This window comes from Microcoleus sp. B3-A4, assembly GCF_036705385.1.
In the GTDB taxonomy this organism is placed as follows: domain Bacteria; phylum Cyanobacteriota; class Cyanobacteriia; order Cyanobacteriales; family Microcoleaceae; genus Microcoleus.
In genome coordinates this window covers 57,672-115,342 of record NZ_JAUBUI010000008.1, presented here as the reverse complement: position 1 = coordinate 115,342, position 57,671 = coordinate 57,672, and the positions used below count along the sequence as shown (strand labels likewise).

Genomic DNA, 57,671 nt, shown 5'->3' with positions numbered 1-57,671 from the left:
AACAGTTACCGTCCAATTTAATTATTTCTACTGTAATGGCTAACCTCGGCTTCGAGCGAGCTTGGGAAGAATTGGGGGGCAAACTAACTAGAACGAACGTAGGAGATCAGTACGTTCACGCTGAAATGCAGCGCACCGGTGCGATGTTGGGTGGCGAACAATCGGGACACATTCTTTGTCCGCATTACGGTATTAGCGGCGACGGTTTGCTGACAGCTTTGCATATAGCTTCGCTGGTGCGCCAGTCCGGGCAATCTTTGGCACAATTGGTAAGTGGCAGTTTCCAAACTTATCCCCAGTTGTTGCGAAATATTCGGGTGGACGATCGCGAAAAACGCCTGAAATGGCAGGAGTGCGAGGCAATGCAAAAGGCGATCGAACGTGCTACAACAGCAATGGGAGAACAGGGACGGGTTTTGGTTCGCGCTTCTGGCACTGAACCGCTCATGCGAGTTATGGTGGAAGCTGCTAGCGCCGAATTGGCTAATTTCTGGACTGAAAATTTAGTTTTAGCGGTTCAGCAACACATAGCCATCTGATGGAAACGGGGAATTGCTAAAACTTTTTAATTTTGAGTTTTGAGTTTTGAGTTGAAATCCTTTAATTCAAAATTCATAAATCAAAATTTCTAACTATTAATTTCGAGTTTTAATCAACTTCTCCAAAAATAACGAGGGGGGCAGGTATCCTGCCTACCCTTAACTTTATTTTCACTCAATTGTGTGATGATGATTTCTGTTGTGATACCCACCTACAACCGCGAGCAAGCTCTGCGAGAGACATTGGCTGATGCGATTCGGCAAAATTACCCGAATTTTGAAGTGCTGGTAATCGATCAAACTCGCACCCACGAATCGGAAACTCAAGTTTATTTAGAGGAATTGGCAAAGGCTGGCAAGATTCGGTGGTTTCAGGTAGATTGGGCGAGTTTGCCTGGTGCTCGAAATTATGCAGTGCGGCGGGCAGTTGGAGAGATTATTTTATTTATTGATGATGATGTACAATTGCCAGATGGTTTTTTGGCTGCTCACGCTGGCAATTATTTAGAAAAACCCGATGTGGGATGTGTGGCGGGCAGGGTTTTTGACAGAATGAAACTAGATAATTCTGGAGGGGATTTGGCGATCGAATATTTGCCCTCAGAAGCGATGGATGCGGGCATTGCCTGGTATTTTATCGATTTGGTGCATACAGTAAAACCGCAGCAGGTGCTCTCGGCTAGAGGCTGCAATATGTCATTTCGCAGGCAGGTATTTGCCGAATGGGGGCTGAGGTTTGACGAGCGGTTTGCAGGGAGTGCGGTGCGGGAGGAGTCGGATTTTTGTTTGAGATTGCGATCGACTGGCCTGAAAATTTGGTACGATCCCAATGCCTGTTTAGTTCACTTGGGGGAAGAGAGCGGCGGGTGTCACGATGTCAGCACGCGATCGATCGAATATCAAATCACATTTTATCACAATCACTTTCTAATGGGATTGAAAAATTTAACAGCTTTTCAATGCCTGCGATTTTTTGCCAAACTCTTTGACTGCCACGTTTTGGGAAATCCGCCTTGTTATAAAAGCCACTCGCCCATTAAAATTATAACTAGATTTGCTTTTTATATCTTGGGTTTTCTCAGTGCTATAAATACAGTAATTCAATCTCTGTGGAATGATGGACAAATTTACAGCCATCAAGACAACATTAACGCTCACTAATTCCCTATTCCTTCCCCCTTCCCCTAAATGAGAATTCTCGTTGCCAGTCACACCTATATTGTGGACATTAACCGGGAAAAATTTAAGATATTAGCAAGCCTAGAACCCGATATTGAAGTAACAGTTGTAGTGCCGCAGCGTTGGAAACCCGGAGGGGTTCAAAATAAAATTATAGAAACAGAATTTTATCAAAAGGGTTCCTTTAAAGTAATCCCTGTCTCCAACTTTAGTCAAAACAATCAAGGATTGCTAAGCTTTGGTTTTGATTTAATTAAAGTTTTGCAAAACTTTAAACCCCAGATAATCCAAGTTGAACAAGGTTCAAAATCCCTTGCTTGCGCTCAATTAATTTTATTAAATAAACTGCTCAAATTAAAAGCAAAAAATATACTATTTACTTGGTGGAATCTGCCTTATCAATTGAATTGGCCTGTTTCAGTCTTAGAAAATTACAATCTTCAGCACACCGACGGAATTATTGCAGGCAACTTAGATGGAGCTAAAATTTTGCGGCAGCGGGGCTATCAAGGTGCGGTAAAAGTAATGCCACAACTCGGAGTAGATGAAACTTTGTTTCGCCGCACTGGTAAAGACGCTGATTTCTCGCGCAGGTTCGGCATTGAGCCGACCGATTTTGTGGTAGGATTTGTAGGGCGATTTGTCGAAGAAAAAGGACTGTTGACTTTAGCTGAAGCTTTGGCACGGTTGGAAAAAAGCTCTTGGAAGTGGCTGTTAGTAGGACAAGGAAAATTGCGGACGCGCCTCGCAGAAAAATGTATTGAATGGGGAATCAGCGACCGAATAATCTGGGTAGAAAGCGTTTCCCACGAAGAGATTCCCCCCTACATTAACTTAATGAACTGTTTGGTATTGCCCTCGCAAACCAGCTATAAATTCAAAACTTTGACCACTGTGGGTTGGAAAGAACAATTCGGTCACGTTTTAATTGAAGCGATGGCCTGTAAAATTCCGGTTATCGGTTCCGACTGCGGAGAAATTCCCCACGTCATCGGGGATGCGGGGTTAGTATTCCCCGAGGGAAATGCAGGGGTTTTGCGCGAGTGTTTGCAGCAATTGATGGAGCGGCGGCAGTTGGCTGCTGATTTGGGCGATCGCGGTTATCATAGAGCGATGAGCAATTATACCAATCAAGCTTTAGCTGAGCAGTTGTTGGAATTTTACAAAGAATTGTTGTAACTTTTAGCAGTATAATGCAAGTGTTAAATAAAAGCTGTAGTAAATGTCTATTCCTTCCGACCTACGCTCTTTGGTTGACGAACTCTACCAGGTACTACACGAGACCGAACGCCAAGCAACGCAGGGACTTTTTGCACTTAGAAGAGCAATGTCTCTTTTTCCAGAAAATGAAATACTGATGCAATACTTTTCTTCGATCAGTAATTTTCAATTCTGCGTATCAGGTGTTCGCTTACAAGCAGAGCACATTGTGGGCAATGTATTGATGGCTGGTGTGCCCGATGAAGATGTTCAAAAAGCAGGAGATTATTTAGCAGCATTGCTACGTATGGCTCCTGAAGCGAGAATTATGATAGACAAAGTAATTGAGAGATTAGAAGCATTACCATGAAACAATTACCAGATGAAAACCAACTCCTGGAAATCCTTGAAATTGTGAAAGCTGCGGAAGCCAAAGCCAGTGAAATGTATGAATTTTCCAAGACAATGGCTCACAATACCCAAATTACAGCGACAAAGAGAGAGGAAGCTGAACAGCTAGACGGGCAGCCTTTTCCAGATAATTAAATTTGTCATGGGAGATGTTGATATTTTGATTGAAAGAACTATCCCCCATGCGAATTCTCCAAATTATCCCCTCCATTTCCCTCGTCTACGGCGGGCCGAGTCAAATGGTACTAGGACTTTCGGATGCCCTCGCTTCCCGAGGTATTGAACTCACAATTATCACCACAGATTCTAACGGAGATATCGGTCAACATCCCTTAGATGTCCCCTTAAATCAACCAATACAACAAAACGGCTATCAGATTATTTATTTCCGCTGTTCTCCGTGGCGCAGATATAAATTTTCATTCTCGTTATTGCAGTGGTTGAATCAAAATGCGCGACAATTTGACCTGGCCCACATTCACGCTCTTTTCTCACCGGTAACTACCTTTGCTGCCACAATTGCTAGATATCGCCACTTACCGTATATTATCCGTCCCTGCGGTATGCTTGACCCCGCCGATTTGCAGAAAAAAAAGCGTTTAAAACAGATTTATGCAGCAGTTTTAGAACGCCCTAATTTAGCAGGTGCAGCCGCAATTCACTTCACAAGTAAAGAAGAAGCTAAAATCTCAGAAAGATTTGGTTTGGACTGCACAGGCAAGATGCCGCTGCCACGGGATTTGGACTTCCCAGGCAAGATGCCGGGGCCACTGGATCTGGTGATTCCATTGGGGGTGACAGCAGGTTTTTTTCCTAAGAGATTGCGAGAATCTCAAGTGCCAATCATTTTATTTATGTCGCGAATTGAACCTAAAAAAGGGCTTGATTTGCTAATTACAGCATTAGAAAGTATTTTGGCATCGGGAATAAATTTTAAGTTTATTTTAGCCGGTTCAAATCCCCAAGATGCTGGTTATGAAACAAGAATTAAAGTACAAATTCAGAATTCAATCTTAGCACAATACACAACAATAACTGGCTTTGTGAGCGGCGATTTAAAAAGTGAACTGTTGACAAACGCCGACTTATTTGTCTTGCCTTCTTATTACGAAAACTTTGGCATTGCTGTAGCAGAAGCGATGGCCGCGGGTGTACCTGTCGCCATTTCCGATCGCATACATATTGCCGAAGACATACAGCAAGCAGAAGCTGGTTGGGTGGGGCCTTTGGAAGTAGGGGCGATCGCCAACTCAATTAAATCTGCACTTCTGAATCCACAGGAACGCCAACGACGGGGATTTAACGGCAAAGAGTATGCCAAAAAGCATTATAACTGGGAGGCGATCGCCCAGCAAACCATCGATGCTTACCAGCAGATTTTGTCGTCTACTAACTAATGCCACAGCGGTTTACCTTCTGCTTCTTCGCCTGCTGCGAGTTATTGTGCCACTGCTATCAGAATTTGCAGGTGAGATTTTTTCAACGCTGCTATTGCTTTTAATATTAGTAGAGTCAGAGTTTGAGGCATCAATGACCGATTTTCTTCTAATTATAATCGGAACATTCAGAGATCGACCGCAAGGTCGGCCGAAGGAGTCTATCTTCCTTCGATAATCGCAGATTGCAGCCTCTGCAATCGGTTCGTGACAATCTTTAATAAAGCTTTGTGCTAATTGGTAATTCTTGCCGTCTCCCTGCTTTGAAAAAAGTTCTCCAGCTTGATTAAAATCTGCTACTGCTTGCGATTTGGTTCCCAACATACAGCGAATAGCACCTCGTTCCAAATAAGCCAAACCATAATTAGGATTAACGCGAATAGCTTGTTCGTAATCCCCGATCGCCTTTTGCTTGTTTCCCAATTCATAGTATGCTTGACCGCGACCGAAATAAGCTTCTGCCAAGTTAGGATTAAATTGTAGCGCTCGATCGTAATTGTAAATTGCCTGCTGCTTGTTTCCCTGTTGGCCAGTAGCAATCCCCAATCCGAGGTAAGCTTGAGGTATGTTCGGATTCAGCGCTAAAGCCTGAGTAAAATTTGCGATCGCCCCCGGAACATCTCCCTTTTGAACTTTCAAAGAACCTTGGTTGCTGAAATTTGCAGCTTTTTGAGCGATCGCAACTCTTTGACTGATAACAGCGCGATTGGCCCGGTAATTAGATAACTTATTTTGAGCTAGATTATAAACAGGTGTACGTGAATCGATCGCTTCTAAAAGTGCGATCGCCTGTTGCCATTTGCTTTGCGACTGATGCCAAACTTCCATCGGATGAGGCGGTTTTTGCACAACCACAGCAGCTTCCATTGCCAATTGTTGAGCTTTTTCTAGACTTTCTGCAGCCTGTAAATTTTGCGCTACTGGAACCAAACTCGGGCGCAGTTTCAGCAAATCAGCTCTAGCTTGTTGATACCCAAAGCCAGGGAAGTTAGGAATTTTCTCTAAATTGGCGATCGTTTCTTTAAGTCGTTTATCGAAACTTCTGAGCCAATTGACATCCGTGACTTTCTCTGCATTCTGCGTTTCAACGACCAGTATTTGCGCTTGCTTCAGCGTTTCATTTCCCGATCGCATAAAGGCGCTCATCCCTGCACCTGTCCCTAACATCAAAACCCCTAAACTTGCTAATAAAGCTGCGGGTATTTTGCGGCTTCGCGAGTTATTAACTTGATTGTTAATTCGTGATGGCTGTACCCTTCGAGTCTGACGAGGTTGTTCCGCTTCGGCTTCGGGTTCTACCTCCAACTCCCAAGCCGGCAACTGCAAATCATCTGCTGCTTTTCCTGCTGCCAACTCCCTACTACTGGGAGCAATATTATTGCTATTTCCGCTTTTATACTTGTCAACCAGACTCTGCAATCCTGCTTGATATCCTTCTCCTACTGCCTGAAATCTCCAGTCTCCATTCTTTCTATACAAACGACCAAATTCTACAGCAGTCTCTCGGGAAAAGTTCTCTTTTAATTCATAGCGAACCAGTTCGCTTCCCGTATCCAAATTGGTAAGTTTGATAAAAGCATTTTTGATATTGCTAAAACTTGCTTTAATTTTATCTGCTTCGTGAATAGTGATCGCAAAAGTTATTTCCTCAATTTCAGCATTAATTTTCTCTAAAATAACGCCGTAAATACTCTTATTTTCTTGACCTCGGTTGTTTTTGTCAGGAATCGATTGCAGTAGCGAACCGTCACAGGATTGCAGATTATTGTAAAAAATAAAATATTTATCGTTAGGTAGTTTGCCGTCAGCACCTAGCATAAAGGCAGAGACATCAATCTCGTAGCTTTGTCCGGTCTCTGTCACTTGCCAACCCAAGGCGATCACGATTTTTTTCAAACCGGGCGCTTCTTTAGAAAATTTAAATCTCTCACCCTTACTTAATTGCATTGCCATCTGCTTATTGGTTAAACATCAAACTTTATAGTGTTCATGTTAATATTAAGTCCCCGGATACTTTTCGCTATTCAATAAAACTTAATATTTTGCTTTTAATAGCGGGCTTGATTAAAAATATGTGCTGCCTGTATCTGAAATTTACTGAGATTTACTTAAGTACAATTACGTAATTTAAAACCTGGCTTTCTCCCAAACCGGTTTCTACAATTGAACTTAATTTGACTTTACTTTTGAGCATTTTCAGAACTAGGTAACAAGGTAACAAATTTACCAAAAGCTCCAGACGAGACTGTTCCGCTTCCGGTTCTGACTCCACCTCCAACTCCCCAGCCCACAACTGCCAATCATCTGCTGTTCCCGTTGCCAACTCGTGAGTAATGCGAGCAATTTTATTATTATTTTAGCTGCAATACTTATCAACAAAACTCTGCAATCCTGCCTGATATCCTGCTCCTACCGCTTGAAATCTCCACTCTCCATTCTTTCTATACAAGCGACCAAATTCTACAGCAGTCTCTCGCGAAAAAATCTCTTTTAATTCATAACGAACAAGTTCCTTTTCTGTATCCAAATTGTAAATTTTGATAAAAGCATTTTTTATATTGGTAAAATTTGCATTAATTTTTTCTGCTTCGTGAATAGTGACAACAAAAGTTATTTCCTCAATTTCAGGATTAACTCTTTTCAAGATAACGCCGTAAATCGTTTTATTCTCTTGACTTCGGTTGTTTTTATCCCGAATCAATTGCAGTACCGAACTGTCACCGGATTGCAGATTATTGTAAAAGATAAAATATTTATCGTTAGGTATTTTGCCGTCAGCACCTAGCATAAAGGCAGAGACATCAATCTCGTAGCTTTGTCCTGCCTCTGTCACCTGCCAACCGAGGGCGATCGCGATTTTTTTCAAACCGGGCGCTTCTTTAGAGATATTAAATCTCTCACCCTTACTTAATTGCATTCCCATCTGCTTATTTGTTAAACATCAAACTTTATAGCGTTTATGTTAATATTAAGTGGGACAATAACTTTTCTTCTTTAAGAAAACTTAATATTTTGTCTCTGTTAGCGGGTCTCATTAAAAATAGGTGCTACCGCTCTCCGAATTTATTGAGATTTACTGAGAGAATTACGTAAGCAAAAACCGGGATTTCTACAAAACCCGGTTTCAACAATTGAACTTAATTTGACTCTAATTTTGAGCATTTTCAGAACTAGGTGGCAGCGTCACAAAATTACCAAAAGCTCCAACCGTTTGATAGCTTTTTTTACCTAATTCAGTTGTGTAAATACTGACCACACCTAAATTTTGACGCTGCGTTGTATTGTCGAGCAAGCTTTCGATCGTGCCCCGCTGCGAAGTCAGCAAATTCTTGCAACTGCCGATCAAAGTATCTGTAATGCCGCCCAAAGCTTTCGGAACGCGAGAATCTTTGCACACAGTGCTTTCCAACTCGGTTTGGAGTACGCCGGAAGCATAAGTTAGGTATTGGTCTCTCCCAGGATTTGTAAATGCCATGCCGGCGGCTAGAAGAGTCAGAGCCATCGCGATTTTTCCCACATTGCCGAAAAAATTAGAAGTTGGCTTGTTAGTATTCATTGCGTTATCAATATTCATTTTTTTTAGCCCCGTTGATTTATAAGCTTCTCTTGATTTAAACTACACCTCCTCAGAAACAGATTTCCGAAAGGAGGGGACAGTTTTTAGATTGGAGGCCAGTTGCGAGTAAGTCTCTCACTGGTTTACCTTCCTTTTACGTTTCCCCCTCCCTCAAATCCGGTAAATCTTCAACAAAACATTTAGCTGGTTCCCAGGCACAGCCTGGAAACGAGGAATTTAAACTTAGTTTCGCTTTGATTTTTGCCTCTCGATCTCCCGCTGCAACTCTTCAATTTGACGGCGCAATGCCTCCGTCTCGCTGTTAGGCGTTTGCGACTTCACATCAACCGCACCCTCAGCTACAGCCCGCTTGTAGTTCCCTAGCTTAATTTGGCGGTATTCCTCGGAACTAGCCCAGTCTCGCAAATACCTCAGCCTTTCCACCGGGAAAGGGTGACTCAGCATCACGCCTTGGCCGCCGTTGTAAAGTAAAAATTTATACACTTGGTTGAGATTGTCCCGATCGAGCTCTTGATAGTTGTCAGACTGGCGGATAAATTCTTGCAAACTGCATTGGTCAGCATATTTACTGCTAACTCCCGCAAGTTTCATCATCGTCTTCATCACACTGTTCAAGTCATCTGTTACCAACAAAGCTGCCCGGTCTGCCGATAATTCAGCCTTGCGACGCCACTCGTAAAAAGCGAAAATTAAACCGCTACCGACCATATTTCCCAGCCCGAAAGTCATCTCGCCAATTGTCGAGGCGACGCTCATCGCCCACATCGCCATTTGATTTAAAGTTGGATGGCCGCATTTAATGTGTCCCAACTCGTGAGCCAACACTACCCGCAGTTCCGCCTCGTCCAACAAGTCTAAAAGACCAGTGTTTAATACTACATAAGGTTGGTTTTTTCCCAGGGCATAGCTGTTAACTGAGGGATTCTGAGAAACAAACAAACCCGGTTCTGGAAAAACATCTAAAGCCTGCACGCACTCCCGAAATATATGATAAATCCTGGCATATTGGCGTGGCCCGACTTGAATGCTATTTCCCATTAAGTAAACGAATTGCGGTCGTTCGTAGACAAATTCTACAAATTTGCTGGCAATTAAGTCAAATCCAGGCACGCTCCGCAATGCTGCCTCGGCTTGGCGATCGAGGGGATGCTGAAAAGCTTCGCTAGAAATTCCCGTATAAGTAGGCATAGTTGTTGCAAAAATTACATTTAAGATATCAGTAGTGCCGATCGCTGCTGGTGCTAGCTGGCGCCTGACTTATCAATATTATCGCGACAAATATTCAACTGTTGTGGAACAGCGCGGAAAGCCTGTTCAAATTAGCGTTAAAATTGTGATTCTGGTACAGGTGCGATCGACAAACATCTTTCACAGTGCCTGTGTATCGCCTCACCCAAAAATTGGAACGTGCAAAAATGGCTATCCTGCAACTCGAAAACGGTACAACCTACACTCAACAGAGCGACATTACCCGAGAACTCGCTTCCTTAAACATTCAACTCAACCGCTGGCCCGTGGGTGACAGCGCTGAAATTCAAAATTTGTTAGCTAAAGATGCTCTTGACGACAATCAAAAAGAGCAAGTGCTGCAAGCCCTCGACGGCTACTTTCAACAGTTGTCGGAAAGTGCAGGCTATCAGGATCGCGACTTAATTGTACTGCACCCAGACATTCCCAACCTCGACACTATGCTGTCCAAATTCAGCAAGTGCCACATCCACGCCGATGATGAAGTCCGCTATATCGTAGCAGGCGAGGGCATTTTCGGCTTCGTGCGGCCCGACGGCAGCCAAGTCGAACTCACAGTGCAGCCCGAAGAATTTATCAACGTGCCGGCGAATACAGAACACTGGTTTTATTTGACAGCAGCCCGGAAAGTTAAAGCGGTGCGCTATTTTACCACCAAAGAAGGCTGGACGCCGGAGTATACCGATACCGAAATTCGATCGCGTTTAGCTGCTGTTTGAACAGTTGACAGTTGACGGTTGACGGCAATCTTCAAATCATCTAAAAATCCTCAAATCCAGCCTCAAATTTTGTGGTTTGAAGATTGCAATATGCTCAAAGCAACCGCCTCCGCCACCTTAATCCCATCAATACCCGCCGACAGGATTCCACCCGCGTATCCTGCACCTTCCCCAGCAGGATAAAGACCTTCTGTATTCAAACTTTGATAATCTTCCTTGCGTTTAATCCGAATTGGTGAAGAAGTGCGCGTTTCCACCCCAGTCAAAACCGCATCCTCCATCGCAAATCCTTTAATCTGTTTGTCAAAAGCCGGAAGTGCTTCGCGGATAGCTGCGATCGCATAATCTGGCAAACTTTCGCTCAAATCAGTCATCACAACTCCCGGCGTATAAGACGGCTGCACACTGCCTAGCGCCGTGGAAGGGCGATTTGCCAAAAAATCCCCCACAAGCTGGCCAGGGGCGTTGTAAGTGCCACCTCCTAACTCAAATGCCCGTTCTTCTAAGCGACGCTGAAACTCTATTCCGGCTAAGGGATGACCCGGATAATCTTCCGGCGTGATACCCACCACAATCCCGCTGTTAGCATTGCGTTCATTCCGAGAATATTGACTCATCCCATTAGTGACAAGTCGCCCCGGTTCTGACGCAGCCGCCACTACCAAACCACCGGGACACATACAGAAACTATATACAGAACGATTGTTTTGGCAATGGTGAACCAGTTTGTAATCGGCGGCGCCCAAAAGCTTATGGCCCGCCCGATCGCCAAAACGACAGCGATCGATAATAGTTTGGGGATGTTCCACCCGAAAACCAATAGAAAATGGTTTTGCTTCGATGTAAACCCCGCGCGAAAACAACATTTCAAAAGTATCGCGGGCGCTGTGTCCCACCGCCAGAACTATATAATTAGTAGCAATATATTCTCCGCTGGCGAGGGTAAGTCCCTGCACTTTTCCATTTTCGATGTGGATATCTTCCACACGAGTTTGAAACCTAATCTCTCCGCCTAATGATTCTATTTGGGCGCGAATACTTTGGACAATTCCCACCAGTTTGAACGTGCCAATATGCGGTTTATTAATATATAAAATTTCCGGTGAAGCTCCCGCATTCACAAGTTCCGTCAGCACCTTCCGCCCATAATGCTGAGGATCTTTAACTTGGCTGTAGAGCTTGCCATCGGAAAAAGTACCCGCACCACCTTCGCCAAACTGGGCGTTAGATTCTGGGTTGAATTCTGCTTTTTTCTTCCAAAATCCAAAGGTGTCAACCGTGCGATCGCGCACTGCTTTTCCGCGTTCTAAAAGGATGGGGCGAAACCCCATTTGTGCCAGCATCAGACCCGCAAACATACCGCACGGCCCTGTACCAATCACAATGGGGCGAATCGTCAAATTGCTGGGGGCTTTGGCTACATAGCGATAACTCGTGTCTGGTGTCACCATTACATGAGGATCTTTTTTGAAGCGTTGGAGAAGTTGCTTTTCCTGTGTCGTCTCTACATCCACAATATAGACAAGGAGGATTTCTGCTTTTTTACGAGCATCGTAGCTGCGCTTGAAGATGGAATAGCTGAGCAATTCTTCGGGGGGAATTTGCAGCTTTTTGAGAATGGCGCTGGCGATCGCATCTTCAGGATGATCGAGGGGGAGTTTTATTTCGGTTATTCGTAACATATAGTGGAAGGAAGAAGGAAGAAGGAAGAATAAAAATCCCGAACAGAAGTATTATAACTATTTAACCGGACATCCTATGGGCGATCGTCCTCGGTCGATCAATTTTTAATTTTTGAGTGGATAATTGAAGAAGCGTTATAATAAACAAAAAATTAAGTTTTGTAAAGACCCTTGACTGCAACATTCACACCTAAAAACAGCCGAACCTGGCACGCTCTCAACCCCCTGTGGGAAGGAGCAGAAGACGCAGTACAAAAGGGTTTGCCCCACACCAAGCTCGCACCGGCGTGGCAAATACTGCTCTTGGGCGACGGTTCCCCCACCCGTCACCTGCAACTGCTGACAGGGGAACCCACAGAAGTTGATGTCATCGATATGTCCTTAGTCGGTGAAGATGCAGACGGCGCACCAGAGCAAATTGTCGCGGTTCCGGGGCCGCGGCTGCGCCGCCAAGTGTGGCTGCGGACTGCTTCGGGACAGCGCTTAGCCTATGCAACTTCTTGGTGGGAAGCGAGCCACGTAGATGAATATTTACAAAATAAATCTTTGCCAATTTGGGCCAGTTTAGCGAGACTGCGGACAGAATTGTATCGCGATGTGCAGGGCATTTATTGCGGTGATTCGGCTGCTTTGGAATCAGCGTTTGAAGAGTCGGGCCCTTTTTGGGGGCGACACTATTTGTTTTGGCATCACGGGAAGCCATTGACTCTGATTTATGAGGTTTTTTCTCCTTATTTAACTAAGTATTTGGGGCCGATGCAATTGGATGTTGATTGAGGCTGAGATCTTGCACCATTATCAATAAGGGTTTCAGGGCGGGCTAGAAGCCCAATCCCTAGTCCCCACAATAAAATTCATCTCTTGTGGAACAGGCCGGAAAGCCTGTTCTCAAGAAGAAGAGAAAAATCAGGAGGGTGTAGAACTGAAGCTTGTACTTATTTCATTGTTGTTCGACGAAATTTTACTCGTAAACCGTCGCGCGGATGCGGAGTCGGTACTGTGATTAAATTCAAATCTTGATCCGGTAAAAGCTCCCATTCAAACTCCCGAACAATCTTTGCCGCAAACAACTTCATCTCTAACCGGGCAAATTCTTTGCCCAAACATTCTCGCAAACCTCCACCAAATGGCACGTAACTGAAAGGTTTTGCCGATCGCTCGGAGTTAAATCGATCGGGATCGAAGCGATCGGGTTCAGGATAAAGTTGACTATCCTGATGGGTTTGAGTAATCCCAGAAAGCACGCTCCAACCCTTGGGAATTTCATAGCCGCCGAACTCACAAGCATTAATTACTGTCCGAAAAACACTTCCCACCGGTGGAATTAAACGCAGCACTTCTCGCAGCACCTGTTCTAAATAGGTCATTTGTTTGAGTTGTTCCAATGTTAGGGGTTCAGTTGCGGGGAACTGCTGCTGTTCGGCCCGCACTTTTGCCCTCACATCGGGATTTTGAGCTAGGAGAAGGCAAAAAGAGGCGATCGCGGAAGTTAAAGTTTCGTGTCCCGCAAACAACAACAACAGCACTTGATCTTTCAACTCCTCCAAACTCAAACTATTTCCCTCCTCATCGCGACCCGAAATGAGCAAACTCAAAGCATCCTTGTCACTAGGGGTTCCTTGCTGGCGATCTCGAATAATCTTTTCCAGTTCTGCTAACAGTAACTTTCTGCTCTTTTTCGCTTTACCAAACTTGGTCCAAGGCAGATCTAAAGAAATCGAAAATAAACCACTGCACCAATTTTCAAAATAATATCCTAGCGCCGTTTCCGAACCATTATCAATCCCGACTAACAACTTACCCGCCACATCAAAAGTATAATTTCTCAGTTCAGGATACCAAGTCAGGGTTTCCATTTTTTCCCATTTTTCCAAATAGCGCTGAGTGATATTTTCCATGGCGCCGATGTAGCCAACCAAAGCTCGCGGCTGAAACGCTTGGTACATCAACTTGCGGCGATTTATATGGTTAGCACCCGTTTGCAGTGACAAGGAAAGCGGCCCTAAAAGCGCTTTCGTACTCGGAGGAAAACTCACCACAAAATATTGGTTGTCATTGCTTAAAACAAACAAACTAGCCTCTTGGCCACGCATAAACACGGTAGGCTGTCCGAAAATGCTGGTTTTGAAAATGGGCCCGTACTGCTGGTGGCGTTTTTTGGCAAATTGGGAATCTTGCAAAAAGTTGAGGGTATCGCCAATTAGGGGTAAACCTAAACTGCCCGGAGGTAATGCCATATGTGATTTTTGATTTTTGATATTTGATTTTTAATATCATATCAATTTTAGTTGTCTGCTGGGCAATACGCACCAGACAAATTTCTGGTAAAAGAACTTTTCTCTGTGTGTAGCCTGTAGGGTGCGTCAGTCTTAAGGTTACTACAAAAATTTGTGGTTTTTCCAACTGACGCAACTTAGTAAGTTTGCCGACTAACCAATTTAAGTTTCTGTCCTTTTAATCGGAATCTCGATTATAAATTCAGTGCCTTTTCCCACCACCGAGAAACACTTAATTTCACCTTTATGTTTTTCGACAATAATTGAATGGGAAATCGCTAAACCCATCCCCGTTCCCGAACCGACCCGTTTTGTAGTATAGAACGGGTCAAATATCCGCTGCTTGACTTGATCGGTCATACCTGCACCGTTATCAGAAATTCTAATCACAGCGAGAGTACCTTCTACCTCTGTACGAATGCGGATAATTCCCGGATTTTCGAGCGATTCTTGTAAAGCATCAATAGCGTTAGCGATAATATTCATAAACACTTGATTCAACAGTCCAGCGTAGCACTCCACCAGTGGCAATTTGCCGTATTCTTTCACGAGTTGAATTGCGGGGCGCTCAGGCTGAACTTTCAGACGGTGTTCTAAAATCATCAATGTGCTGTCGATGCCTTCGTGAATGTTAACCTTTTTCATGTCCGATTCATCAAGGCGAGAGAAATTCCGCAAACTCCGCACGATATCCCGGATGCGAGTAGCTCCCATCTGCATAGAAGACAGCATTTTCGGCAAGTCGTCTAGCAAGAAATCTAGCTCTAACTCCTCTATTTCTTCCTGAAGAACTGGAGAAGGTTCCGGGTATTCATCTCGATACATTTGCACCAGTTTCATCAGGTTTCTGGCGTATTCTTCTGTGTAGGTAAGATTGCCGAAGATAAAGCTGACCGGGTTATTGATTTCGTGGGCGATTCCTGCTACCATCTGACCGAGACTCGACATTTTTTCTGCCTGCACGAGCTGAGTTTGAGCTTGCTGGAGTTCGCACAGAGTTACTTCGAGTTTGGCAGCTTGTTCTTGCGCTATCCGAGCTGAATCCACGCTTTTAGTGTAAAGTTCAGATTGACTGATCGCGATGCCCAATTGATCGCCAATTGCCTCCATTAACTCCACTTCCTCTTTGGTCCACTTGCGTACCTCCCTGCAAGAAATGCAGCCAACAACACCAGTTAAACCCCCAGCACTTTTAATCGGTAAATCCAAGACAGACTTGCAACCAAGCTCCAAAAAGAATTTTTGTTCTCCGGGATCGCTGACAGTTGCAACATCATCTATTTGATAAACTTCCAACTTAGCAATTTTTTGCGGCAGCGTACCCGTTATGTCAGCAGGGAAATAACCCAAAAGCGAGAATAAATCATCATTTTTAGCTTCGTGGACGACATCCCAAGCAGGTGGCGAAGCGTCGGGCAAATACCAGAGAAATACACAGCGATCGACTTGCAGCAAGTCGCGAATCTGCTGCACAGTTGTTGCCAAAATAGTATCTAAATCTAGAGATTCGCGGATATTACTAGCTAGCTGGTTCAGCAGCGCTTCCTGTTCCGCTAACTTGCGGAATCGCGCTTCCGAAGCTTGCAATTTTCGTTGAGCTTCTTTTTGTTGTGTAACGTCCAAACCCAAACCGATTAAGCCGATCGCGCTGCCGTTGGCCTCTTTTACCTTAGCTTTAATTACCTCTAAATGGTGATTTTTACCGTCAGCAAACTGGATAATTTCATCAGCATAAAAAGGAGTATCTTGACTCCAGACTTGCACGTCAGACGCCATGCAGTTAGCAAATGCTTCCGCTCCCAAAATTTCTGAAGAGTGAGATGCTGCCAAAAATCTTTCTTCAGGAACGTTCACAGATTCGCAAAAAGTTTTGTTAACCAACAGCATCTTGCCTTTAGTATCAGTCAGCCATACCCAGATCGGAGCGTTGTCAATAATTGCCCTCAAAGTTTGCTTTTGTCTGGCGAGAGCTTCTTCTGTTTGTTTGCGCTTAATTCCCAGGGCGATCGCATCTGCTACAGAGGCCAAAGCAATCAGCGTTGATTCATTCAACTCCTGCCGAGCAAACATCGCTATTACTCCCAGCAACTGATTGTCAACAATTAGCGGATATCCAGCAAAAGCCACCATTCCTTCTCGTAAGGCCCATTCTTTGTCGTGGAGTCGGGGATCTTCTTGCACAGAATTAGTGATGTAAGGTTTTCGCTCCAGGGCGATTAAACCAATCTTGAACTCGCCGACAGGAATGCGGGTGTAAGCGCCGTCAATGCCAGTATATATCCCCGCGCTTGCTTCCAGTTCCAATACATTCTCCTCTTCATTCAGCGTCCAAATCCGAGCAAAGGGAGCATCTAAATGGCGCATAACTGCATCGGCGCAATATTGCAGAGTTGCAAGCAAAGTCTGGTTTTGAGTCAGAGCAATTCCCACATCTGCTGTAAATACAGAAAGTTTAAGTTGTTCTGCTAAAGCTTGTTCTGCTCTTTTGCGCTCTGTAATGTCCGTAGCAGCCCCGAGACGCTGCTGAATTTTTCCCTCTTTTGTTCTGCTAAATACAATATTCCGGCTGACTAACCAGTGCCAACAATTCTGTCGATCGCGCACCCGGTATTCATACTCAAGAACTTCGCCGTCGGGAGCATTTTCTAATTGCTGAAAATATCCGGGAAATTTAGCTAAGTCGTCAGGGTGGATGATGGTGGGCAGTAGATTGCTGCCCATGTTTTCAACTTCTGCGCTCGTATAGCCGAGGATGTCAGTGATTTCGCGGTTGGTGTAGACATTTCGCTGCTCGCTTTCGTCGTAAACAAAGAGAAGATTCGGACTGGTATTGGCAATTCGCTCAACAAAACGCTGACTCTCTTGCAGCGCTGCTTCTGCTTGTTTTTGAGCGGTAATGTCGCGACCGACACCATAGATCAATTGTTCCTGGCAGAAACGGGTAGCAGTCCAGGCTATCCACTTGTAAGAACCGTTGCGACAGCGCCAGCGGTTTTCAAACCCAACGGTATTATTCCCCGCAGCAATACTTTCAGCTTCTTTTAAAGTAGCTTCGCGATCGTCTGGATGCACGAATTCAATGAAGAGTTGACCAACCATTTCTCTTGGTGCATAGCCGAGGATTTTTTCTGCTGCTGGGTTGATGAGTGTTACATAACCGTCAAAACTAAGGACGCACAGCATATCTAGCGAGAGGCTAAAAAAGCGATCGCTTCCGTTGGGTTCGCTGGAGGGGCGATCGTTTGGGACTGCGACAGCCGAGGCTTTTGAGTACGCGGATACGACCAAAAAGACAATATTTGCTACTCCCAAAAATCCGAGGGCGAGTTGGCTATCGTAGAAATTATCAGCGCTGCCAGCTACGAGCAACCCGTTTAAGACAAGCAGTACAATTATCAAAATTGAGAAGACACTGCCAGGGGCGATCGTCGCTACTCTGGTTTTTTCATCCTGGTTTCTGCTTTCTACCTTTTGTATTCTAGTGAACGCTTCCCGGATTATTATTAAAAACCTGGGCAGTAAGTTAAACACTGTAGTGTTTTTTGAGGCTTCGAGTTGAAGTGAATGTTTCATTTTTTGACTCGAGATTAACTTGAACTTTTCCTGATTTAAAAATTACAATAAACAGGTTTAAATATTGTAAATATTTTCTTCTTGGCAAGCTCTAGCATTTAAGAAACTGCGTAAATTTACGCAAGACCACCCGATAACTAAGTGTATTTACGGCAGTAGCGAGCAATCTCTTTTTAGCTGGGGTGCACATTTTATAATTTTTCCGACTCAGAGAGAGAGTTTATCTATAATACTGCCTTAGATATTGCTGTTAGACATTGGACATTTGGCCTAATTTAGCTAGTCCTGAGCGCAGAAACTCGCACTCCTAGGTGCACAACCTAATTATGTAGGTTGCTCCTGAAGCTGCTTACCACATTAGACTAGCGTGTTATACCCCACTTTTTTCGTGTAGAAATAACTGGGTTTGATTTAGGAAAAGACTGCGCGGATTGCCCTGGCGGTGGGTTGAAAAACCCGGAATATGAGTCAAGTTCAAGCAGGTTGAATTTGACCATAAATTATGAATTTAAAATAAAAATAAACTGCTAATTTGTGAAGATAAAATGAAAAAAATCTTCGTAGCAGTTTTTCGTTGACCGAGAGGTTCGCGCGTAATGGCTAATTAGTAATTGGTAATTGGTAACGGGCAATGGGTAATTGATACCAGTTTAAAACAAACACTAGAGATCAAACGTTTTTTGATTCATCTACAGGCGATGGGGGCCAAGCAGCTTGGCGACCTAGTTGCTGTTGCCGAATTCGCTCCAAATTACCTGCTGGAATAGAAGCTATAAGTTGTCGGGTGTAAGCTTGCTGCGGTTGGCGGTAAATGCGCTCGGCAGTGCCAATTTCCTCGATTTTACCTTTGTTCATGACGATCGCGCGATCGCTCATAAACTTGACCACGCTTAAATCGTGAGAAATAAAAATATAAGTCAGTCCAAACTCTGTTTGCAACTCCTTCAGCAAATTTAAAACTTGCGCCTGCACCGACACATCTAATGCCGAAACGGACTCATCGCAAATAATAAACTTAGGATTCAAAGCCAAAGCTCTAGCAATACAAATTCGCTGCCGCTGTCCGCCCGAAAACTCGTGAGGGTAGCGCCGCATAAAATCGGGATTTAAACCCACTCTATCCAACAAATAAGCAGCGCGATCGCGCTGTTCTTTCTGGTTCTTACCAAAGCGGTGAATCACCATCGGTTCCATCACCGCATCCCCAACATTTAGGCGCGGATCGAGAGAACTAAAAGGGTCTTGAAAAATAATTTGCATATCGCGCCGCAGCCACCGCAATTTGCGATCGTACTCTTTTTGCATCCGATAATTAGCCATCCACTGCGCTGCCGAACTACCTTTCGCAGGAGGCGTAATTTCTTGGCCTTCAAAAAACACTTTACCGCTGGCCGCCGGAATTAATTGCAGCAAAGCTCTCGCCAAAGTTGATTTGCCGCAGCCAGACTCGCCCACCAAACCCAAAGTCTCGCCTGGGTACACCTCAAAAGAAATATCGTTTACCGCCATAAACAAGCGTTTGGTTTCGCCAAACATTCCCTGCACCGGAAAACCGACTCGCAAGTTATTAACAGCCAGCAAAGGGCCGGAAATATGCGGCAGCCGAGGCGGTTTTCCTGTTGCAAAAGCAGGATTTCCCCCGCTGCTGTCGCCGTCTAAATCGGCATTTTTCTCGACAATTACTAATTCGCCGCTAGCATTTGTGGTGACATCCATAAAATCGGAAACTGTCGGCAAGCGGCGCAGTTGCCGATCGAGAGTTGGGCGGCAAGCTAATAAACCTTTTGTGTAAGGATGTTGGGGATTGCTGAAAATTTGTTCGATCGCACCGCACTCAACAATCTTGCCTCGGTACATCACCGCCACCGTATCGCCAATTTCAGCAATGACGCCCAAATCGTGGGTAATAAAAATCATTGCCATGCCTCTAGAGTCCCGCAACTCCCGCAGCAAAGCTAAGATTGTTGCCTGCACGGTTACGTCCAAAGCCGTCGTAGGTTCATCAGCAATTAATAAAGTTGGATTGCAAGAAATGGCCATTGCAATCATCACGCGCTGGATTTGACCGCCTGAGAGTTCGTGGGGATAGCGATCGAGCATAGCTTGTTTTTGACCGTTGACGAGCTGCATCAAATCGCGATCGTCCTCTATAACTGCTTGATTCCCCCCAGCAGCCCGGGAATGCTCTTGCCGCAAAGCCAAACACCGCTGCCTGATCTCATCGTCGCCCGGTAGCAGCTTCACTTCTTGCAGCAGAGAAGCAGCTTGGCGCCGCGCTTCTGTCTGCGACACCTGTTGGTGCAAACAAATGGCTTCTGTGAGTTGAAATCCGATCGTATAAACTGGATTTAGCGAACTCATCGGCTCTTGAAAAATCGTCGCAATCTGGCTGCCCCGGTATGTTTGTTTTTCCCTGTCCGGCATTTCCAGCAGATTCACAGGCCCCTTGCTAGCACCGTCTTTTGTCGAATAAAACCAAATTTCGCCGTCGATTTTCGTTGACGAACTCGACAGCAAACCCATAACAGCAAGGGACGTTACCGATTTTCCCGACCCCGACTCTCCCACGATGCCCAGAGTTTGCCCTCGCTTGACCTCAAACGAAATGCCGTCAACCGCTTTGACGGTTGCAGACGCATCGCCTGCGTCCGCAGATTGAAATTGAACCCGCAGGTTGCGAACTTCTAGGACGGTTTCACTCATGGAGGTCTATGGCAGTTAAATGGAGATTAAGTGGATTGTAGCAGGGCTTGCTGAAGGCAGAAGGCAGTAGGAAGATTTTAAGATGGCTTTGCATAACAGATGGCGAAAGCTAACATTCTTCGCAACGCTTCGCCGTGGATGAGTTTTGAATTTTAAATGGTTTATAACTTAAAACTCAAAACTCAGAACTACTGGAGTGCCTTCTGCCTGCGAGTAATTTTCCTCAAAAACCGATGACTTGAGTGTCAGCAGGCAGTGCAGTGGCCTCGGAGACCTTTTTAAACACGGTAGCCTGTTCGTTTAAGGAATTAGGTCTGGCCTGTCCGGGATTGGTGCCTTGCAACTGAAGGCGCATTTGACCTTCGGGAGTCAACTCAAAAACAGTCTCAACGGTTTCTGTGCTGCTGAGGCCGACATCAATGTGCATCGGCTTTTCACCGAGATTAACTTTGTACCTCATTTCTTTGGCGCGGGCGGCTCCGTCGGGGCCTTTAGCCATGAGAAACAATTTGCCTTCTGGGGCAAAGACGAAGGTGAAAGACTGACCGGAGGGGACTGTGCCTTGCCATTGGCCTAGGAGTTGCGTGTCGATGTTGCTGGCGGCCGGGGGTGTAGCTTGAGCAATTGTTGGTGCTGCTGCGGATGCGGGGCCGACTGAGGCGTTGAAGCTAATGAGGATGCCCAAGCAAAGGCTACCTGCGATCGCTTTACCAATCATTTTTGAATTAGACATGAGACCGATCTAAAAATTGGTTATTTGTTTTGTACACTGTAGCGGTAAAACCGTACTTTGTTTAGTTTAAATTTCTTTTAGGCATAGATATAAGTTGAGGTTCGCACCTGCAACGCCGTTGTCATCCCCGGACTAAAGCTTTTCCTGAGCTTGTTGAAGGGTCACGGGGCTTTCAGTTTCTTTATTGTAAAATCCAATACAAATCCGGATTAATCTGCACAGTTCGCTGTTCTGAGTTGATTGTTCTTAACTCAAAACAGCTAATTGACTATTGCGTTCGATCGCACAGATAGTTTGGCAAATCGATCGCATTAATAGTCTTTCCTTAATTTTTTTCAGAATCGCGTTCGACTTGTTCTGTCGGAGATTCCGGCCCTGGTTCCTGTGGATTTTGCGATCGTTTCGTTCGCTCCAATGCTTCTGCGTAAGACCAAGCCACGCTCACAATAAAAGCTTTCGCCATACCGTCCAAATCTTTTGAATCCTCGCTTTCCGGCGGTTCAGCTTTTTGGTTGCCGTCGTTCGTCATGTTTTTGTTTTCTCCTGGGCAGGTTTTTCTAACGACTTGTTGCAGTGTGCGATCGATACCCAAAAATTATGATTTTTCTTGCACCAGCACCCTACTCATCTTTGAGGGTATGACCTTGCTCAGCACAAATAATATCATAAATACACTGATTGGATAACCGCATCAGAAAGAAACCTTAACTTCGCTGGTAGCCCGCAACACAGATTCTTGCTGGAAAGTGCGCTTGTAAGTTTCGATAATTTCATTAATAGCTTGATTTTTTTCCTGGCTACTTTCATAAATCAAAATAACTATTTTAGAGTTTTCTCGAATCAGAATTCCCGAGCTGTTGAGAAATTGCCCCGCTCCGTCTAATACCGTTAGCCCCTCCCGAAAGCGAGGGGTAATAACTGCGCTGACAAACTCCTGCCATTCTGCTTCAGAAATTGTTTCGCCTCCCGGTTTAGTTAACCCAAAATACAGTTCATCTTTGAGGAGATGTGTTTGCTTGGCGTTAGTATCCGAAGTTTCGGGAAGTTGAGCGCGGGCAATTGTTGCCGGACAAACAGGCAGGATGAACAGCAGGCCGGTCAAGCAAAGACTGTTAAAATGTTTATTCATCAGGAATTATGCGGAACTTTTATATGTAGGGTGCAACCTAAGTGCCTTACCGCTTATTTCTTAGTCTCAAGCGAGAGGGACAAAAGTTTGTGGGGTTTGACATCGAACTCGCATTCCAGGGGCGATCGAAGCTAGATAGGAATTTGAGGTGAAAAGCGGTTTTAACTGACCCAAGAGTAGCATTTTCATGAACCAGCTTTCCGGCCTGTTCCACTCATACTTCAATTTTATTGTGGGCCGTTGCTCTGAGCAACGCCCTTGAAATGCTGATTGAGAATTTTGCAATATATCAGTTTCAACCGCCGAGTCTTATCAAGGGGTTTTTAACGCGACTTTGATTTAATTTAACATAAAAAGCTTCCTAATCAAAAACCCAGTTTCACAGGAGAAACCGGGTTTATGAACGTCAGCCTGAGTTTATTTATGCTCGCCTACTTGATTGTCTCTGCCGTATTAAGTAGCTCAACCTATTTAAACGTCAAACTGTTCACGAGGTGAGAAACCCGCAAGGGGGAACACTCTTGAGCCTGCCCCTACAGCAATCAGGTTTCTCAGTGTTAGATTTTTTTAGCTGGACCTACTTACCCTTTAATTCGCTGACACTTCTCTTAGCAGTGTCTTGGTACATTTCACCGAATTCTTTCACGGCTGCTCCTGCCTCTTGTCCAATCTTCTGAGCTCGTTCGCCCGGAGAGTCTGACGTTTCGCGAGCTTCTTGCCTCCATTCCCGCGTTGTTTGGGGTCTTTCAGAATTGTTTAGATCGGCCTTTGAGCTGGCTTGCCCGCCAAAACCTTGGTTACTGCGCGCCGAATCAACATTTGTTGTCAGAAGCAGAAAACCGACTAGGACAACACTCAAAAAACTCTTGATTTGAAAGCCCTTAAGCAGGGAACTAATGCGAGCAATGGCTGTGGAAATCAAATTCATCTCGGTCATACTCCCTAAGTTGATTGGTGATAATTTTCAACATTTTTTCATTTACTAATTGACTTCCTCCAAAATCAGCAGTTAACGCGAGGGAAAGCCAAGTTAGCTTCAACTTGCCATTAACCACATAAATAGAGTTATAGGTTAGCGATAAAATCTGGTAAACACGCAACCTATGTGTCAGCCAATTAGCTTTTTCACACATGAATATCACCTTAACAGCAGCCAAAGAGTTCTACCTCTAACTAAAGTCATAACTTAGTTATAAGCAAAAAAAATATTTTTCAGCACAGGGTTAGACCATTTCTAATCAATCATGCTATGCAGGGCAAATTCTTATTGCAAGCGATCGCCCGTTTTCACGTCAAACCAGTGCAGCAACTGAGGCGGGAAAACCAGCTCTACAATTTCTGAATTCCAGTGGCGGTCATTGGGCAGCAAAGCCCGCACCGTTACTGAGTCCACGCCTTTAACTCGGACGCTAACTAAATTTTGCATTCCCAAGTTTTCCACTAAATAAACCTCACCTTTAATGGCGTCTGGGCCCGGTATATTGCCGGCCTCAGCATCTGCAAAGCCGACGTGTTCCGGGCGAATTCCTAAAACAATTTCTGGTGGCACAGTCGGCATATTTGGGAGTGGAACTCGAAAATCCCCCAACTTAGCAAAATTTCCCTGGCATTTAAGCACGAGCAAATTCATTTGCGGGCTGCCCACAAAACCGGCTACAAACTGATTTGCAGGACGGGTATAAATTAAGTGTGGCGGATCGAGTTGCTGCACGTTGCCGCTGTTGAGAACTGCGACCTTTGTAGAAAGCGTCATTGCTTCGGTTTGGTCGTGAGTTACGTAGACTACAGGAGCTTTTTGGGAGGAAAATAATTGTTTGAGTTCTGCCCTAACTTTTTCCCGCAATAATGCGTCGAGATTGCTCAAAGGTTCGTCGAGCAAAAATACTTCCGGTTGGCGCACTAATGCGCGGCCGAGGGCGACTCGCTGCCGCTGTCCGCCTGATAGTTTTCCGGGTTTGCGATCGATTAATTCCGTCAATCCGAGGGATGCGGCAACTTCCGTCACTAACCGATTGATTTCACTGGAGGAGATTTTGCGAAGTTTGAGGCTCGATGCCATATTCTCGTACACTGTCATGTGCGGATACAGCGCGTAACTTTGAAAAACCATTGCAATATCGCGATCGCCCGGTCTGAGATAAGTGACATTGCGATCGCCAATTCTAATCTCGCCTCTAGTTGGCTGTTCCAGCCCTGCAATTAACCGCAGTGTCGTAGATTTTCCGCATCCCGAGGGCCCCAGCAAAGTCAGAAATTCGCCCTCGCTAACATCTAAGCTAATGTCTTTTACGGGTACTACTTTAGGGCTGTAGGTTTTATTGAGGTTTTTTAGTTGCAATTTTGCCATGATTTTTAAAGTGTTGACTGTTGACTGTTGACTGTTGACTGTTGACTGTTGACTGTTGACTGTGTTGTTTGACTCGTTCCCAGCCAGAACCCAGGAACCAGTTCAATCTAAAATCTAAAATCTAAAATCTAAAATCTAAAATCGATTTATCCTTTTACAGCCCCGGCTGTTAAACCTTGAACGATGCGTCGCTGGAACACCAAAACTAGCAAAACCAAGGGCAAAGTTCCCAAAACGGTAGCTGCGGCGATCGGCCCGTAAGGAATCTCAAATACTGACACCCCGCTGAGCTGAGCCGTGGCAACGGGGATTGTTTTTAGAGATTCGCGCGTCATAAATGTCAGTGCAAATATAAACTCGTTCCAAGCTGAAATAAACGTCAAAATTCCAGTTGTGACTAACGCTGGGAATGTCATCGGTAGCACGATTTGCCACAGCATTTGAAAAGTGTTGTATCCGTCAACTTTAGCCGCATCTTCCAAATCTTTTGGCAACTGTTGAAAGAAACTCCGCATCACCAAGATTGTCAGCGGCAGATTGATCGCGGTGTAAGGAATAATTAATGCTAAATAATTATTCCCTAAACCCAAAGCTTTGACAATTTCTAGAAGTCCTAAAAATAGCAGCACCGCCGGAAATAGGGTAACTATCGTCACAGTTGCCAGGATGATTCTCTCCCCCCACAGCCGCAACCGGGCTAAAGCGTATGCTGCGGGAGCGCCTACTGCTAAACACAGCAATGTTGAAGTAATGGAAACAAAAGCGCTATTTAAAATGTAAAGTGCAAACGGGCGACGTTGGAAAAGGGACAGGTAATGCTCGAAAGTAATTCGTTTGGGAATGTAGATGTTGGGAATCGCCGAAATATCTGGATTTACTTTAAAAGAAGTTAGCACCTGCCAGATAATAGGTGCGAGGAAATATGCGACGATTAAGAGTGCTGAGATTGGCAAGATTAATTGGCGGATGTCAAAGGTTTTTTTGGTGGGTTGTTCGCGGGCGATCGACATAATTTATACCAATGAAATAAAAGTGCAACTGTTGGTTATCTAAAATCTCAAATCCCAAATCTAAAATAATCTTAGTTTCCTCCTGCTGCATTGGTGCGGGCTCTCGATAACAGGTAAGCGGCGATCGCAACTGCTGCCACTAACATCAAAAAAGTACACACCACCAAAGCCGCCCCGTAGCCGAAGTCTAAATACCTCATCACCGTGCTGTAAATGTAGATAGAAACCGTCTCCGTTGCCCCCGCCGGCCCCCCTCCCGTCATCACCTGAATCAAGTCAAAAATGCCGAAAGACTGGGCAAATCGAAACAGCAAAGCAATCACAATTTGGGGCATCAGCAGGGGCACGGTAACTTGACGGAAACTCTGCCAGCTACTCGCGCCGTCAATCGCGTGTGCTTCGTACAAATCACCTGGAATTGACTGCAATCCCGCTAGCAAAAGCAAGCTGACAAAGGGCGTCGTTTTCCACACATCTGCTGTAATTACTGCCATCATTGCCAAAGTCGGATCTCCCAGCCAGCTAATGCTATTTTGAATCAATCCTAATCGTCTCAAAATGTCGTTAATTACGCCGTATTGGTCATTAAAAATCCACGCCCAAGCTACTCCCATCAGTGCAGTCGGCAGCGCCCAAGGTAGCAAGGAGATTGTGCGAACAATGCCCCGCCCTGTGAAAGATTGATTTAAGACTAAGGCAATGCCCATACCGAGAATTAATTCCAGCAAAACAGAGACGACTGTAAATACAGTGGTGTTGCCTAAAGTTTGCCAGAAACGCCCGTCCCCTAACATTCGACTGTAGTTAGCAAAACCGGAAAAAACCAGTTTTAATTCTGTACCGAGGTTTTGGGTGAATAAACTCAGCCAAAAAGCGCGTAATATTGGGTAAGCAAATACTAGCATCAGAATTATTAAAGCGGGTGCTACTAATATCCATCCGGTTTTTTGTTCGCGCTGTCGCATCTTGTCTAATTGCATATTTCTCACCTTTAATTTATTTTTTGGGGTTAGAAGTCCATCCCACAATTGAATTAACTTTTTGTGGAACAGGCATCTTGCCTGTTCGGGCGGGCAAGATGCCCACCCCACAATAAAAGAATTAACTCTTTGTGGAACAGGCATCTTGCCTGTTGCTGACAGAGGCAAGATGTCAAATTTACGAAGCTTTGGGTTGTTTCAAACTGCCTAATAAATTGCGAGTTTCGCTAGCTGCTGCTTTCATTGCTTGTTCTGCACTCATTCTCCCGGTAAAAGCTGAACTCAAATAACGCTGCAAAATATCAGAAGCTTGAGCGTATTGTGCCAGGGGCGGGCGCAAAGCTGGCCGTTCCACTACTTTTAGCAGTTGCGGGTAGTGGGGATATTTGGCGACTATTTCTTTGTTGGTAAATAGGGATTTGTAACTGGGAACTAAACCGGTTTCTAAAATAAATTTGCGCTGGGTTTCCTCGCTGGTAAGGTATTTAATTGCTTTCCACGCTTGTTCTGGATGTTTTGAGGTTTTGGCAATTCCCCAGCCCCAGCCACCCAAGCAGGAACCGCCCGTTTTACCCGTACTGCTGAGCATTGGCTCGATCGCAATTTTGCCTCTAACATTCGATCCTTCGGCATTTGCCAGCTTCCAAACATACGGCCAGTTTCGCAAAAACAGCGCTTTGCCGTTTTGAAACAACAGCCGGGTTTCTTCTTCGCCGTAGGTGGTGACACCCGGAGGAGAAATGCCGGAGGCGATCGTTTTTTTGAGAAATTCCACTGCTTTAATTGCCTCGGGTTTATCTAACCCAACTTCAAAAGTTTGCGGGTTAGCCCAGAAGCCACCGAAACCGGAGAGCACTTCGACAAACATCGCAGATACTCCCTCGTATTGTTTGCCTTGCCACAGATAACCCCAAGTTGCTTTTCCCTGTTTTTGCAAGTTTTGAGAGATTTTTACCATCTCTTCAAAGGTTTTTGGCGCTGGAATTTTCGCTTGTTCTAAAATGTCTTTGCGGTAATAAAGCATTCCGGCATCGGAAGCGTGGGGAATTCGGTAAAGTTTGCCCCGATACCGCCCGCCTTCTACGTTACCTTGGATGAATTTTGATACTTGTTCGGGGGAAATTCTGTCTGTCAAATCCCTTACCCAACCTGCGGCTGCAAATTTGGGAACCCAGACAATATCCATGTTGATGATGTCGTAGGGCGACTCGCCTAAAAGAAAGGCAGATGTGTAAAGATTTTCTATGAGGTTGGTGTCAAAAGGCCCTTCTATGAGGTTGATGCGAATGTCGGGGTTTTTCTGTTCAAATTCTTTGACAAAGGGTCTCCAGTTAACAATGTCTTGGCCTTGCATTAACATGGTGAGCACGACTGGCTGTTGAGTCAGTGCCGGCAGAATAAATAAAAGCAAGACGGTGGCTAATGTGACAGCGAATAAGGCTAAAAGGCGAGGCTTCTGCCTTCCTTGCGGCGGGGAATTGATTTTTTGCATTTGTTTTTGAGAAGTGGCTGGGCGATCGCCTTCTTTCTCTCATAACTCGCTTTCTTTTGTTTCGCTGGATTTAGTGAATTTGTGCAATAAAAGTTTAAGTAAACTTTAGCTTACTTAATAATCCTTGAGTGAAGAGTGCAAATTTTTATTTAACTAGCTAGAATGGGATTTAAGTAAACATCTATCTACAGATAGATATTGAGAGAATTGGCTGACTTGATAAAAGTCGGCGGTTGAAACCGCTCAAGAGTCAAACTTTCGTCCCTCTCGCTTGAGACTACAGAATCAACGGGGTATTAAAGCCGGATTTTGTATTACACACTTTTGACACCCAGCAACCGGGTTTTTTATAGCAACCGCCAAGATGATTAGGACGTTCTTAATCGCACAAACATAAACGGTTGATTGCAACTTCTTCCCTATTCCCTATTACCTATTACCTATTCCCTATTCGTTCTTCCCTAAGCTGTTCAACATTTAAATTGTGTGTCAAAAATCAATAAAACTTTTGTGGGACGGGCTTCTAGCCTGTCCCGAATTTCCAATTTAAATGCGTAACAGCTTATTCCCTATTCCTTCTTCCTTCTTCCTTTTTCCGTGTATCCGTTACATCCGTTACAGAATCCGCTGCCGAACTTCCTTCTTGCTTCTAAATACAAAAAACACCGCTCCTCAAAACAGGAGAACGGTGTATAGGGGGTGTTATGGGTTGTTGTCTGGGATTAACCTTAACAAATCACGATCGGCTGGGGCTATGCCTTGTGATGGTTCAAAAATTGGCACAAACCTGCATGAGCGCCCGCCGCTCGATCGACCTTTCGACCTTTGCGATTAGCCCAACCATTCCACAACAGCATCTTCCTTAGTATTGGTGCGCCGTTCTGGAGTTTCGCGGTTGAATTTCAAGTGGATGGCGCGGTTTTGTTCGCCGTCTGCTGCTACTGCAAAAATCGGATAGTCGATTAAGCCGTCTTGGAAGGACATCTGGAAGCGGAAAGTGCCGTCAGCATTGAGTTTAATCGGCTGTCCGCCTACGTAGACGGTAGCGTCGGGTTCGGTGGCACCGTAAACGATCAGTTCGGCATCAGCAACTAACCAGAACTGGCGGGGGCGCATCGGGGCGGCGAAGCCAACTCCCGACATACCAACACCTGACATACCGAAACCGGACATCGTGAGGCCGGACATACCGACACCCGACATGGTGAGGCCGGACATACCGACACCCGACGCGGTGAGGCCGGACATGGTGGGAGCAGCCCACATTCCGACGCCGGAGGGGAACACGTAGGAACTTAGAGCTTGTTCGTGGATGCCGACTTGCTGGACGGAACCGGCGACGTGCTGCATGGAACCGAAGACAGAACCCGCTACGCGCAGGGATTCAGCAGATTCTGCCATGCCGAAGATTTGTTCGTAGATGGCGTTGCTGGTGCTGTAACCATTGCCATTGACTGCTTGTGCGACTTTCTTGGCCGGAGGAACCAGTTCCGCGAAGGTTTTGCCTTGCAACTCTTCTTCCCAATCGAGGGTGATGAATTGATCTTCAATCCAGTCGCTGGGATAGACGGGAGGAACGCGGACTTGGGCCGATCGAGCTAATACCAGCCAGCGGCCATCTGCACAGCGGTAGCCGATGTCGATCGCGTAGTCCCGATCGCTCACGGGGATTGGCACATACCATTCCCGCGCCAGTTCGTCGCAGGGATATTCTTGAATGCTGTGCGGGCTTTGGTTGTCGAGGTTAACATCTGTAACGTCGTAGATCCGCAGGGCGAGTTGCTGTCCTCCTTGGCGACGCAATTCTTCTTTGCGATCGTTGGGGATGTCCCAGTAAGTGTAGGCCCATTCAGGGTCGCGGGGCATTAAAACAACCCGGCTTTCGCCGTAGCCGTTGGGCAAATCTGCTAAACCTTCATCTACAGATGACAAAGAACCGCCGGTTCTATCTTCTTGACCGAGTTCAAACTTTGCTGCTTCCACTGCTTCTTGTGCCTCTAGTTTGCGAGATGGACTGTATGAAAATTTGGTGCGCTGAATTTCTTGAATTGATGCCAGAAGTTGCGATTTCCGCATCCGGCTGTAGCGAGAGACTCCACATTCGCTAGCAACTCTGCGGAGTTGTCGCAAAGTCATCTCTTCTAATGGTGGGCGTTCTTTTGCCATGAGTTTGTTCTCCACTAATTTGGGATGGCGGGTTAGATTTTTCGTTTCAACACAAATGTGTTGACTTTTTGAGTTAGAAACTCTTTTAAATGCAAATATGATCGAGCTTCCAAATCTCTCCAACCTTTGAAGCCTTGCTTGTTTTTAGCTTGTCTTTTCCCGAATGCGATCGAGGGTTGTGACTTCTTGGCTTCTGCGCGCACCGTCAGATCTAAATAAAGCTTTATCTGTCGATTCTTGATTGACAAGATCGATTTTGTGAGTGCGATCGGTGCTGCTAGCAACGCTGTGCTGGCAGCACACGCGCTATTCGACTCCCAGGGCTGCTTAATCCAAGCATTTCTTTGGGATCGCTTTGTCATGACTTAATGTTGCAGACAAGTTGCGATCGGGTCAAGGGGTCTTTTGCCTCAATCCTGGGTAGTTATACGCATTTTCGTGATTTTGGGGATCACTTTGTCAGGGAATCTTGACATATTAGAGGTTTGGGGGATCGATGTTGAAGCGAATGTCAGGATTGGATGACAAATGGGGATAGGGGGCTTTTGATGGGTTTGGAGGGTGGGGGCGATCGTTTAGAATGGATATGTCTTTGCGAATATGACAAAGTGGAAGACTTTCTATATAATCCTTCTAACAAGAAGGCTTCGCGCGAGCATCCCGATTTTGCAAAAATATTAGACTGCAAATTAACCATTCAAGTAGGCACAACGCAGTTGTAACATTTGAGAAACACTTTCAGATTTCTACTGTGAAGAATGAAATTTTTAGCCTTGTACCTATCTGCTTGACGGCTGATTCTACCGCTCCCGATCCGATGGAGGCTGGTTGGAATTACTGACAAGTCTCATTCAATCCGATAACAACTAACTAACATCATTCTTCATTTTCAATCCTCACCTGCCAAGTCTCCAAAGTAGTACCTATTATTTTATCAAGATTTGTCAAAGCATTAAAATAGGCAATTCTCGCATTAAGTTCTGCATTTCTAGCATCTATTAAATCCTTCTGAAGATTCACAATATCGATACTCCGAGGACTTCCCACTCCCAATGTTCTTTTCTCTTGCTCTATTTTTAATTGCTTTTCCGCTAACTCCCTTGATTTTTGAGCTAGTTCTACTTGCTTAAGATTCAAATTTATATCTCGAATTGTATTTTTGACCTCAACTTCCAGCTTTTGATTGTACTCCTTTAACTTATTCTCAGCTTGTAATAGCTTAACACGACTATTCTGAAACTCTCGCTCAATTTCTCTATTTCCAAATTCGCGAGTCAAAACCAGTCCCGCTCTCAAATCCGAGCTGCTGTCTGAAAGATTAGTAGCATTATTATTATTATTAATACTTGCATTTACATCCAATTGCCATTTTCGATTATTTTCCGCTACTAGCAATTTATATTTAGCGATTTCCCGCTCGATCTGTACTTGTAAATAATCAGGACGATTTGACAGAGCTAATGGTAGAATATTAGAGAAATCCAGAGGGTTAGTCTGTACGGCAGCATCTTCTCTTGCTATTATATTAAGATTGCGATCGAGGTCTAGAACTTGCAGCAGTGCTAATCTTGCCTTCTTCAGTTGCTCCTCACTAGCTAATACTGTCCCTTCCCGATCTGCCACAGCTTTTTCACTTGTAAAAATCTCAACTTTTGCTACCCTTCCTGCCTCAATCAAAACCTGATTAATCTCCAATTGCTGACGGGCACTTTCCAGAGAACTTTGTGAAATTTTAACTTGTTCCTGAGCCTTAATCAACTCTCGATAGGTTAAAATTACTTGAGTAATTGTATCAATTAGCCTCGATTTCAAACTCAGAATATTTCTTTTTTCACTCAGGCGAGCAATCTCAATTGGTGCTCGATTGACAGCAACTCCAGCTCCCCTTAACAGAGGTTGGGTAAAATTTAACGTGAGATTTTGACTTAAAGAACCTTCACTATTAATGCCAAAACCATTCGCATCTTGTCCTTGTTTACTACTCCAAACAAAACTTATATTCCCTCCTGTGGGAATTTTGACACTCACCTGGGCCGATAAATCGACTTCGCCAGTAGTGGCGACTCTTCCCCCATTCCTCCAACGAATTGATGACACGGATAGTCTCGGTGTAAAACTAGGGACAAATAAGCCTTCTGCTACGGCTAAATCTTGTTTTTGGACGATGCGTTCGAGGTATTGATTTTTGATATCTCTGTTGTTTTCTAAGCCTAAAAATACAACTTCCTGGAGTGTCAGTTCAACCCCTAATTCATCCGCTATAAATTGCTGTTGAATAGTTGGCTCTTGGCTATTTTCCGGTATGGGTTCTGCTGTTATTTCTGGATTTAGTGGAGCTTCAGAAATTACTATTGATTCTGGTTGAACAGGTTTTTTTTGAGTAGTAGAAGTTGTTAATACTTGGGAATTGGGAATTGGGGATTGGGAATTGGGAATTGGTGAGGGTTTGATTTTACTTGTTGGATTTTCGCCGGGGAATTGAGGAATAACTATTCTCTGGTTTGTAGTTAGCGTTTCTCTCTGATTTGGGGGTTTAATGAGCGCCTGATTTTGCGGTGGATTTTGGATGTGTGGGAGATGTTTTTTAGTGGTAAGTGGCAGAATTTTGGGCGGGATCGCAGATTTAGAGCTAACATCAGTTTTGACTGTTGAACTCGACTTAAAAGCAACAGCAAATATCGCCAATAGCCCACAGCTTGCAACCATAACTAGGCTAAAACGAAATATCCAAGGAATCTCGTAGCGAGCAGGGGAATCGCTATTTGGGAGATAATCTTCGTGCGGTTGCTCAGTCATGCTAACTCCAGTTATTTCTGCAAGTAATGCTATGGCGATTTCCTACGGGATGACTACCCTTGACGCAGCGCTTTAACAGGATCGAGTTGACTAGCTCGCAGAGCCGGGAAAAATCCCGCTCCTACACCCACCGCTAATGCCGATCCTAAAGCCAAAGCTGCTGTGTTGCTGTCAAATTTATAAGGCAACTTAAAAACATCCGCTACCACCACCGTTAACCCGTGTACCGTCACAATAGCAGCAATTCCCCCCGCTAAACTCAGAATTACTGCTTCTAGAATAAACTGCAACATTATATCTCTCTGAGTAGCCCCGATCGCACGTCTCAAACCAATTTCGGGGGTACGTTCCATCACCGCCGCGATCGTAATATTAGCAATACCAACCCCTCCCACCAATAGCGAAATTACCCCCACTGCCAATAGTCCCTGTGAAGCAAGTTCCAGAATTTCCTGCTGCTCCAAAATTTTCTTAACATTGTTCCAAACATAAACATTTGCCTGGGGAAAGCGCTGCTTCAAAAGTTTTTTTGCCTGCTTTTCCATTCCTTTAATATCTTTAAGATTGTAAGGGCGCACCGAAATTTCCTCAATTGTCTCGCTACCTGTCATCGCTTTGTAAACCGACATCGACACCCACATTTCCGCTTCGGGTTTGCCAAATAAGCCTTCCTTGCTCTCCATTACGCCAACAACAATGTAAGGTATACGGTTAGCATAAATGCGCTGATCTACAGGTTTGATGCCACCTTTAAAAAGTTGTGTCGCCAGTATTTCATCAATTACCACTACAGGTCGATAATTAGCGAAATCATTAGGGGAAAAAAAACGCCCCGCCATTAATCGCCGCCCCGATGTTAGTAAATGATCTTCAGAAACAGCGAAGATATGAGTTTGCGCTTCTTCAGCCTGAAATATAACTTTTTCGTTATAACCCAACCCATTTGCGGCGCTAATCGCCTGAATTCCTTTCAGCCGATGCCGTAAAAATTCCATATATTCTAACTTCAAACCTAAGTCATCCTCGCTACCGATGTTAAATTGAGGTGCTTCTCGCTTGGCCAGTTGTTCATCAATTACGGCGCGACTAATATTGCCTACTTGCAGCGTTGCGCTGACCGCAGCTACACCCATAAAAACTCCGACTGTAGTTAGGGCAGAGCGCAAAAGATTGCCACTTAGGGAAATGCAAGTAAGGCGGAGGAGGTCTAAAGGAGAAAGGCTCATAAGTAATTAAAAATCAAAAATCAACATTTCGTACATTAATAAAATTAGCTAATTTGATCCTACTCTTTAATTTTTATTCCTGATCGGCACCGTCTGTTTTTTCTTTCTTTTTAGTTGTTTTTTCTTCCTGAATAGGAGTTCCTGGCTTTAAGGAAGGTTCAGGAGGGGGTATCACAACACTGTCACCTGGCCGCAAACCCGAAGTTACTTCTACCTGAGTTAACCCTTCTAAACCTAATGTAACTGACCGTTTCTGGGCTTTGGCTTGACTGTCACGAATCCACACAAAAGGCTTAGACTCCGATCGCACAATTACCTCTGTATCTAAAACTACTACCTTCTGGCGCTGCTGCAAAATTATCTCCACATTCACTTGACTCCCTGGAATCAAAGTCCGGGTTGGAGCATCGAGTCTTACCGTTGCAGGAACCGTTGGTTGACTGCCTTGATTAGAGTCGTCATTTCCTTTACTATCACCACTTTGAGCAAGAATATACAAGCTTTCTACTCTTCCTGAAAACTGCTTAGGATTGGGGCCAATAATGCTGATACGGGCGGACTGCTTGGGTCTAACTTTAGCAGCATTGAGCGTAGAAAGCTGTAGTTTTACCAGTTCTTGTGAAGGGTCGCCTAATGTCAAAAGCTCTTTTCCCTGCGGCACTCCGTCGCCATTTTTAACTTGAATATTAAGTACCTTGCCATCAATAGATGCAGTCACCATATTGTTTTTTAGTTCCTGTTCTTTTTTTCGGTACTCAAGCAGAGAGCTTTGGAGAGTGGGGCTATGTGTAGCAACCTCTAACTGAGCTTGTCGCACTCCTGACTCAGCAGCGATCGCTTTTTCCTGAAGATCTTGCTCTTGATCTTGTCGCTTAATTTGCCGACTTTTGAGTTCGAGCAGATCGGTGTTGATTTGAGACTGTGCCTCTCGTAAACTGACTTTAGCCTTGCGAACTTCGTCTTCTTGGGATCGCACCTCATTTGCCGGAATATAACCTCTTTCAACTAAGGCTTTTTGCTCGGTAAGTTTCCGCTCAGCAGCAGCCAAAACCACCTCAGCGTCAACAACTTTTTTGCGATTATTTGCTAAGGCAATTTCCTGCTTTTTGATTTCTAATAAATCGTTATTTTGCCCGGATTTATAATTTTGAAGTCTCCCTTGGGCGATACTGAGAGTTTCCTGGGCTGCGACAAGTTTTTGGCGTGAGCTTTCTAGAGTGAGTTTTTGTTTTTGAATCTCCAACTCTTGCTGGCTGAGAATTGTTTGTTTTTCGGGGTTACGAAGAGTGATTAAGTTCTGACCAGATGTGATATTTTGCCCGATTTTTACTAACACTTCATCAACAGTAGCATTAACGGGAGATGTAAGAGTTTGTTGACCAGCCAATTCAATAGTGCCGCTTTCATTAAGCGTATCTTCAATATCGCCAAGTTTGACGGGTATCAAGCGCACTCCTATGGGTTCGGGAGGTCGATTTTGATATAACCCGTAGGCAAATAAGCCGCCGCCGATGCCTAGAGTGAGAAAACTCGACCACAGTAGCCATTTGACTCCTGTTTTGAAACTATTGTTTTCTTTATATTTCACTGTCAACTCCTCCCCTACAAACTGTAAATAACTGTTAAGCGTGCGCGATCGCCCTTTAACCGTTTTGGTTACTGTTTGGATAAAAAAATGGCAACTTTGGGGCTGACATATTCTAGCATCTGTTGACGTACTACTTTCTCTCTTCCCTTCTAAGGTCGCTATTTCTTCTGAATCTGTATTGCCTTCTAAGTCTGACAACCTGGAACCATTGCCAGAAAAAATGCTGGAATATAGCCTTTCTCAGTAACATGAGGTGCTCTTGGGGATTGGGCATCGGGCATAAAAGCATGGGGCATCGAACTAGCCCGTGTATTTCACTTTCTTGAGAACCGCTATACATCGCAAATGGAGCCATTTTGGGATGGTTAATCGATCGCAAAAACCAGAAAGTCGAAATATACAGGCAAAGTCGGGATGTCAATATTAGATAATCTCAACACTTTGTCAGGGGAAGATGTGTTACCGGGATTTGTCTTAGATTTAACAGATGTTTGGTAATGACACCGAAAGATTCACCAACCGCAATATAATAAATTAGAGCAGTACATCAATCCCAAATCTCAAATCCCATGCCCCTAACGCTTTACAACAGCTTGACCCGTCGCGAATCACCTTTTGAACCCCTCGAACCACGAAAGGTGCGGATGTATTGCTGCGGCGTTACGGTATACGATTACTGCCACGTGGGCCACGCCCGCGCTTACATTGTGTGGGACATGGTGCGGCGTTATCTGATGTGGCGGGGATACGATGTGCGCTACGTGCAGAATTTTACAGATATTGACGACAAAATTCTCGATCGCGCCCGCGAAACAAATTCAACAATGGAAGCCGTGGCGGAACGCTTCATTGATGAATATTTCGTAGATATGGACAAGCTGAATATTCTCAGGGCCGATGAATATCCCCGCGCCACGCATACAATGGACGGCATTAAACGGCTGATTCACGAATTAGAAAATAAAGGTTATGCCTATGCTTCCAGCGGCGACGTTTACTACAACGTGAGGCAGTTTGCCGATTACGGAAAACTTTCCGGCCGCAAGTTGGAAGAAATGCAGGCTGGGGCTAGCGGTAGATTAGAAACCGTAGAAAGAGAAGCTCAAAAAAAGCAAGATTCCTCTGATTTTGCTCTGTGGAAAAGCGCTAAACCGGGAGAACCTGCTTGGGATTCATCTTGGGGAAAAGGTCGCCCCGGATGGCACATCGAATGTTCGGCTATGGTGCGCGATTGCTTGGGCGAAACTATTGACATTCACTGCGGCGGTTCCGATTTAACTTTCCCGCACCACGAAAACGAAATTGCTCAATCTGAAGCCGCGACGGGCAAGTCACTTGCTAATTATTGGATGCACAATGCTTTTGTGACGGTCAAGGGCAGAAAGATGTCGAAATCTTTGCACAATTTTATTACAATTCGCGATTTGTTGGATGGGAATTGGTCGGGTGATTTGGAATCTAACCCCCCCCAGCCCCCCCTTGGTAAGGGGGGGAGTAAGAGTGAAAGCGAGAAGTCAAAAGCGGTGGAACCGATGGCGGTGAGGCTGTTTGTGTTGATGGCGCAGTATCGCAGTCAAATAGATTTTACCGAAGAGGCGATCGCCTCCGCAAAAAATGGCTGGCATACTCTTGAAGAAAGCCTAGTTTTTGGTTCTGTGCACGGTCCCCAATTGGGCTGGGATTTAGATAAAATTCTGAAATTGCCCATAGTGGAGAGTGAGGCTGTACAGCAATTTAGAGCAGCAATGGATGATGATTTCAATACTCCTAATGCTTTAGCTGTTATGTTTGAATTGGCGAAGGAATTGCGGCGCGAAAGCAATATAATTGTACATGGGGGAAAAACGGAAATGCCTTCGGAAGTGTTGCAACAAAAGTGGCAGAATCTTGTTAAGTTAGCCCGAGTTTTAGGATTTAGCATAAGCTTCCCGCTAAGTGCAACTCTCTATACCGATAACTCGAACATGAGTATTAATAAACTTGAAGTGATTAGCGGATTAACTGATGGGGAGATTGAGGCGATGATTCAGCAGCGGAAGGAGGCCCGGAAAGCTAAGAATTTCGCTGAGGGCGATCGCATTCGCAATGAACTTAAGGATCGGGGCATTACTTTGATCGATCAAAAGGATGGTACAACCATCTGGCACCGGAGTTGAAATTTAGAGTTTTTTAACCCCAGATGAACGCGGATGAACGCAGATGAAATTCCATCCGCGTTCATCTGTGTTCATCTGCTGATATCTGCCGTTAAAAACTCCCATTGACAAACTCCGCAACAGCCGCGACAAATTCTGCGGTGGATTCATAAGGCAAAACATTGCGCCCCGGCATTAATAAACCTTCCCCATTGGGAAAATGGGCTAAATATTGCGCTAATCTTTCATCCGGTTTCTCTTCCTTACCCGCTTGACTGATGCTTGAGGCTTTTTCTCCCATCACAACGAGTACGGGGCGATCGAACTTTTGAATTGTACCGCTATAATCCTGGCGCCAAAACCCCGCTAAAAACGAGAAAACGGCGTGACGGCTGTCAGGATTTGCTGCCCCAGCCTGCAAAGCATCCAACCATTCGCTGTCCACTTGGGCCGCATGGCCAAACAGTTGTTTCACTGAAAAAGAACGCAAAAACTCAGCGCGTCTGGCGTAGCGGTAAAAAGCGTTTCCCAAGGGAGAATTTAACAAATTCCAGACAATTCTTTGCTGTCTTTCGGTCGAATGTTTGTTCATCACAGCCCAAGCGGGAGGCCCCGCGAGGACTAAGCCGCGAATTAAATTTGAGCCGCTTTCCTGCTGCATTTTTGCTAAAGCCAAGCCTACAGACAGTAAAGCACCTTGCACGAGTACGATCGCAGGTTTTTTGACTACAGTTTCCAAGAAATACTGCAACTGTGCGGCCCAATCGTCTGGATAGCAAGCCACAGCCGGCATTTCGCAATCGCCGCAGCCCAACAGGTCGGGATTGTAAATCGGATTAGTGTTCCCTGCTTGGTACCAATTATCACAAAATCTATGCCAAAAGATTCTTGACAAACCAACTCCTATCGGATGAATTAATAACAAAGGGATGCTATCTTCTGTCGCAGTAGTTGGGTTATAAAGTTCATAAGCACACCGATAATTTTGCCATTCGTAAAATAGCGTTGGTGACTTTATAGAGGAAATCGGGGAGAAATTTTGGGTGGAATATTGTGGTTGCATATTATTTTTGTGGTGCCGATGTTACTTTTTATTATAATATGAGTAGGTGTGGGTTTTACCCGACATATATTTGGTAACTGACAAGATAAATAAACCCGCCCTGCGGGAGGACATAAGCGCGAATACAAACCTTTATTACTTAATTATGTCAGAACAGCGGATAACTATTTCTTTACCTAACTTGCTGCTAATTGTAGCATCGTCCTTGCTGCTAGTGCTGCTGTGGCAATTGCGGAGCCTGCTAGTAATTCTAATGATATCAGTCGTGCTGGCTGCTTCGATCGTCCCGATCGTTAATTGGGCCCAAACGATGAGGGTTCCGCGCTGGCTGGCGGTGATTATGGTTTATTTAACTCTCATCGGTGGATTTAGCGGGACGGTAGTGTTAATCGGCCCCACGGTAATCGAACAAATAGAGTTACTGCTGCGACAGTTACCACTCTATGTTGAAAGTTTGCGAACTGTGGCAACTAATTTATTGAGTCGCCTAACCGACGATGCCCCAACCTTGGTGGGTCAGTTGGTGGACACTCAATCGCTGACTAATTGGCTGATTCGATCGAGCCAACAACTGGTTTTGCGATCGTACAGTTTAACGAGAGGCATTCTAGGTGGGGTCTTCAGCCTAGTTTTAGCATTATTTATTTCAGGTTACATGGTAGCCGACAGCGACACACTAATCAAAAGTTTGGTGCAATTTTTCCCTAAACCTTGGGACACAAGATTAGCCGCACAAGCCGCGCCAATCGGTCAAAGAATGGGGAGTTATATTCGCGGGCGAGTGTTAGTTTCGGGCATTTTAGGGATATTTATTACCACAGGTTTGAGCATTTTGGGAATGCCGGAATTCGCTTTAGGCTTGGGTGCGATCGCAGGTGTTACCAACTTGATTCCCTTCATCGGCCCAGTGTTGGGAGCAGGACCAGCATTAATAGTAGCCTTAGCTAAAGGTGGCTGGGTACTTTTGTGGGTATTACTGTTATTTGTAATTATCCAGAATTTAGAAACTTACGTACTAGATCCTTTGCTAGTTGGTTCATCGGTTGGGGTGCATCCTTTATATCAATTGCTGTCTGTATTGGGCGGCGTTCAAGTATTAGGAATTATTGGAGCTGTAATTGTGCCGCCTTGGTTTGCGGGAGTGGCAGCTTTGATTGAGAACTTGTATTTAAAACCAAAACTTAGGAGCGAACATCGAGAGGCAATAGATCAGGCTAAAAATAATTCTGACTTGCCACCTCTTACACCTTCGGCGTGATAGCAGCTTACGCCTTGAGAATTACAACGCAGTAGACTCCAATTGCAAGCATTTGCTCACCTCTGTGGAAATTATCTGCGTTTATCCGTGTTTATCTGCCTTACATCTGCCGTTGACTATCAATCAAAGATTCATGCAATAAATCTAGTACCAACAAGTCCGCTGACTAAGGATTAATTGCCACTTCAATGCGGCGGTTGCGCTGCCGATTAGCATCCGAACTATTGTCTACCGAAGGGCGACTTTCCCCATAGCCGATCGCCACCCAATGATACTTCTGACCTAGCACACCAGACAAATACTGCACCACAGCCTGAGCCCGCGCAAACGACACATTGCGATTGTCCCCCGCTTCCCCCGCGTCGTCAGTGTGGCCCGCAACGCGCACAGTTGCCCCCTCGTGATTGCCCAACTCCGCCACCAAATTGTCCAAAATCGCATTCGTTCCCGCGCGCAAAGAAATGCTGCCAGTATCAAACAAAACATCGCTGGGTAGAGTCACCATCAGCCCATCCCCCCCAAACACCGGATTATTCGCATTCTGTGGCGTAGTATTCACCGTTTCAGGGTTCAGACTCGGGCTGCTGCCGATCGCCGGTAAAGCAGGCGCAACACTTGCCGCCGTTTCCGACCCCGCCAATTCCCGCGACATCAACTGCAAACGCTTTTCCAAAGTTTCCGTCGGGCGGCTGGTGCCCAACTGACTCTCCAAAGCCGCCGTGCGACCAATCAGCGCGTTGAGTTCGCCCTGCAACTGTCTCAAATCCGACTGCAATTTCTCTCTCTGGGCAGGACTGACTTTTGACTGGGGAGTAGGTGTAGCGGTTGGTGGCGGAAGCGCCGGAATTGGCGTTGCTGGGGCGCGTTTCGGGCTGGAGGTCACATTTTGAGTAACACGCAGCAATCTCTCTGCCAGCGGCATCTCCGTCGCGCCTGACGGATAAATTTGAGCGATCGTCATCCCCAAAACCCACGCAAAACCGCTGCCCACCCCCAGCAGCAGCAGTCGAAAAATCAGCGACAGTACAAGCAAACCTTTACCCCGCGACTTGGAGACGCGAGTGGGGGGGATTGAAGGTTTTTGGTTAAAAGATCGCGTCATATTTCATCCCTCTCGGTGTACATACCAGATTAATTTCGATACTATCTTACCTATCCGATTGGAAATTTGAGATTTGAGATTTGAGATGTGCCCTCCCATCTAAAATCTAAAAAAGAAACCCGGTTTCTATAAATCTGGGGTTTAGTGACGAAGCATCGAGGCAGAAACCAGGTTTCTAGTCTGTTGCGTGCCAGCCTGAATCTGTTGGATTTTTCAGTAAAACTTTTGGAAAAAAAACCGATGACTGACCCTTTAAATAGTCCTTATCCCGTTCCTTGGGAATGGATTACTGCCACTCATGCTAAAGTGAGTTCCACTGCCGGCACAGGCCTCCGCTATTATCGCAGTCCATCCCTAGTTTCAACTAACGGCCAATACGCAGCTTACAGTCGAATTGAGTTGCAAGTGCAGCCGGAATTCTCCCGGTGTCGGGTTAGCAGTGTCATGTTTGTGGAAAATCTCAAAACCGGCGAACTGCAAACAGTGGCGGCTGCTTCGCCACTGGCAGAAAGTGGGATGTATGCTAGCGATGATACAGATATGTCCGGGACGATCGCCATTTTAGTGCCTGTTTCTTGGAATCAAGACGGTTCCCGCATTCTTGCCCGCGAATTTGAAGCACTTTTCAACTCTTCCGATATGTCCGACTACGGTGTCATTTGGGACAAAAATGATAATTACACTTATACCGTTGCTCCCGCTCGCAGTCTTTACACTCATGCTGTATTGTTGGGTTGGAGTCAAGTTTGTCCCGGAAAAGTTCTGTTCCGCGCAGGCAATTTGGGCGATCGATCTTGGCCTCTTTGTGCCGTTGATATGACAGGGCAAACGGTAGCAGTCACCGAGGACAAACCCCTAGTTTTCGGCAGTCAAGCCAGCAAAGACTGGATCGAACCTAAAACTCGTTTTTAGATATTATGGCGGTATTCTCTTTAATCGGGCCAACAATTTTTTTAGTGTCAGGTCAGTCTTTAAACCAATTCATTTTGACCTTGGGGCTGATTACTTTAGCTGTTGTTTTTGGTTTAACAGCATTTATTTTTATTCGCATTTTCCTCAATTGGTTGCATGGAAAGTTGGAAAACACTCGCCTTTTTTTTAGACGCCCGTTAAAAAAAAATACTGGCTCTTTAACCGCTAATATTTCACAACCTGAAAAGGTTTTTTTAGAACCCCGGTTCGTAGAAAGTGACGGCAATTTAACAGCTACTATTTTTGGAGGCAAAAGCCATATTTCAGAAGCGCTTGAGCCGGAGATAATCTGTGAAAATCCAGCAGCAGTTGCCTACCTCTACAAGCCGATCGCTCTTTGGCACGGGCGCTTAATTTTGCCGTCAAAGGAAGACCGCCAGCCCTACGGTTCAGTGTATTTGGAAGTGATAAATGCACCCAAAAAATATCAATATTTCATTGGCAAAACAGCATTTTTGAAATGGAGTACAAATCGCGAAGTACAGTTTTTTGTCCACGCCGTAACCCAAGATCTAAACTTCACAAAACAGGCTAAAAATAGTAAAAAATCTGGCAATATCCATCCAGATAGATTGAACGGCTGGCGAAATGTCGGCCCTTTAGAAACTCTAGCAGGCAGCAGACTCGAAGACAGCGTGACTGTGATGCTACGCAGGCCGGTGATTGCGATTAATTATAGCAGCAGCGATCGCCAGGAACTCACGATCGATCGCGAACCAGTACAAATTATCGGACGTTTCTGCGCCTTAGTCTCAATTTTACAGCGAAAAGAAGCCGACAGCGACAAATTTATTGTCCGGCATTTCAACAAAACATCTCAACAATTTGACGGCGCCGCTGAAATAATTCGGATTCCCCAAGTACAGCCAGACAAAAATGGCGTAGCGAGGTTTACCAATCACCTGATCGAACAATCCCCCTTAAATCCAGACGGCTGGTACATTTACGGCGAAAGAGACGAAGACAGTATATTTGTAGTGCAGGCAATCGAACCCCGCAAAATTGCCCAATTAACACCAGATGAAACACATTTTGGCCTCAAAAAATCTCTCTCTTATTTAAACTACAAAAATTGGGAAAATACACCAGCCCAAAAAGGGCAAGCAAAAAGAGTATTGTTAACCCCAAATGAGGCTACAGAAAACGATTCCATCTCTCCTTGGCAAGAAGGAGATATCGGGATAGTGATTCACAGTTTCGGCGGTATCGGCGGCAAAAAAGGCGAACGGCCGCCGCTGGGGATTGTCACGGGGCATTTTGCTTTGGGAGTAGCAAAAGTAGTGCGCGATCGCTTTACCAGCGAACTGCGTTTTGACATAGAATACAAACAAGTTTACGCCCACAATCCCGACGGAATTGTTGCCGGTTCCAGCAAATGGCAAAGCTACATGGGAGACTTGCAGCGCGGCTGGTTGGGCGATCGCCCGGTTTGCGATATCATCTGTAAATTAGATTGCGTGTGTTGCGACTACGATTTTGACGGCATCACCTTGTCGCCTTTAACCGAATTAAACCAGCAACTAGATATCATGATGGCCCGTTACCGCAGCGGAGACGGCACCGGCGCAAGTTTAGTCACGCCAGCAACTTCTTGCGTCCAAGATTCAAGTCAGGCAATTTACGCCACAATTAAAAAAATTACTTCCGAAATAGAGTCAAATCCTCAGATTCAAGACTGGTTGAAAACACATCCCACTGACGCACAAACCCAAAGGTTTCACCAGTTAGTAGCTTTAGGAGAGAGTTTAGAAAAAGTATTAATGCCCCTCGGCATTGTCCGTCCAGATTGGCGGAAAAATGCAAGATTGGCGGGGATTGATGCGGAACTGAAAAAAACCTTTTTTGTCGGTATAGTGAACCTGATAAAAGCTGCTATTAGTTACCGAACAATGCTGCCCAGGCGCACCCAAGATGAAATAGCCAAAATTTTCTTAAAACAGGGAGCATTTTTGTGGATAATTCGCACAAATCAAGTTGGAGGATTTGACCCAAACATTGAGCCAATCGCACCAACAGGGCTTTGAATCAGCAATCAGTTTGTAGATGATTCGGCGATTGAAATCGCTACTAGAAAAACAAAGCCTGCCTCCGCAGACTAAGAGATTGAGGGAGCATTTAAGCGGGATTTGGTATCAGTCAACAGTCAACAGTCAACCGTTAACAGTCAACAGTTAACCGTTAACAGTCAACAATCAACCATTACCAAGGAGTGACTTGAACAGTGCCGTCTGGTGCCCAAACTACGCGGAAATCAGCCAGCGGTTCCGCAGGTGGCCTGGTGCCAACCGGTTTGTAAAGCAACTCCGACAACGGCGTTTCGGATCTCTCGACTGCTGCCGAATTTTCCGGCTTGTAACCGACAATCGCCCCGTCTTGGGCCACACTCACCCGATAAACCAACTCCGCATCAACCGGAGGCTTATCCTTTACAACTCCGTCAATTTGCTGGGAAAGTTTTCCCCTCAACAGCTCAATTTGCCCTGGATCGGTAATTGGCGCGGCTGCCACCTCGGGGCTTGCCAAACCTTCAGCAACAGGACTCGGCGTGCTTTCCGGTGAAGTGCTCGACTGCGGTGTGGCGCTTGGTGAAGCGTCCGACTGCGGCGCGGGGCTCGGAGTCGGCGAAATCGATTCAGCGTTCGGAGTTTGAGTCTCAGGCAGCAAACCGCCCGCAGGGGGCGTGGGATTGGGATTAGGCGAACCCGATCCGCCCGGATTCGGCGTCCCTTGATTCTGGCCCGCTGGATTGGGCTGTGGCACCGGATCTCTCTGGCGCTGGACTTCCGGCACCGGCACCAAGAAAAACGCCATCGCAGCCAAAGCCAAACTCGACACCCCCACGACAGCAGGCAAACTCCGCTTCGCCAAAGGTTCGGCTGACTTGACGTAACGCTTGGAAATTGGGGTTAATTGCAGCGACAATTCCGGCAGCGTCTGGGTGTCGGCAAAAAACTGATCGATCGCCTCTACCAAGTCAAATAGCTGTACCGTCGTCAAATCAACTTTTGCCGACAGTTCTGTTTTTTGATCGATTGGGGTTGGGCTGCCTGTGGAGGCGGGTAGAACGGTCAATCGGTGCAAATTCCCGTCAATTCTGTGCAACTGCACCATACCCACATTCGGGCCGTAGCGATCGGGATAATGCACTCCGCTCATAAATTCTTGAGCGTAGCTGCTGACGGCCCTCACCAAGCTTTCAAAAAACTCTCGTCCCCCGCTTAGGGGCTCGCCCAGACCGGTCACATAGCATTCAGCGCTCATTAATATCGAAAGCACCGGCCTTATATCTAACTGACTGGGTGCGGAACCATCGCTCAACCCTTCTAGAACCAGGGTGCAATTTGGCAGACTGTACTGACGCCTAATAGTCATTTTTTATTCAACTTCTCCATCAAACAGGCTAACCCAGAAGCGCTGCATTCCGGCTGTGCCTGTACAAAATAGCAGTTTGCTCAACAAGTTCAAAGCTAGTTCGTTGAGCTTGTCGTCGGAATCGTAAGCTGCGACTAGCGATCGCTTGGGGTTCATGCGCGATCGAAAGTGAGCTCTAAAACGTTCTAAATACTCGGCCAGCGGCAGGTTCTGGTTGAGGGGGATATTTCTCGATCGCAACTGCTGCGAGTCTAGCAGCAACTGGCGAATTGTGGCGGTTAACTTGCGCGCCATATTGCAGGCGATCGCCACCAGCGCTTTTGCCTCCACCATAGTAAGCGAGCGGCGCTGGGTGTAGCGTCTCAGCGGGTTAGTATTCCGCATCAGCCAAAGGGCAACCCGATTTTTGATAATTGATTCCAATTCCAGTTCCTTGGACACTGCCAGCATTTCTTCGGCACCTCCGAGATACAAGGCTTCGATCGCCAGCAACATCAAGTCAATTTGTAATCTGGCTCGGCGGGGACATCCCCCATCGGAAGGCGACAAGTCTGGCAAACTGTCTAAAATTAACGGGTTTGACTGGGTAAGCGAAGTTTCTGACGGCATTAATATCACGGCAACATCCATTCCAAACAAACTATACGGGCACGGGGGGTCTTGAGCAAGACAAATTCTCAACCAAGAACTTCTCTGGGATACTTTATTTTTATCATTGACTTTTAGGCATATTTTCTAATTTAGCAGCAACCGACCGTCACAGGCGAGCTCCAGCGGGAGTTCGGTTGCCCATTCCCCCACCCCCCCCACCGCTTTGTGATTCCTTGCTTCATGAGGGGAGAAGGGGAGAGTCGGAAAGCTACAAAGAATTACCCATTTCCCATTTCTTATTCTCTCTTGGGATCAATCAATGTTCCTGCTTCTGGGGTTGCACCGCCGCTTCTCTTTGAGCCGTAAAATCAGTAGCCGCCGCGTTATCAGTTAGACTAATTTTTCCCTTGAGGCTTTCTTGCTCCACAATTCCGCGCATTTTAACAGAACTGTTTTGACCGGTTGCTGTGGAGTCGCTGCAACCCGCTAAATTAGGAACCGCACCCGACAAGTTCAATCCTTGAGTTTCCCACTTACCAAATAGATAAGGTTTATCCTCGGCTGTTTTTTCCCTGACATCCCTGCTGCCCGATCGCAAATTACCGCTCAAATAAACACCCGATTGCTCGATTGTCAATACCAAAACATCAGAAGTCAGACATTCGGGCAAATTTTTAGGATCGAAGCGATAATTTCCCGCAATTGCCGGGGCCGCCTTTAAATTTGCTTCCCCGTAAGCAGTTACTACTTTAAACAGCAGTGCAACTGAGCCGATCGCAATCCCGTAAAATGCCAGCGATTTGAGGCTTAAATGATTCATTATCTTGGTAATTGGTAATTGGTAATCGGTAATTGGGTAAGATGCCCACTGCGCGCCCTACTCATGACTAATACTGAGTAGTTTGACTGAGTACCGATGCCAAGTGCGATCGCACTTTAACGTAGCACCGCGCAATCAGCAGCGAAGAATGACACTGCACAGCCAATTCATCAGTATACTGTCCCAAAGTTTGGCGCTCAATTCCCCACTCCCGACTCGTACCCGCAATAGTCAAATCAGCATTAGCAGAAGCCGCCACCACTGCTTGAATTGGCTCAGCAGCCTCCACAATCGGAGTTTCAATTCGCGATCGCACCTCAACCGGTAACTGATCCATCACTCGCTGAAACTCGTAACTCAGCTCGTTTTCAGCTTCCCCGCCAACAGCCACCCGCAGCACCGTCAAACGGCGTTCCTCGCTATTAACTAGCAGTCTCAGCGCCAATTCTAACCCCAAATCATCATGAATGTTTGCCGCGTAAGGTACTAACAAGTTATTCAAACTTTCCCGGCCTCTGTCAACAAAAATTGCTACATCCACCTTTGCGTTGCTGAGAATTTGACCGACACGCCCTCCCAAACGGTTGCTGGTAAAAGTAGGCCTGTGCCACCCTACTAAAATCAAATCTGCGCGATCTATCTCCGCAATTTGTGCCGTTTCCCGGGCTACATCATTAGTAACGCGAATGATGGGATGTACGAGTTTTCTTGCCTCGGGCAGTTCCAAACTATCAATCAACTCTGATAATTTTGAGCGACGCTCTTGAATAATGCGATCGGCTTCCGCAGGCGTACTTTCAAAGGCATAATCATCATTTAATTCTATCAAACTCAGAGGATGAACCGCCGCCGACTGTAAATCCTCACCACCCATAGCAGCAGCAGGCTGCGCCAGCGCTACCGCTAGTCGCAGTAAACCTTTCTGCGTGCTGGGGTTGGCAACAGGTACTAAAATTCGATAAATAGGCAGCAATTTGTTAGCAGTTTCTTCGCTGCTGTCAGCTAATTCTAAATCTTCTACTTCTGAATCCTCAGAGTTAACTTCGGAAATATCTAACCTAATTAACCGTTTTGGATAAGTCCACTCCAACAGAGGCGAAGTCATAAAAGTTGTCACTAAAGCCATGATGACTAACATCGTAAATAGCAGCGGCGAAACTACGCCCAAGGAAAGACCGATATTCAGCACAATTAGTTCAGTCAAACCGCGAGTATTCATCAGCCATCCCAGCGCTGAAGCTTCGCGGTTGCTGATGCCACAGACTCTGGCCGCAACGTAAGTGCCGACGTATTTGCCGATAATTGCCACTCCCAAAACTGCGGCGCACAGCAGCCACAATTCGGGACTGTTGAGCAAGCCGATTTGAGTCCGCAAGCCGCTGTAAGCAAAAAATATTGGCAGCAGAAATATTAGTACAAAGTCTTCGGTTTTTTCTGCTAATTCTCTGGTTAATCCCGCATTTTTCGGCATGGCTGCACCCAGCAAAAATGCACCGAAAATTAAATGAATGCCGATCCATTCAGTAATTAAGGCAGAAGCTACAACTCCCATGTAAATTCCCGAAAGCACTAACTGTGTTAATCTGCCAGTGCGGTTGTACTGTTTGGAAAGCCGCTGCAAGAACCAGCGGACTACAGTCAGCATGAAACCGATGTAAATTAAAGATGCAATAATTGTCGGCAAAGCACCGAGCATCGAATTAGTACGAGTAACTGCGATCGCCACTGCTAACAAGCACCAAGCTGTTACGTCATCTACCGCAGCGCAAGTCAAGGCCAGCGTCCCCAATTTGGTATTCTGCAAGTTGTGTTCTGTAATAATTCTTGCCAGCACTGGAAAAGCCGTAATTGACATCGCAGCGCCCAAAAACAAAGCAAAGGCGGTAAAGGAAACGCTATTATTTGAAACGATGGGATACAGCAGCAGCGCTAGCAAGCTTCCCAGGGAAAACGGCACTAGAATGCTGACATGGGAAGTTAAAATCGCTATATCTAAATTGCTTTTGAGATACTTGGGATTCAGTTCCAAACCAATCAAGAACATGAAAAATATTAGCCCCACCTCAGATAGCACGTTGAGGAAGGGAACGGCTTCGGCTGGAAAAAGTGCTGTTGCTAAATCTGGTGCAACTAAGCCAAACAGAGAAGGCCCAAGCATAATTCCTGCTACAATTTCTCCAATGACTTGAGGTTGTTTGATCGCTCGAAATCCTAAACCTACAAGTCTCGAAAGTGCGATGACAATTAGAACTTCAAGCAGGACGAGAATGGGTATGGGCATGGCGTTTTTAGCTTTGGGATTTTTGCGGATCGAGAAGGCAGGGTAGTAAAGCTGACTGAATTGCCGATCGAAAAAAATGGATACCAGCTCGATCGAAGGTAGAAGGCACAAGAGGCGCACCAACAACGCCATTCTCTCACAAGCCAACAAAGGCTTTGGCAACCTCCCATCTGGATTTTTCGTTTTTAAGAAGCGCTTGCAACTAACTGTAACCGCAGCCTGCACACCCCGCACCCAACCCGCGCACTAAATCTTACCTCCGGGTGTCAAGCCAACCCTACCGATATCAAATTTTCAGAAAAAGTAGGGCGCGCTGTGATAAACTAGAAAAGTTGTTTAAATTCGCACATCCGGGTTTTCGGGTGTTTCGAGGGCGCAAACCTTCAGAAATACGACCGGGTGGAGGATTAACCCGAATCAGGAGTTAAAAATACAATGCCAGTAGTCAGTTTGGCTCAAATGTTAGAGTCAGGGGTTCACTTCGGACACCAAACCCGTCGGTGGAACCCGAAAATGTCTCCATACATTTTTACAGAGCGCAACGGGGTTCACATCATCGACCTCGTGCAAACCGCTCAGCTTATGGAAGACGCCTACGAGTACATGAGAGTTGCCTCAGAAAAAGGCAAAAAGTTTTTGTTCGTGGGTACGAAGCGCCAAGCTGCCGGGATTGTAGCCCAAGAAGCTCAACGCTGCGGTGCTTATTACGTCAACCAGCGCTGGCTGGGGGGAATGCTCACCAACTGGACGACGATTAAGTCCCGCGTCGAGCGCCTCAAGGATTTGGAACGTCGCGAAGAAATCGGCGCCCTCGATTTGCTCCCGAAAAAAGAAGCTTCGGTACTGCGCCGAGAAATGGCAAAACTCCAGAAATATCTGGGCGGGATTAAATCTATGCGGAAGATTCCCGACGGAGTGGTGCTGGTAGACCAACGCCGCGAGTATAATGCGGTGTTGGAATGCCAAAAGTTGGGAATTCCGATCGTCTCTCTGTTGGATACCAACTGCGACCCGGATTTGGTTGACATTGCTATTCCGGCGAACGATGATGCTATTCGATCGATCAAGCTGATTGTCGGCAAGTTGGCTGATGCCATCTACGAAGGTCGTCACGGTCAGCAGGGCGGTGACTCTGAGGAAGACTACGACTACGAAGGTGGCTACGAAGGCGCGGAATATGATGTCGAAATCGAAGAATTGGATGACCCCGATTATGTAGATCCCGACGACGCCGCTGACGCTGACGGCGAAGAAACCGAGAGCTAGTATAGCCCTCGGAATCTGAAACCAAGCAATTAAAAATTAAAGATTGAAAATTAAAAATAATAATTATTTTTAGTTGGATATTTTTAATTTTTAATTGTACATAGCACGAGTCTAAGTCATTAGTAGAGTTCTGGCTAAAGCATTCATTGTGTCAGGGTCAGAATTAATTCTGGCGCTACACCTACAAAGTCGGTACTAAGATCGACTGGGTATTTCTTCACTCTGGTCTAATCATTAACATTAAAATTAGTGACTAATGACTGATGACTAATGACTGATGACTAATGAGTAATAACTAATTTTGATTGGGAACTTAAAGAAGATGGCGGACATATCTGCAAAACTTGTTAAAGAACTGCGCGAAAAAACTGGCGCGGGCATGATGGACTGCAAAAAAGCCCTCGTTGAAAACGAAGGCAATATGGAAACATCCATTGAGTGGCTGCGGAAAAAAGGTCTGGCTTCGGCAGGTAAAAAAGGTGGACGAGTCGCCTCAGAAGGACTTGTAGGCAGCTACATTCACACCGGCGGCCGCGTGGGAGTGCTGGTAGAAGTTAACTGCGAAACAGATTTTGTGGCACGTCGCGAAGAATTCCAAAAGTTGGTGCGGGATATTGCGATGCAAATTGCAGCTTGCCCGAATGTGGAATACGTGAAAGTTGAAGATATCCCCGCCGAAGTTGTCGAAAGAGAAAAGGCAATTGAAATGGGCAAAGATGACTTGGGCAACAAGCCGGAAAACATCAAAGAAAAGATTGTTCTAGGGCGGATTGAGAAGCGCATGAAAGAGTTATCTTTGATGGATCAGCCTTTTATTAAAGATCAGAATATCTCGGTGGAAGAGTTGGTGAAACAAACGATCGCCCAAATTGGAGAAAATGTCCAAGTGCGCCGCTTCGTGCGTTTTGTCTTGGGCGAAGGCATTGAAAAGGTAGAAGCTAACTTTGCCGATGAAGTGGCAGCCCAAATGGGTGCTCAATAATCCCAAATTAAGATTTAGAATTAAAAATTAAAAATGTGAAAAATCAATTTTTTGCATTTTTAATTTTTAATTTTTACAGGACTTATGGACAGACTATATTTGTAGGAGGTAGACTGCAAACCTTACTACTACAGACAGATAGCGTAAAAATTGTAATAATTTAAAACTTGCGTAAGTCCTATTTTAATTTTATACGAGAGATATGGTGCGACCAAGAGAGCGAATAGAGCAAGATTTGGCAGGACTCGAAGAGGCTTTAGCAGCCTTGAATTCGGAGTTTCGCAGTACCTACGAAGGTTATTTAACTGCGTTGGGACAAGCGGTGCGGCAGCAGTTAATTTTGGCTTGCTATCACCTTTGCACTCAAGCAGTACCGGAGTCGTTTCTCAAGTTGTCCTTCGAGGGGAGGCAAAAAATGCAGCAGTCTGTAAGGGCTTTGGCTGCGGCGTCGGAGGAAAAATTGCGATCGCTGGTGAGTGAATCAGAAGCCGAGAAAGAGGAAGAGGAAGAGGAAGAGGAAGAGGAAGAGGACTTCGACAAAGACGAAGAGGAAGAAGAGGAAGACGAAGAAGACGAAGAAGACGAAGAAGACGAAAAGGAAGAAGACGGAAAGGAAAAAAACCAAGTTTCCGCCATTAACTATCTATTTTCACTGGCAAATTATCAATTGCCAAGTACCAATTCCCCAGAAAGTTTGGCACGCTGGCAAAATATTATTGAAAAGTCGATCGTCAATATACTCAAGCTGCTTTCTCGCGACACCAACCGCTTGCTGCAACAGTCGGGAATCTTGCCCAGCCAATTGCCAGAACCGGTTCTAGAAGCTGCTTCTGGTGCTGAATCCTCCGGCGATAGTGTTGCCGGGCCACCTAACTTATTAAACTTAATCATTGAAACTGATGCCTCATCAGCATCGCAAAAATTGGCAGAAACCTTGGGTAGTAGGGCGCTGCACATTACAGCGATTAAACTGCGGCTGTCGGAAATAGAGTTTGCCGATGCGGCAACCTCGGCTTGGCGCCAGCAAATTCGCACCCTGTCTGTAAAGTTGAACTCCCTGGGCCGCGATTACCAGAAAAAGCAGCGGGAACTCGCTGTGGTGGAGGCTGAGTCGGCTTGGCGATCGAGTTGGTTTGAAGATTGATCGGATGTCGAAGGAAGAAGGAAGTTCACCAACGGATGATGTAACTGATTTAACGGGTTTAAGTCCGAGGGAATAAGTCCGATCCAAGAAGTGCGAGGGAAGAAAGAAAAAGCTAAAACGTCAAACTTTTAGGCTACTGAGAAACCGGGTTTCTTTAAGAAACCGGGTTTCTCAGTGTTATAATTTTTTTGGTGGAAGCTTCTTAAAAGAAAAAGTTAAAATTTAAAATCTAAAATCTAAAATCTAAAATCTAAAATCTAAAATTGATATGACTATCGATCGACCAGAATGGCAGCGATTGCAAAAAGCTCTTTCAGTAGAAGCCGATCGCGGATTTAACGACATCCAAGGCAGTCAATACCGCTTCAGCGAGTTTCTGGGCCTGAGTTTGAGACAGTTGGCAGGTTCTGTGGTGGCTTCTTCGCGCGATCGAGCTAGACAACTAGCCGCTGAATTTGACATCTACCCTCAGAAAGATCTCGAACAGCGCCAGCATTCGATCGCCATTACGGTCAGTTTTCTGAGGCAAATGGAGCAAGTTTGGGAACAAGAAACTCGCCACCAGCAAGAACAAGTAGCACAAGTCAGACCCGCAAACGCTAACGCTTCTGAACCAGCCGCCCCAGCACTTTCCGTTCCCCGAACCGTACCCCTGAGTACAGCACCCCCACCACCAAGCCTGACTCTCGACCAACAGTTGACCCGCGTCACCGGCATCGGCCCCGCCAACGGCAACCGCTTGGTAAAACTGGGTTTATACACTGTATATGACTTGCTTTACTACTATCCGCGCAACCACATCGACTATGCAAAGCAAGTACAAATTCGCGAACTCATAGCCGGGGAAACTGTCACTTTAATCGCTGAAGTAAAGCGCTGCAATTGCTTTTCTAGTCCGAAGAATAAGAAGTTAACCATATTAGAAGTAATTTTAAAAGACCGCACAGGAGAAATAAAAATAAGTCGTTTTTTTGCAGGCCCTCGCTACAGTAATCGCGGTTGGCAAGAATTCAAAAAGCGCGAGTATTGTACGGGTGCGGTGCTGGCAGCTTCCGGGTTGGTGAAGCAGGGTAAATATGGAATTACTTTAGAAAATCCTGAGTTAGAAGTATTAGACGACTCCGGCGGTGCGATCGAATCAATGAAAGTCGGCCGCCTGATACCAGTTTATCCCCTGACGGAGGGGGTGGATGCTGGTTCGGTGAGGCGATCGATTTTGGCTGCAATGCCGGCGGCGAAAATGTTGCCAGAATCGCTACCAGAGGATTTGCGCGAGCGTTACGGTTTAATGGGTTTAGCCGATGCCGTAACTAATATTCACTTTCCGCTCGATCGAGATTGTTTGGCCGCCGCCCGCCGCCGCTTAGTTTTTGACGAATTTTTCTACCTGCAATTAGGACTTTTAAAGCGCCGCCAAACCCAAAGGAAAGCTCAAGCTAGTGCAGTCATCATTCCTAGTGGCAAATTGATCGAACATTTTTATGAAATCTTGCCTTTTGCCTTGACTAATGCTCAGGAAAGAGTAATTAACGACATCCTCAACGATTTAGCTTCGTCGCAACCGATGAACAGATTAGTGCAAGGCGATGTCGGTGCTGGCAAAACAGTAGTCGCCGTAGTGGCAATGCTAGCAGCGATTCAATCCGGCTATCAAGCCGCGTTAATGGCGCCGACAGAAGTTTTAGCAGAACAGCACTACCGCAAATTGGTAGGTTGGTTTAACTTGATGCACTTGTCTGTTGAACTGTTAACTGGTTCGACAAAAGTAGCAAAGCGCCGGGAAATTCACAGCCAGTTAGAAACCGGAGAATTGCCGGTTTTAGTAGGAACTCACGCGCTGATTCAAGATACGGTGAATTTCCATAAACTGGGTTTGGCGGTAATTGACGAACAGCACAGATTCGGTGTGCACCAGCGCGCTAAATTGCAGCAAAAAGGCGAAGCTCCCCACGTTTTGACGATGACGGCTACTCCCATTCCCCGGACGCTGGCGCTGACGCTGCACGGGGATTTAGATGTGAGTCAAATTGATGAACTTCCCCCGGGTAGGCAGGCGATTCAAACCACTGTACTGTCTGCCAAAGAACGCATTCAAGCTTACGATTTGATTCGGCGGGAAGTGGCTAGCGGGCGTCAAGTTTATGTGGTGCTACCGCTGGTGGAGGAGTCGGAAAAGTTGGACGTGCGATCGGCAATTGAGGAACAAGAGAAACTGCAAAAAAGCGTATTTCCTGAGTTTAAGGTGGGTTTGCTCCACGGCAGGATGAGCAGTGCTGACAAAGATGAGGCAATTACTAAGTTTCGAGACAAAGAAACTGATATTTTAGTATCTACTACTGTGGTCGAAGTAGGAGTAGACGTGCCGAATGCAACGGTAATGCTGATTGAAAATTCTGAGCGTTTTGGACTGTCGCAACTGCACCAGTTGCGGGGTAGAGTCGGTCGGGGCAGCAACCGTTCTTATTGTTTGTTAATGCCCGGTTCCAAAACTGCGGAAGCTATGCAGAGAATGAAGGTTTTAGAACAATCTCAAGATGGCTTTTTTATTGCAGAAATGGACATGAGATTGCGCGGGCCAGGTCAGGTTTTGGGAACTCGGCAGTCGGGTTTGCCGGATTTTGCTTTGGCGAGTTTGGTGGAGGATCAGGAGGTTTTGGAGTTGGCGAGGGCGGCGGCTCAAATGGTAATTGATAATGATGAAAGTTTGAATCAGTGGCCGGTGGTGCGGGATGAATTGGAACGGAGATATCAGCGGATGATGAGTGGGTCGATTTTGACTTAAATATTTCTGGACGCCGCAACGGGGTTTTTAATAATATTTTGTAGTGGCGGGTTAAGCGAATATCTATCAAAGTCGCCAGTTTATTGCTGCCAAACCAGCCCTCTCCCCGTAGGGCGGTTTATTTGCCTTTGCCTATTTAATGTCAGAAATGGGGTTTCTTGCCACAACGTCACGTAAAATCATAGTTTTTTTGTCAAGAAACCCCGTTTATACGGTTTTGCTGAGAATGGTGCAAAATATCAGGTTGAGCGAAGCGTCAAAAACACGAATTTGTTGGGTAGGAGTGCCTCAACCCAACCTATTTTCGGAGACGATTTTTCCCTTTGTCAGGGGTATTTTTATGAGTTGTCAGGCTTAGGGCACTTATTAAACCAAGAATCCTTCGCAGGAATGACGAGAAAGTGTCAAAATTAAGATAGTCCTGCCAGAAACAGGGGAAAGGAAATCTAGCCTGTACTGGCGCCTAAGGCAACATTGATTCCTCGCTGGTTACGCTTGCAGGTGGTCGCCGACGGTTCGTCGCATTTAATCTCAACAGTAATTATGAAAGATCTCACTCGTTATCGAAATATCGGCATCTTCGCCCACGTAGATGCTGGCAAGACCACCACAACAGAAAGAATCCTGAAACTGACAGGTAAAATCCACAAAATTGGTGAAGTTCACGAAGGCGCGGCGACTACTGACTTCATGGAACAGGAGCAAGAGCGCGGTATTACGATTCAATCCGCTGCTACAACCTGCTTCTGGAACGAGCATCAGCTCAACATCATCGATACTCCCGGACACGTCGATTTTACGATCGAGGTTTACCGTTCTTTGAAGGTTCTCGATGGTGGCATTGGTGTGTTCTGCGGTTCGGGTGGAGTTGAACCGCAATCGGAAACCAACTGGCGCTACGCTAACGATTCCAAAGTCGCTCGCGTCATCTACATCAATAAGCTCGATCGCACCGGTGCAGATTTTTACCGCGTTGTCAAGCAAGTTGATAAAATCCTTGGCGCTAAACCGATGGTGATGGTATTGCCGATCGGCATAGAAGAAAAGTTTTGCGGCGTAGTCGATTTGCTGACCCGCAAAGCCTGGATCTGGGATGATTCCGGCGATCCCATGAACTATCAAATTAAAGATGTCCCCGCCGATATGGTCGATGATGTCGAAAGTTGGCGCGAAAAGTTGATCGAACTGGCCGTCGAGCAAGACGACGCTGTGATGGAACAGTATCTCGAAGGCAACGAACCGAGCCTCGACGACCTCAAGCGCTGCATTCGCAAAGGTACTCGCGATCGGGCATTTTTCCCCACATACTGCGGCTCATCGTTTAAAAACAAAGGCGTGCAGTTGGTTCTCGATGCCGTAGTTGACTACCTGCCAAACCCGATGGAAGTCACACCGCAGCCAGAAGTCGATCTCGATGGCGAGGAAACCGGCGAGTTTGCGATCGTCGATCCCAACAGACCATTGCGGGCACTCGCGTTTAAGATCATGGACGATCGCTACGGTGCTCTAACATTCACGCGCCTTTACTCCGGTACTCTGTCCAAGGGCGACACCATACTCAACACCGCCACCGGCAAAACCGAGCGCGTCAGCCGTTTGGTGGAGATGCACGCCAACTCTCGCGAAGAAATTGAATCGGCCCAAGCAGGGGACATTGTGGCGATCGTCGGTATGAAAAACGTCCGCACCGGACACACCATCTGCGACCCCAAAAATCCCGCAACCCTAGAGCCGATGGTATTCCCCGATCCCGTTATTTCGATTTCGGTCAAACCGAAACAAAAAGGCGGCGAAGAAAAAATGGGAGCAGCCCTCACCAAGATGGTGCAAGAAGACCCATCCTTCCACATGGTGACGGATCAAGAAAGCGGCGAAACGATTCTCAAGGGGATG

46 protein-coding genes and 2 pseudogenes (2 of these 48 cut by a window edge) are annotated in these 57,671 nt (G+C 45.8%); 19 read left to right on the top strand and 29 right to left on the bottom strand.

The genetic code is table 11. The features are described 5' to 3' along the window. The 6 genes from glmM to hpsP form a co-directional block, all read left to right on the top strand. On the top strand, positions 1-539 hold the 3' portion of the coding sequence (gene glmM, locus QUB33_RS06660; RefSeq protein WP_333348768.1) for a phosphoglucosamine mutase. It extends 922 nt beyond the left edge of the window; the window shows 539 of its 1,461 coding nt (coding positions 923-1,461); the start codon falls outside the window, past its left edge; the stop codon is at positions 537-539. A gap of 186 nt (positions 540-725) precedes the next feature. Continuing rightward, the gene (hpsN, locus tag QUB33_RS06655; RefSeq protein WP_333348766.1) at positions 726-1,700 is read left to right on the top strand and encodes a hormogonium polysaccharide biosynthesis glycosyltransferase HpsN; all 975 of its coding nucleotides are present in this window, start codon (positions 726-728) and stop codon (positions 1,698-1,700) included. A gap of 27 nt (positions 1,701-1,727) precedes the next feature. Then, positions 1,728-2,897, top strand: coding sequence for a hormogonium polysaccharide biosynthesis glycosyltransferase HpsO (gene hpsO, locus QUB33_RS06650; protein WP_333348763.1), 1,170 nt, complete (start codon positions 1,728-1,730; stop codon positions 2,895-2,897). Positions 2,898-2,940: 43 nt separating this feature from the next. After that, positions 2,941-3,288 carry a hypothetical protein gene (locus tag QUB33_RS06645; protein WP_333348761.1) on the top strand — a complete coding sequence of 116 codons (348 nt, stop codon included), beginning with the start codon at positions 2,941-2,943 and terminating at the stop codon, positions 3,286-3,288. Further along, positions 3,285-3,464 (top strand): hypothetical protein, encoded by a 180-nt coding sequence (locus QUB33_RS06640; RefSeq protein WP_333348759.1) that lies wholly within the window; start codon positions 3,285-3,287, stop codon positions 3,462-3,464. Before QUB33_RS06645 ends, QUB33_RS06640 begins: the two co-directional genes overlap by 4 nt. 47 nt (positions 3,465-3,511) lie before the next feature. Further along, complete coding sequence (gene hpsP / locus QUB33_RS06635; RefSeq protein ID WP_333348757.1) at positions 3,512-4,726, top strand: hormogonium polysaccharide biosynthesis glycosyltransferase HpsP; 1,215 nt, start codon at positions 3,512-3,514, stop codon at positions 4,724-4,726. Positions 4,727-4,738: 12 nt separating this feature from the next. On the opposite strand, the gene QUB33_RS06630 is transcribed toward hpsP, so the two are convergent. From QUB33_RS06630 to QUB33_RS06610, 5 genes are all read right to left on the bottom strand, one after another. Next, positions 4,739-6,712 (bottom strand): TerD family protein, encoded by a 1,974-nt coding sequence (locus tag QUB33_RS06630; protein ID WP_333348755.1) that lies wholly within the window; start codon positions 6,710-6,712, stop codon positions 4,739-4,741. A 157-nt stretch (positions 6,713-6,869) separates the two neighbouring features. Next, complete coding sequence (locus tag QUB33_RS06625; RefSeq protein ID WP_333348753.1) at positions 6,870-7,088, bottom strand: hypothetical protein; 219 nt, start codon at positions 7,086-7,088, stop codon at positions 6,870-6,872. Positions 7,089-7,121: 33 nt separating this feature from the next. Next, positions 7,122-7,688, bottom strand: coding sequence for a TerD family protein (locus QUB33_RS06620; RefSeq protein ID WP_445299507.1), 567 nt, complete (start codon positions 7,686-7,688; stop codon positions 7,122-7,124). Between the two features lie 225 nt (positions 7,689-7,913). After that, positions 7,914-8,339, bottom strand: a complete 426-nt coding sequence (locus QUB33_RS06615; RefSeq protein WP_333348749.1) for a DUF4359 domain-containing protein — start codon at positions 8,337-8,339, stop codon at positions 7,914-7,916. A gap of 225 nt (positions 8,340-8,564) precedes the next feature. After that, a complete protein-coding gene (locus tag QUB33_RS06610) occupies positions 8,565-9,530 on the bottom strand; it encodes a M48 family metallopeptidase (RefSeq protein WP_333348747.1) in 966 nt (321 codons plus the stop codon). 227 nt (positions 9,531-9,757) lie between these two features. Here QUB33_RS06610 and QUB33_RS06605 point away from each other — a divergent pair, with 227 nt between their 5' ends. Then, entirely contained in the window at positions 9,758-10,309 is a 552-nt protein-coding gene (locus tag QUB33_RS06605) for an acireductone dioxygenase (protein ID WP_333348745.1), read from the top strand. A gap of 62 nt (positions 10,310-10,371) precedes the next feature. On the opposite strand, the gene QUB33_RS06600 is transcribed toward QUB33_RS06605, so the two are convergent. Then, on the bottom strand, positions 10,372-11,991 hold the full coding sequence (locus QUB33_RS06600; protein WP_333348743.1) for an NAD(P)/FAD-dependent oxidoreductase: 1,620 nt from the start codon (positions 11,989-11,991) through the stop codon (positions 10,372-10,374). A 171-nt stretch (positions 11,992-12,162) separates the two neighbouring features. Between QUB33_RS06600 and QUB33_RS06595 the strand changes: the two genes are divergently transcribed. Next, the gene (locus QUB33_RS06595) at positions 12,163-12,768 is read left to right on the top strand and encodes a chorismate lyase (protein WP_333214366.1); all 606 of its coding nucleotides are present in this window, start codon (positions 12,163-12,165) and stop codon (positions 12,766-12,768) included. A 158-nt stretch (positions 12,769-12,926) separates the two neighbouring features. Here the strand turns inward: QUB33_RS06595 and QUB33_RS06590 are convergent, their stop codons facing one another. The 13 genes from QUB33_RS06590 to QUB33_RS06530 all read right to left on the bottom strand — a co-directional run bounded on the left by QUB33_RS06590 (position 12,927) and on the right by QUB33_RS06530 (position 30,703). After that, positions 12,927-14,228: a cytochrome P450 gene (locus tag QUB33_RS06590; RefSeq protein WP_333348741.1), complete on the bottom strand. Its 1,302-nt coding sequence runs from the start codon at positions 14,226-14,228 to the stop codon at positions 12,927-12,929. Positions 14,229-14,429: 201 nt separating this feature from the next. Then, positions 14,430-17,840, bottom strand: coding sequence for a PAS domain S-box protein (locus QUB33_RS06585; RefSeq protein ID WP_333348739.1), 3,411 nt, complete (start codon positions 17,838-17,840; stop codon positions 14,430-14,432). 669 nt (positions 17,841-18,509) lie between these two features. After that, positions 18,510-20,543, bottom strand: a complete 2,034-nt coding sequence (locus tag QUB33_RS06580) for an ABC transporter ATP-binding protein (protein WP_333348737.1) — start codon at positions 20,541-20,543, stop codon at positions 18,510-18,512. A gap of 223 nt (positions 20,544-20,766) precedes the next feature. Next, positions 20,767-21,276 carry a hypothetical protein gene (locus QUB33_RS06575; RefSeq protein ID WP_333348735.1) on the bottom strand — a complete coding sequence of 170 codons (510 nt, stop codon included), beginning with the start codon at positions 21,274-21,276 and terminating at the stop codon, positions 20,767-20,769. 325 nt (positions 21,277-21,601) lie between these two features. Continuing rightward, complete coding sequence (locus QUB33_RS06570) at positions 21,602-21,805, bottom strand: hypothetical protein (RefSeq protein WP_333348733.1); 204 nt, start codon at positions 21,803-21,805, stop codon at positions 21,602-21,604. A gap of 162 nt (positions 21,806-21,967) precedes the next feature. Continuing rightward, the gene (locus QUB33_RS06565; protein WP_333348731.1) at positions 21,968-22,405 is read right to left on the bottom strand and encodes a DUF3574 domain-containing protein; all 438 of its coding nucleotides are present in this window, start codon (positions 22,403-22,405) and stop codon (positions 21,968-21,970) included. A 577-nt stretch (positions 22,406-22,982) separates the two neighbouring features. Next, on the bottom strand, positions 22,983-23,342 hold the full coding sequence (locus QUB33_RS06560; protein WP_333348729.1) for a hypothetical protein: 360 nt from the start codon (positions 23,340-23,342) through the stop codon (positions 22,983-22,985). A gap of 327 nt (positions 23,343-23,669) precedes the next feature. Then, on the bottom strand, positions 23,670-24,752 hold the full coding sequence (locus tag QUB33_RS06555; RefSeq protein WP_333348727.1) for an ABC transporter ATP-binding protein: 1,083 nt from the start codon (positions 24,750-24,752) through the stop codon (positions 23,670-23,672). Between the two features lie 146 nt (positions 24,753-24,898). Further along, a complete protein-coding gene (locus QUB33_RS06550; RefSeq protein ID WP_333348725.1) occupies positions 24,899-25,762 on the bottom strand; it encodes a carbohydrate ABC transporter permease in 864 nt (287 codons plus the stop codon). Positions 25,763-25,833: 71 nt separating this feature from the next. Continuing rightward, entirely contained in the window at positions 25,834-26,742 is a 909-nt protein-coding gene (locus tag QUB33_RS06545) for a sugar ABC transporter permease (RefSeq protein WP_333214478.1), read from the bottom strand. Between the two features lie 178 nt (positions 26,743-26,920). Beyond that, positions 26,921-28,234, bottom strand: a complete 1,314-nt coding sequence (locus QUB33_RS06540) for an ABC transporter substrate-binding protein (RefSeq protein WP_333348723.1) — start codon at positions 28,232-28,234, stop codon at positions 26,921-26,923. Positions 28,235-29,065: 831 nt separating this feature from the next. Beyond that, entirely contained in the window at positions 29,066-30,400 is a 1,335-nt protein-coding gene (locus QUB33_RS06535) for a DUF4912 domain-containing protein (protein WP_333348721.1), read from the bottom strand. A 144-nt stretch (positions 30,401-30,544) separates the two neighbouring features. Next, on the bottom strand, positions 30,545-30,703 hold the full coding sequence (locus QUB33_RS06530; protein WP_333348719.1) for a hypothetical protein: 159 nt from the start codon (positions 30,701-30,703) through the stop codon (positions 30,545-30,547). Between the two features lie 218 nt (positions 30,704-30,921). Here QUB33_RS06530 and QUB33_RS06525 point away from each other — a divergent pair, with 218 nt between their 5' ends. Further along, positions 30,922-31,122 carry a hypothetical protein gene (locus QUB33_RS06525; protein ID WP_333348717.1) on the top strand — a complete coding sequence of 67 codons (201 nt, stop codon included), beginning with the start codon at positions 30,922-30,924 and terminating at the stop codon, positions 31,120-31,122. On the opposite strand, the pseudogene QUB33_RS06520 reads toward QUB33_RS06525, so the two are convergent. The 4 genes and pseudogenes from QUB33_RS06520 to QUB33_RS06505 all read right to left on the bottom strand — a co-directional run. Then, positions 31,090-31,231 (bottom strand): annotated as a pseudogene (locus QUB33_RS06520) (ISKra4 family transposase); the annotation flags it as partial. The gene QUB33_RS06525 and the pseudogene QUB33_RS06520 sit on opposite strands and share 33 nt — an antisense overlap. A gap of 45 nt (positions 31,232-31,276) precedes the next feature. After that, complete coding sequence (locus QUB33_RS06515; RefSeq protein ID WP_333348714.1) at positions 31,277-33,196, bottom strand: TolC family protein; 1,920 nt, start codon at positions 33,194-33,196, stop codon at positions 31,277-31,279. Between the two features lie 53 nt (positions 33,197-33,249). Then, positions 33,250-34,422, bottom strand: coding sequence for an ABC transporter permease (locus QUB33_RS06510; RefSeq protein ID WP_333348712.1), 1,173 nt, complete (start codon positions 34,420-34,422; stop codon positions 33,250-33,252). A gap of 73 nt (positions 34,423-34,495) precedes the next feature. Beyond that, the gene (locus QUB33_RS06505) at positions 34,496-36,010 is read right to left on the bottom strand and encodes an efflux RND transporter periplasmic adaptor subunit (RefSeq protein WP_333348709.1); all 1,515 of its coding nucleotides are present in this window, start codon (positions 36,008-36,010) and stop codon (positions 34,496-34,498) included. A gap of 335 nt (positions 36,011-36,345) precedes the next feature. On the opposite strand from QUB33_RS06505, the pseudogene QUB33_RS06500 reads away from it, so the two are divergent. Together QUB33_RS06500 and cysS are read left to right on the top strand one after the other, a co-directional pair. Next, positions 36,346-36,508 (top strand): annotated as a pseudogene (locus tag QUB33_RS06500) (Uma2 family endonuclease); the annotation flags it as partial. Between the two features lie 71 nt (positions 36,509-36,579). After that, entirely contained in the window at positions 36,580-38,166 is a 1,587-nt protein-coding gene (cysS, locus tag QUB33_RS06495) for a cysteine--tRNA ligase (RefSeq protein WP_333348707.1), read from the top strand. 91 nt (positions 38,167-38,257) lie between these two features. Here cysS and QUB33_RS06490 read toward each other — a convergent pair whose 3' ends face one another. Beyond that, positions 38,258-39,208 carry an alpha/beta fold hydrolase gene (locus QUB33_RS06490; protein ID WP_333348705.1) on the bottom strand — a complete coding sequence of 317 codons (951 nt, stop codon included), beginning with the start codon at positions 39,206-39,208 and terminating at the stop codon, positions 38,258-38,260. A gap of 145 nt (positions 39,209-39,353) precedes the next feature. Between QUB33_RS06490 and QUB33_RS06485 the strand changes: the two genes are divergently transcribed. Beyond that, positions 39,354-40,466: an AI-2E family transporter gene (locus tag QUB33_RS06485; protein ID WP_333348703.1), complete on the top strand. Its 1,113-nt coding sequence runs from the start codon at positions 39,354-39,356 to the stop codon at positions 40,464-40,466. 166 nt (positions 40,467-40,632) lie between these two features. On the opposite strand, the gene QUB33_RS06480 is transcribed toward QUB33_RS06485, so the two are convergent. Beyond that, complete coding sequence (locus QUB33_RS06480) at positions 40,633-41,568, bottom strand: OmpA family protein (RefSeq protein ID WP_333348701.1); 936 nt, start codon at positions 41,566-41,568, stop codon at positions 40,633-40,635. A 240-nt stretch (positions 41,569-41,808) separates the two neighbouring features. On the opposite strand from QUB33_RS06480, the gene QUB33_RS06475 reads away from it, so the two are divergent. Further along, the gene (locus QUB33_RS06475) at positions 41,809-42,480 is read left to right on the top strand and encodes a hypothetical protein (RefSeq protein ID WP_333348699.1); all 672 of its coding nucleotides are present in this window, start codon (positions 41,809-41,811) and stop codon (positions 42,478-42,480) included. A 44-nt stretch (positions 42,481-42,524) separates the two neighbouring features. Beyond that, positions 42,525-44,564, top strand: a complete 2,040-nt coding sequence (locus QUB33_RS06470) for an abortive infection protein (protein WP_333348697.1) — start codon at positions 42,525-42,527, stop codon at positions 44,562-44,564. A 175-nt stretch (positions 44,565-44,739) separates the two neighbouring features. Here QUB33_RS06470 and QUB33_RS06465 read toward each other — a convergent pair whose 3' ends face one another. The 4 genes from QUB33_RS06465 to QUB33_RS06450 form a co-directional block, all read right to left on the bottom strand. Continuing rightward, entirely contained in the window at positions 44,740-45,912 is a 1,173-nt protein-coding gene (locus tag QUB33_RS06465; protein WP_333348695.1) for a DUF4335 domain-containing protein, read from the bottom strand. Between the two features lie 3 nt (positions 45,913-45,915). Further along, positions 45,916-46,542, bottom strand: coding sequence for a DUF3038 domain-containing protein (locus QUB33_RS06460; RefSeq protein ID WP_333348693.1), 627 nt, complete (start codon positions 46,540-46,542; stop codon positions 45,916-45,918). A gap of 277 nt (positions 46,543-46,819) precedes the next feature. Continuing rightward, entirely contained in the window at positions 46,820-47,323 is a 504-nt protein-coding gene (locus QUB33_RS06455; protein ID WP_333348691.1) for a hypothetical protein, read from the bottom strand. 67 nt (positions 47,324-47,390) lie between these two features. Continuing rightward, a complete protein-coding gene (locus QUB33_RS06450; protein ID WP_333348689.1) occupies positions 47,391-49,829 on the bottom strand; it encodes a cation:proton antiporter domain-containing protein in 2,439 nt (812 codons plus the stop codon). 210 nt (positions 49,830-50,039) lie between these two features. Here QUB33_RS06450 and rpsB point away from each other — a divergent pair, with 210 nt between their 5' ends. The 5 genes from rpsB to fusA form a co-directional block, all read left to right on the top strand. Then, positions 50,040-50,870: a 30S ribosomal protein S2 gene (gene rpsB / locus QUB33_RS06445; RefSeq protein WP_006635115.1), complete on the top strand. Its 831-nt coding sequence runs from the start codon at positions 50,040-50,042 to the stop codon at positions 50,868-50,870. 322 nt (positions 50,871-51,192) lie between these two features. Then, complete coding sequence (gene tsf, locus QUB33_RS06440; protein WP_333142970.1) at positions 51,193-51,852, top strand: translation elongation factor Ts; 660 nt, start codon at positions 51,193-51,195, stop codon at positions 51,850-51,852. Positions 51,853-52,054: 202 nt separating this feature from the next. Beyond that, positions 52,055-52,996 carry a hypothetical protein gene (locus tag QUB33_RS06435; protein WP_333348687.1) on the top strand — a complete coding sequence of 314 codons (942 nt, stop codon included), beginning with the start codon at positions 52,055-52,057 and terminating at the stop codon, positions 52,994-52,996. A 268-nt stretch (positions 52,997-53,264) separates the two neighbouring features. Continuing rightward, the gene (gene recG / locus QUB33_RS06430; protein ID WP_333348685.1) at positions 53,265-55,778 is read left to right on the top strand and encodes an ATP-dependent DNA helicase RecG; all 2,514 of its coding nucleotides are present in this window, start codon (positions 53,265-53,267) and stop codon (positions 55,776-55,778) included. A 543-nt stretch (positions 55,779-56,321) separates the two neighbouring features. After that, positions 56,322-57,671, top strand: the 5' portion of a protein-coding gene (fusA, locus tag QUB33_RS06425) for an elongation factor G (protein ID WP_333348683.1). 735 nt of this gene lie beyond the right edge of the window; only the first 1,350 of its 2,085 coding nucleotides appear in the window; it begins with the start codon at positions 56,322-56,324; the stop codon falls past the right edge of the window.

Excerpts from the sequence above, each read along its gene's own strand:
- tsf (WP_333142970.1), top strand. The coding sequence starts at position 51,193 with ATGGCGGACATATCTGCAAAACTTGTTAAAGAACTGCGCGAAAAAACT.
- QUB33_RS06620 (WP_445299507.1), bottom strand. The coding sequence starts at position 7,688 with ATGGGAATGCAATTAAGTAAGGGTGAGAGATTTAATATCTCTAAAGAA.
- QUB33_RS06490 (WP_333348705.1), bottom strand. The coding sequence starts at position 39,208 with ATGCAACCACAATATTCCACCCAAAATTTCTCCCCGATTTCCTCTATA.
- QUB33_RS06605 (WP_333348745.1), top strand. The coding sequence starts at position 9,758 with ATGGCTATCCTGCAACTCGAAAACGGTACAACCTACACTCAACAGAGC.
- QUB33_RS06435 (WP_333348687.1), top strand. The coding sequence starts at position 52,055 with ATGGTGCGACCAAGAGAGCGAATAGAGCAAGATTTGGCAGGACTCGAA.
- QUB33_RS06465 (WP_333348695.1), bottom strand. The coding sequence starts at position 45,912 with ATGACTATTAGGCGTCAGTACAGTCTGCCAAATTGCACCCTGGTTCTA.
- hpsP (WP_333348757.1), top strand. The coding sequence starts at position 3,512 with ATGCGAATTCTCCAAATTATCCCCTCCATTTCCCTCGTCTACGGCGGG.
- QUB33_RS06560 (WP_333348729.1), bottom strand. The coding sequence starts at position 23,342 with ATGACCGAGATGAATTTGATTTCCACAGCCATTGCTCGCATTAGTTCC.
- recG (WP_333348685.1), top strand. The coding sequence starts at position 53,265 with ATGACTATCGATCGACCAGAATGGCAGCGATTGCAAAAAGCTCTTTCA.
- QUB33_RS06645 (WP_333348761.1), top strand. The coding sequence starts at position 2,941 with ATGTCTATTCCTTCCGACCTACGCTCTTTGGTTGACGAACTCTACCAG.
- QUB33_RS06610 (WP_333348747.1), bottom strand. The coding sequence starts at position 9,530 with ATGCCTACTTATACGGGAATTTCTAGCGAAGCTTTTCAGCATCCCCTC.
- QUB33_RS06565 (WP_333348731.1), bottom strand. The coding sequence starts at position 22,405 with ATGAATAAACATTTTAACAGTCTTTGCTTGACCGGCCTGCTGTTCATC.
- QUB33_RS06615 (WP_333348749.1), bottom strand. The coding sequence starts at position 8,339 with ATGAATATTGATAACGCAATGAATACTAACAAGCCAACTTCTAATTTT.
- QUB33_RS06590 (WP_333348741.1), bottom strand. The coding sequence starts at position 14,228 with ATGGCATTACCTCCGGGCAGTTTAGGTTTACCCCTAATTGGCGATACC.
- QUB33_RS06555 (WP_333348727.1), bottom strand. The coding sequence starts at position 24,752 with ATGGCAAAATTGCAACTAAAAAACCTCAATAAAACCTACAGCCCTAAA.
- QUB33_RS06575 (WP_333348735.1), bottom strand. The coding sequence starts at position 21,276 with ATGTCTAATTCAAAAATGATTGGTAAAGCGATCGCAGGTAGCCTTTGC.
- QUB33_RS06510 (WP_333348712.1), bottom strand. The coding sequence starts at position 34,422 with ATGAGCCTTTCTCCTTTAGACCTCCTCCGCCTTACTTGCATTTCCCTA.
- hpsO (WP_333348763.1), top strand. The coding sequence starts at position 1,728 with ATGAGAATTCTCGTTGCCAGTCACACCTATATTGTGGACATTAACCGG.
- cysS (WP_333348707.1), top strand. The coding sequence starts at position 36,580 with ATGCCCCTAACGCTTTACAACAGCTTGACCCGTCGCGAATCACCTTTT.
- QUB33_RS06580 (WP_333348737.1), bottom strand. The coding sequence starts at position 20,543 with ATGAGTGAAACCGTCCTAGAAGTTCGCAACCTGCGGGTTCAATTTCAA.
- QUB33_RS06460 (WP_333348693.1), bottom strand. The coding sequence starts at position 46,542 with ATGGATGTTGCCGTGATATTAATGCCGTCAGAAACTTCGCTTACCCAG.
- QUB33_RS06640 (WP_333348759.1), top strand. The coding sequence starts at position 3,285 with ATGAAACAATTACCAGATGAAAACCAACTCCTGGAAATCCTTGAAATT.
- QUB33_RS06600 (WP_333348743.1), bottom strand. The coding sequence starts at position 11,991 with ATGTTACGAATAACCGAAATAAAACTCCCCCTCGATCATCCTGAAGAT.
- QUB33_RS06540 (WP_333348723.1), bottom strand. The coding sequence starts at position 28,234 with ATGCAAAAAATCAATTCCCCGCCGCAAGGAAGGCAGAAGCCTCGCCTT.
- QUB33_RS06455 (WP_333348691.1), bottom strand. The coding sequence starts at position 47,323 with ATGAATCATTTAAGCCTCAAATCGCTGGCATTTTACGGGATTGCGATC.
- QUB33_RS06570 (WP_333348733.1), bottom strand. The coding sequence starts at position 21,805 with ATGACGAACGACGGCAACCAAAAAGCTGAACCGCCGGAAAGCGAGGAT.
- QUB33_RS06485 (WP_333348703.1), top strand. The coding sequence starts at position 39,354 with ATGTCAGAACAGCGGATAACTATTTCTTTACCTAACTTGCTGCTAATT.
- QUB33_RS06535 (WP_333348721.1), bottom strand. The coding sequence starts at position 30,400 with ATGGCAAAAGAACGCCCACCATTAGAAGAGATGACTTTGCGACAACTC.
- QUB33_RS06475 (WP_333348699.1), top strand. The coding sequence starts at position 41,809 with ATGACTGACCCTTTAAATAGTCCTTATCCCGTTCCTTGGGAATGGATT.
- QUB33_RS06630 (WP_333348755.1), bottom strand. The coding sequence starts at position 6,712 with ATGCAATTAAGTAAGGGTGAGAGATTTAAATTTTCTAAAGAAGCGCCC.
- QUB33_RS06525 (WP_333348717.1), top strand. The coding sequence starts at position 30,922 with ATGACAAATGGGGATAGGGGGCTTTTGATGGGTTTGGAGGGTGGGGGC.
- QUB33_RS06545 (WP_333214478.1), bottom strand. The coding sequence starts at position 26,742 with ATGCAATTAGACAAGATGCGACAGCGCGAACAAAAAACCGGATGGATA.
- QUB33_RS06585 (WP_333348739.1), bottom strand. The coding sequence starts at position 17,840 with ATGAAACATTCACTTCAACTCGAAGCCTCAAAAAACACTACAGTGTTT.
- hpsN (WP_333348766.1), top strand. The coding sequence starts at position 726 with ATGATGATTTCTGTTGTGATACCCACCTACAACCGCGAGCAAGCTCTG.
- QUB33_RS06515 (WP_333348714.1), bottom strand. The coding sequence starts at position 33,196 with ATGACTGAGCAACCGCACGAAGATTATCTCCCAAATAGCGATTCCCCT.
- QUB33_RS06550 (WP_333348725.1), bottom strand. The coding sequence starts at position 25,762 with ATGTCGATCGCCCGCGAACAACCCACCAAAAAAACCTTTGACATCCGC.
- rpsB (WP_006635115.1), top strand. The coding sequence starts at position 50,040 with ATGCCAGTAGTCAGTTTGGCTCAAATGTTAGAGTCAGGGGTTCACTTC.
- QUB33_RS06480 (WP_333348701.1), bottom strand. The coding sequence starts at position 41,568 with ATGACGCGATCTTTTAACCAAAAACCTTCAATCCCCCCCACTCGCGTC.